Below are 54650 nucleotides of genomic sequence, written 5' to 3' on the forward strand. Positions count from 1 at the left end.
CATTGTTCTTCAGCCGTGCCAGTACGATTTCGCGGCGGATTTCTTCGCGGAAGCGGGCAAATGGCACCCCTTCCTTGGCCAGTTGTGCCTGCAGACCTTTGACATCCAGCTTGTTCTGTTTGGCCAGATCAGCAATGGCCTGGTCAAGATCATGCTCGTCTACACGCATGCCATTGCTGTTGGCATACTCCATTTGCACTTGTTCGGTGATCATCTGCTCCAGTACCTGGCGTGCCAGAATGTCGCGCGCAGGCGGGGTGACGTTCTGACCCTTCAGTTGCTGGATGGCGGCATCGATGCGGTTTTGCAGGTCGATATTGGTGATGACGGTCTTGTTGACCACGGCCACGATGCGATCCAGCTCGTTGACCGGGGACGCCGGCGCCGCATGGGTCGTCTGGACAATGGTTGCGATCAACAGGGCAAGCAGGGTTTTTTTCATGGTCAATTGGATCGGATGTCGGAAATATTGGAGTAGCCCGGAATCGCCAGTTTCAGTTCGGAAGTGGGATTGCTGCCCAAACCGCCCAGACCGCGCAGTTCCAGCTGGAAAAATACACCGGTATGTGTGGTGGCGGAAGTAATCGTCGTCGCCAGCGAGGCATCGCGTTTTACCACAGCGCGTGCGGTCCAGCAGCCGTCGTTGTACTCCACCCCGAGCAGATGCTCAAGCGGCTTGTTGTCGATCAGCGAGTAGTTTTCCCGCGCCACGGCATACCACTGGCGGGCGATGGGCCACTGCACACCGAAATCGATCTGGCGCAACGGACCATATTGCGTGGTATCGCCGATCTGCTCGTAACGGCCGTAGCGATAGCGCAGGCTGACTGTTTTGCCCGGCTCCGGGTTGTAGCGTACTTGCAGGTTGTAGCGCTGGGTTTTGGCCAGATCTTGGTTGTATTCATAGGTGCTGTCCAGACGCCAGGCCTGGGTCAGATCGCCGCCCAGGCTACCCAGCAAGCCCTTGCTGTTGTTTTGCAGGGTGATCTGGTTACCGTACAAGGAGGTGTCTTCATTTTTGAAGTAGTAGCGCTGGCCCAGCATCACGCGCAGGCGCTCGATACCGGTTTCGCTGCTGATCAGCCGGCTGGTCAACGCCGCAGTCAGCTGGTTGGCCGCATTGATGCGGTCCCAGCCGGAGAAGCGGTTTTCCGAGAACAATTGGGCGAAGTTGAAGTCGTTTTCCGAACTGTCGAAGTTCGGGATATTGCTCTGGTCCTTGGCCGGGATGTAAACGTAAAACAGCCGAGGTTCCAGGGTTTCGACATAATCACTGCCACGGAAATTGGCATCGCGTTCGAAGTACAGGCCAGAGTCGGTACTGAAAATGGGCAGGGTGCGGGTGATATTGCTGCCCGGTGTAGTGTCGCTGCCCAGTGCATTCAGCGAATAACTGGTGTAGTTGACGCCGAATTTGGGCTTGATGAAGCCCCAGCTACGCTCATACGTCCAGCTCACGCTGGGATAGGCGACCACGCGGTCACCGGTCTGCAGCGTGGGGTGCGAGAAGCGGGTGAGATCGCCCTGCAGGTTGAAACTGAAACCGTCCGGCAACTTTTGGTTGGCGGTCAGGCTGATCTGCGGCAGCCGCGCATAGGGCTGGTCGGCCGGGATGATTGGGTCTTCCAGCGTCTGGTAGCGCTGGGCACGCAGCATGGTATTGACGTTGCCGCCCTGCCAGCTGGTGGTGTAGTTGACCCAGGCCTGGCGCATCAGGTTGACGTTGGTGGCGCTCAGGGTGCGGTCGCCGAAGTCGGTGAAGTAATTGACATCGGAAACGTAGTTGTAGTCGTAGCCGAAGGTCAGGCCCGGTACTACTGTCTGCTTGTGCGTGGCGTACCAAGCATAGCGGTCGGTATTGGTCAGCTTGTCATTGCGCAGCTGCTCGGTATAGATGCTGCCGGAAAAATCCGGCTCCAGGTAGCGGAACTCGCCAGCCAGCATGGTGCCGTGCTTGAGATTGATGTGCGGCGTGATGGTGGCGTCGTAATTGGGGGCGATATTCCAGTAGTAGGGCAGCGCCAGGTCGAAGCCGCTGCTGCCCGAACGGAAGGTTGGTGTCAGCAAGCCGGACTTGCGGCTGCCATCCAGCGGAAAGTCGATCCAGGGGGTGTAAAGAATGGGTACGCCCTGGAATTCCAGCCGGGCATTGCGTGCCACACCGATATTGGTGGTGTAGTTCAAGTCCAGGGTGGAGGATTTCAGATACCAGGAATCATCGCCTACCACACAGGAGTTCACTCGGCTGTTGATCAGGCGGTATTGGTCCGGCCCGGTAAATTGCACTTCGCTGCCATCGCCACGGAAGGCAATGCCGGTTTTGGCCAGGCTGCGATTGCTACTACCGGCTTTGTTCTGGGTATCCGGGCTGCCCATCTGGAAGAAAGGCTGCTGGGCCGAGCCGGTATGCTCGTCCATCCAGTAATCCAGCGTCGTGCCGGTGACGACATCCTTCTCGCGCGTCAGGCGGAAATGATTGCCGGCCTTGACGCGGTTTTGCTGCTGGTAATAGTCGAGCCAGTCGGCTTCCAGGGTCTGGTTGTCGCGGATGACGACCACATCGCCACTGGCCTTGAGCTTGTCCTGCATTTGCCCGTCCATGTGGTCGGCCGTGACATGGGTCTGGCCTTGGGTGGCGGGCGGCGTGGGAAGAGCCTGGGGCGTACTATCTTCAGCCTGGGCGGCAGAAACCGAAAAAGCGGCTGCCAGGGCCAGGGTCATTCTCGTGGGCTGCAGTTTGAGCATGCACAAAGCCATATCGTGTGGGCAGGTGGGCAGGTTAAAATCAGACGATTCTATCAGCATCGTGACGAACCGACATGCAACGTTTGGAACAACTCAAAAGCTGGCTGACCAGCCTTTACCCGCAAACCGACATCGTGGTGGAGTTTGCCGCCGCCGATGCCGACTTCCGCCGCTACTTCCGCGCGCAGTTCCCTGATGGCAGCACACGCATCGTGATGGATGCGCCGCCGGAGAAGATGGACACCGATCCCTACGTGAAGGTTCGCGAGGTGTTCGCCATGGTGAATGTACCGCAAATCATCGCCCGCGACCGCGAGCAGGGCTTCATGCTGCTGGAGGACCTGGGCAAGATCACGCTGCTGGCCGCTCTGCAGCACGATGAGCGTCCGCTGGTGCGCCGCCATCTGCTGCTGGAGGCCGTGGATACCCTGGTGGAGCTGCAACAGGGCAGCCAGCCTGGCGTACTGCCGGAGTACGACGAAGCCTTGCTGCGCCGGGAGCTCAGCCTGTTTCCGGAATGGTATTGCGCCCAGGAATTGGGCAAGCCGCTCAACTTTGCCCAGCGCCAGTTGTGGGACGAAGGATGCCAGCGTTTGCTGGCTGCCATCCTGCCGCAGAGCAAGGTTTATGTGCACCGCGACTTCATTGTGCGCAACCTGATGCTCACGCCGGGCAAGCCTGGTGTGCTGGATTTCCAGGACGCGGTTTACGGCCCCATCAGCTACGATCTGGTGTCCTTGCTGCGCGATGCCTTCATCGAATGGGAAGAGGATTTCGTGCTGGATATTGCCATCCGCTACTGGGAAAAAGCACGGGCAGCTGGCTTGCCGGTGCCGGAAAGCGTGGACGATTTTTACCGCGATTTCGAATGGATGGGGGTGCAGCGACACCTGAAAGTGGCCGGGATCTTTGCAAGACTTTACCACCGCGATGGCAAGGATAAGTACCGTGGCGAGATTCCGCGCTTCATCAAATACCTGAAACGCACCACGCGTCGCTATCAGGAGCTGTCTCCTTTTTACCAGTTGCTGCTGCAACTGGTGGGCAAGGACGACACCGATGCCGAGCTGCAGTCGACCTATCCGGTGTTGAGTGTCAAAGGCTGATGGCAAGGCGATGAAAGCGATGATTCTGGCCGCAGGTCGCGGCGAACGGATGCGCCCGCTGACCGACCATACCCCCAAGCCCTTGTTGTTGGCCGGGGGCCGTCCGCTGATCGAGTGGCATATCCGCCGACTGGCGGCCGTGGGCATCCGCCAACTGGTGATCAACCATGCCTGGCTGGGGGCGCAGATCGAGCAGGTGCTGGGCGATGGCAGCCGCTTTGGTGTGGGCATCGCCTATTCGCCAGAGGCGAGCGCGCTGGAAACGGCGGGTGGCATTGCCACCGCGCTGCCCTTGCTGGGCGATCAGCCCTTTCTGGTGGTGAATGGCGATGTGTTGAGCGATGTGGATTTTGCCTCCCTGCAACAGGCTGCCAGCAAGCTGGATGGCCAGCAGCATCTGGCGCATCTGCTGCTGGTGGATAATCCGCCGCACAATCCGGACGGTGATTTCGGCTTGCTGGCGGATGGCCTGCTGGCTGCTAGTCCAGCCGCGGGCAACGGTCTGACCTTTTCCGGCATAGCGGCCTACCATCCCGCATTATTTGGCTGCACGCCAACCGGGCAGCCGGCCAAGCTGGCACCGCTGCTCCGCGCCGCCATGGCGCAAGGGCAGGTCACCGGTAGTCGGCTGGATAGGCTGTGGCTGGATGTGGGCACGCCGGAGCGGCTGGCCGAGGCGGATGCCATTGCCACAGGCTGGTCGGCGTGAGCCGGCGCATTCTGGGTATAGACCCGGGTAGCCGCATTACCGGCTTCGGGGTGATCGATCTGGTCGGTCAGCAGCGCCATTATGTGGCTTCCGGCTGTATCCGCACGCCACAGGGCGCACCGCTGGCAGACCGCATCAAGGTCATCATCGACGGCCTGTTTGGCGTGATCGATACCTATCAGCCGCATGAGGCGGCCATCGAGCAAGTATTCGTCAACGTCAATCCTGCTGCGACACTGATGCTGGGCCAGGCGCGTGGCGCCTGTGTGTCGGCGCTGGTGATGCGCAATCTGGCGGTGTCCGACTACACCGCCTTGCAGGTCAAGCAATCGGTAGTGGGTCATGGCAAGGCAGCCAAGGAGCAGGTGCAGCACATGGTGGTGCGCATGCTCAATCTGTCCGGCACGCCGCAGGCGGATGCGGCCGACGCGCTGGCGGTAGCGCTGGCCCATGCCAATCTTAGCGGCGGGGCCATTGGCGAACTGGCGCGGCAGGGGCTGAAAGTGCGGGGCGGCCGGCTGGTGTAAGGCAAACACAGCCCGGATCGGCTGCGCTATGCTGTGGTCATCGTTCTGCCGGAGTCTTGCATGTCATCTTCCCCTGCTGCCCTTGAACCGCAAGCCGCTACCCTGGCCCAGCATCCGGTGCGCTGGTGGCTGGCCACCCGGCCGGCTTTTCTCAGTATTACCCTGGCCGGCGTCGTGCTGGGTGTGGCCGGTAGCGGCTGGCCAGCCTTGCAGCAAAACTGGCTGCTGGCGCTGCTGGGCCTCATGCTGGCCTTGCTCACCCATGCTGCTGTCAATGTCATCAATGATGTAGCCGACCACCACAATGGTACGGATGCCGCCAATACTGCACGGCTGTTTCCTTTTACCGGTGGCAGCCGCTTTATCCAGAACGGCGTGCTCAGTGCCGGGCAGATGCAGGGGCTGGCCTATGGCCTGTTCGGTCTGGTGGTGTTGGGTGGTCTGTATCTGGTCAGCCTGCGCGGTTGGCCCTTGTTGCTGATTGGTCTGGTCGGCGTGGTGCTGGGCTGGGGCTATTCGGCACCGCCCTTGCGGCTCAATAGCCGTGGCCTGGGTGAGCTGAGTGTGTTGCTGTGTTTTCTGTTGCTGCCACAGGGCATGGCGGTATTGCTGGCCGGGCAGTGGCCGCAGCCGCTGCTATGGGCCAGCCTGCCCTTTGCCATCCTCACCAGCTTGCTGCTGTACATCAACCAGTTTCCCGACCGCACGGCGGACCAGCTGGCTGGCAAGTGGCACTGGGTGGCACGTTTGCCCCTGCAGCGGGCTCGCGGTGTTTACGGCATGCTGGTCTTGCTGGCTTATGCCCTGCTGGCCGGGCTGGTGTGGCGGGCGCGATTACCGCCTGCGGCCTTGCTGGGTATGCTAAGCCTGCCGCTGTCCTTGTTTGCTGCGCTGCAGCTGTGGCGATATGCTGCCGAGCCGGCGCGCTTGCGCCCGGCCATCATTGCCACCATCATGGCGGCCAATCTGTTTCCCCTGCTGCTGGCCCTGTCCTTGCTCATCGGTTGAGCAGCGGTATATCTCTGGAGAATCACCCACATGATCGGACGCCTCAGCGGCAATCTCATCGAAAAACTGCCGCCGCAAGTGGTGGTGGATGTCAACGGTGTCGGCTATGAAGTGGATGTGCCGATGACCACCTTTTACCAGCTGCCGGCACTAGGCCAGAAAACTACGCTGTTCACTCACCTGGTGGTGCGTGAGGATGCCCACCTGCTGTATGGCTTTGCCAGCAAGGAAGAGCGGGAAACTTTCCGCCAGCTGATCAAGGTGAGTGGCATCGGTGCCAAGATTGCGCTGGCCGTGCTGTCGGGCATGACCGCTGATGAACTGGCGGTCGCCATTGCCAGTGAAGACATCAAGCGTCTGTCCTCGGTGCCCGGCATCGGCAAGAAAACCGCCGAACGGCTGGTACTGGAGCTGCGCGGCAAGCTGGCCACCGGCAGTAATCTGGCGGTGCCGGGCGGCCTGCCGTTCGCCGCCACGCCGGACGACAAGAGCGATATCGTCAATGCGCTCTTGGCTTTGGGTTACAACGACAAGGAAGCCGCCGCTGCTACCAAGGGCTTGCCGGCGGAGGTGACGGTGAGCGACGGGGTGCGACTGGCGCTGAAGAACCTGATGAAGGGCTAGTGGCTGCTGCCATCTCTGGGCAATCGGCAATGAACAAGGCCAGCGGCATGCCGCTGGCCTTGTTGCTTTTACGCCGCTAATGGCAAATCAGGCGTCAGGCGCAGACTTCCTCGGCTTGCTGCTGTCGCCACTGTGCCAGTTCAGCCACCGTCAGCATGGGCAGCTGGTGCAAGGCGGCATAGGCCTGCAGCTGTGCTCCACGCATCATGCTGCCATCCGGGTTCATCAGCTCGCACAGCACACCTGCCGGGCTGTAGCCCGCCAGCGTGGCCAGCTCCACCGCCGCTTCGGTATGGCCGCGCCGTTCCAGTACGCCGCCGGGGCGGGCGATCAAGGGAAAGACATGGCCGGGGCGGGCCAGATCAGCCGCCTGCGCTTGTGGCTGAATGGCTGCACGGATGGTGGTGACCCGGTCGGTGGCGGATACCCCGGTGCTGACGCCGTGTGCCGCCTCGATACTGACGGTAAACGCTGTGCCATAACGACTGCGGTTGTCCGGCACCATGGGCGGCAGTTGCAGCCTTGCCGCATGAACCGGGGTCAGGCACAGGCAGACAATGCCGCTGCCATTACGAATCAGTCGTGCCATTTCTGGCACGCTCAAGGTATCGGCTGCCAGGATCAGGTCGGCCTCGTTTTCGCGGTCGTCATCATCGCTGACAATCACTGGCCGGCCTTGACGCAAGGCGGTCAATGCGGCGGCCAGCCGCGGGGGCAGGGAAGCAGCTTGGGTAGGCTGGGTGTAAGGCATGAAACGGTCCTCGATCAGGTCTGAGAAACACGTTTCAGGGCATGAAAAGCCGCCAGCGCTACGGATGTAGCGCCAGCGTGGGCAGGCCATGCGGGTGGCAGGCCATCATCCATGATGGACCGCACCGCCCGCAGTGCCGCCGGACAGGTCGACACCAGTCCGGGCTGGCCAGACTGGTGCTGCTGTCATCTTCTTTCATCCGGACTATCACCGTCGGCTCTGGCATCGCACCAGATCTGCTGACCCTTTTTCATCAGAAAAAGGCGCTCGCGGGCTCGGCCTGCTGGTGCGCAGGCCATACCGCCGGTGGGGAGTTGCACCCCGCCCTGAAGACGTAGCAAGGCCGCGCAATGTGCGTCGGCCAGCGGCCAGTATAGCGCAGTGGTAAGATGGCGGGATCGCACCATTTGGCTTTACGGCAACGGCACATGATTGAAACCGACAACCTGATCGGCGGCGCACCCGAGCGCCGCATCGTCACCCAGCAAAGCCTGTCCACCCAGGAAGAAGCGCTGGAACGCGCCCTGCGGCCCAAGCTGCTGGATGAATACGTCGGCCAGAAAAAAGCGCGTGAACAGCTGGAAATCTTCATCGAAGCGGCCAAGCGCCGTGGTGAGGCGCTGGACCATGTGTTGCTGTTCGGTCCCCCCGGTCTGGGCAAGACCACGCTGGCCCACATCGTGGCCCGTGAAATGGGGGTCAACCTGCGCCAGACTTCCGGCCCGGTATTGGAGCGTGCCGGCGATCTGGCCGCGCTGCTGACCAATCTGGAACCACATGATGTGCTGTTCATCGATGAAATCCACCGCTTAAGCCCGGTGGTGGAGGAAATCCTCTACCCGGCGCTGGAGGATTACCAGATCGACATCATGATCGGCGAAGGACCAGCCGCACGCTCGGTCAAGCTCGACCTGCCGCCCTTTACCCTGATCGGGGCCACCACCCGTGCCGGCATGCTGACCAACCCGCTACGCGACCGTTTCGGCATCGTGGCGCGGTTGGAGTTTTACACTGCCGAGGAGCTGACGAAAATCGTCAGCCGCTCGGCCGGCCTGCTTAATGTCACGCTGGCGGATAACGGCGCTTTTGAAGTGGCCCGTCGCTCGCGGGGTACGCCGCGTATTGCCAACCGCCTGCTGCGGCGGGTGCGCGATTATGCCGAAGTAAAATCCGATGGCATCGTCACCGCCCAGGTGGCCGACGCGGCGCTGGCCATGCTGGATGTGGATCCGGCCGGGCTGGATGTGATGGACCGCAAACTGCTGGCGGCCATTCTGGAAAAATTTGGCGGCGGCCCGGTCGGGCTGGACAATGTGGGCGCAGCCATTGGCGAATCCACCGACACCATCGAAGACGTGATCGAACCCTTCCTGATTCAACAGGGCTATCTGCAGCGCACACCGCGCGGGCGGATGGCCACGGCACTGGCCTACACCCATTTCGGCCTGCCGCTCAAAGACTAGTCCCATGCAGAAAATCATCATCAAGACTGGCCGGACCTATCCGGCACTGGCAGCACAACTGGGCGATTTCGAAGACTGGATTGAACGTGAACTGGGCGCTGCGCCTGGTGAATGGCGGGTGGTCGATGTCCAGCGCGGCGAAGCCTTGCCACCAGTAGCCGACTGCGCCGGTGCGGTGCTGACCGGCTCCCCGGCCATGGTCAGTGACTATGAAGACTGGAGTGTCAGCACGGCGGCTTGGCTGCGCGAGGCGGTACAGGGCAATGTGCCGCTGCTGGGCATTTGCTACGGCCATCAGCTGTTGGCCGATGCGCTTGGCGGTACGGTGGGCTACCACCCACTGGGGCCGGAAGCCGGTGTGGTGGATATCAAGCTATTGCCGGAGGCGAGGCAGGACCCGCTGCTGGCAGGGCTGCCAGCAGCCTTCCCTGCGGCGGTGATCCATTGGCAATCGGTGACTGCCTTACCGCCCGGTGCGGTACGGCTGGCAGCCAATGATTTCGAAGCCAACCATGCTTTCCGTCTTGGCTCGGCCTGGGGCGTGCAGTTTCACCCCGAGTTCGATAGTGCCGCCATGGCAGCTTATCTCAGTCACCTCGCCCCGGCCTTGCAGGCCGCAGGAACAACGGCAGAGGCCTTGCATCAGCCCTTGCGACCTACCCCGCATGCGGCGGGCCTGCTGCAGCGTTTTGCCCGTTTGCTCGCACACCAGGCGGCCTGATTCGGCCATCCCGGTCCATCTTTGTTTTCCAGAAAGGGAACATCATGTTTTATGCACTGTTTACCGCCATTGTTGCAGTGGCGCTGGCCGCTTCGCTGGCGGTGGTGCGTTTTTTTGATCCGGCGGTATACAAGATACTACTGCGTACGCTGGGGCAGGATCTGGCTGACGCCTGGCGCCGCTATATCAGTTTTGCCATTCTGGTGGCCGGGATTTCCGGCGGCGTGCGGCCGTGGAATCTGGAGCAATACCTGCCTCCATCGGCAGGCAAGGGGAGTACCCAGCTGGAAATTACCGGTGCGCGCTGGCTGCTGGAGCTGTGGAATGCGCTGACCGAAACCCTGCGTTCGATTGCCCTGGTGATGTTGCTGTTTTTCCTGTGCTCGATGATGGCGTATGTGATTGCCCGCTCGCTGGAATTACGCCGCAGTCGGGAATTGCCGGTTGATGCTGGACAGCAGGATGCGGAGCAAGATTAAGAACGCAGATGCTGTGCTCTAGTGGCTACCGACTGATAGCGCTTGTTCGGACACCGCCGCGGTAATGGGCGGTGTTGTTGATTTTGCACAGCAATTTGACGGCATTTACATTAATTGACATTGGCATTTTTGATGCTCAAAATGGCGGCTCCTTGCATTTGTATGTGTCATTAAAATGAAAAAACTCGCGTTCCTGCTTGCTGCTGTTGCCTCAACTTCGGCTTGGGCTGCCAATGTCATGCCACCCGTACAATTGGGTATTGAGGGCTATCACGAGACCTATCATGAAATGGTGGACGGCTCCAGTTTCATGACGGAAAAAGCACGTATGCTGGGTATTACCATGGCGATACGTGAAGATGTGAACGATAAGGGCGATGCATTCCTGTTGCGTGGTCGTTATGCTTGGGGCAGTGCTGATTACTCCAGCGCATCAGGTGAATTCAGTGATCTTAGCCGTAAGAATTTTGATTTCAGCCTGGTTTATCAGCATGACTTTGCCTTGAGCTTCACCACGCTGACACCAGAGTTCGGCATTGGTTACCGCCGGCTGGATGACCATCTGGAACAGTCCGGCTGGGGCGGCTATGAGCGCAATTCCATGTACAGTTATTTGCTGTTTGGCATTAGCAGCCGTAACACGCTTAACGCTGACTGGATGATTTCACCTCGTATAGCTTACAAGTATGTGATTAGCGGAAGCCAAGAATCCAGATTGAGCGATATCAGCTCTTCGTGCAGCAATCTGAATAACCGCCAGAAAGACGGTTATGGCTATGAAGTGAACCTGTCTTTCGACCGTAAGCTGAGCAGTGGTAACTACCTGTCGCTGGCGCCGTATTATCGTTACTGGAATATCAAGGACAGTGATACCTCTACTGCCGTCTGTGGAAACTGGATCATTTCCGGCATGGAGCCACGCAATACCACCAAGGAAGTCGGTATGAATCTGTCGTACTCTTTCTGAGTCACGATTGCGTAGATATGAAAAAGGCAGCCTTGCGCTGCCTTTTTAATTTGCTGCCGCGTTAATTACAGCGTGACCATATTGTCGCGGTGGATCAATTCCGGCTCCACCATATAGCCCAGCGTGGCTTCGATCTCGCGCGTGGTTTTTTTCATGATCAGGCGGGCTTCGTCCGAGCTGTAGTTGACCAGACCACGTGCTACCTCCAGACCTTGCGGATCGACACAGGCCACGGCTTCGCCGCGCAGGAAATCGCCTTCAATGGCGGTGACGCCGACTGGCAGCAGGCTGGTGCCGCGTTCACGTACGGCCAGGGCGGCACCGTTGTCCAGCACGATGCGGCCGGTGAGCTTGAGGTGATCGGCCAACCACTGCTTGCGAGCGGCCATGCGATTGGTCGGAGCCAGCAACTGGGTGCCGATTCCTTCGCCATCAGCCAGGCGCGACAGCACGTCGTGCTCGCGGCCGCAGGCAATCACCGTGGCAGCACCACTACGGGCCGAGCGTTTGGCGGCCAGGATTTTGGTGATCATGCCGCCAGTGCCCACGCTGGAGCCGGCACCACCGGCCATGTCTTCCAGCTTGGGGTCGCCGGCTTCCGCCTCGTGCACGAATAGCGCATCCGGATGCTTGCGCGGGTCGGCGCTATACAAGCCTTGCTGGTCGGTCAGGATGATCAGCGCGTCGGCTTCGATCAGGTTGGTGACCAGTGCACCCAGGGTGTCGTTGTCGCCAAAACGGATTTCATCGGTCACTACCGTGTCGTTCTCATTGATGATGGGCACGACATTGAGGTTGAGCAGGGTAGTGAGGGTGGAACGGGCATTCAGATAGCGGGTGCGATCAGCCAGGTCTTCGTGGGTGAGCAGGATTTGCGCGGTTTTCAGACCGAATTCACGAAAAGCGGTTTCATAGGCCTGGCACAGTCCCATCTGGCCAACCGCTGCTGCGGCCTGTAGTTCGTGCACCCCCTTGGGGCGTACCGACCAGCCCAGTCGTTGGCAACCCTCAGCGATGGCACCGCTGGATACCAATACCACCTGCTTGCCACGGCGCTTGAGTTCGGCGATTTCCGCTGCCCAGCGTGCCAGTGCCGACAGGTCCAGCCCCTTGCCGTCATTGGTTACCAGGCTGGAGCCTACCTTGACCACGATACGGCTGGCGGCATGAATCACCGAACGCATACAAAATCCTCTGTCTGGCTATGAATATCGAGCTGGCCAGTGTACCGCAAACTGCTGTTGTCTGGCTCAGAAGTACTCGCTGGCGCGAAATTCCATCAGCTGGAAATGGGGTGACTGCTTGTCCAGCCGCGAGCTGCGGATGAGGTTTTCGCCAGCCTCATCCCACAGGCGGAATTCACGCAGCCGGCTGAACAGACGGCCTTGGGTCACCAGTAATGGTGGCCGGTGCAGGGTGGTGATGGCCGGCAGCCGCAGCGCGAATTGTGGGGTGTCGGTCGGATGGGTAATGCTGGGGATCAGCATCACCGCTGCCGGCTGCCGGCCGATGATCTCGACGCCACACTCCACGTCGATCCCATCCGGCAACAGTGATACCCAGCAAACCATGCAGAGCTGAGCCGTGTCTGGTTTGCCTGGCTGGGTTAGCAAGATGGCCTCGCCCGCGCGCAGTGTCTGGCCGCGCGGCTGGCCACGCAGCAGAAAGCCGGTAGCACTTTGATTCACCACCACAAACAGGCTGGGAGCTGGCGGCGCACGGGTACTTGCCGGAGGCGCAGCCTGCTCGTTACCAGCCTGTATCCAGCTCATGCCATTGCAGCGATACCAGATAGCGGGAATGGTAGAAATCAGTTCGATGACTTCCTGTATTGGCAGACGCTGATGCCGTCGCCGCCGTGGTTGCTGCCATTCGGCGGCCAGCGATTGCAGCAGGGTCAGCTCATCGTAAACCTGGCTCGGGCTATGGCTGGTGTTTTGCAGCCGGGTCAGCTGTTCCACGCTATGCGTCAGTACCGTGATGGCCGGGGAGAGGTCGAGCAGATAGCAGGCTGCTTCCAGCGTTTCGCTCTGCACGCGCAGGAAGCGCGGTGGTTCGTCGCGGCTGGAGTCCACCAGGTAGCCATGGACCGTCCCCTTGAGGGCTTCAACGGGTAGCAGGGTGGTCTGGCGTGACAGATCCATGATCAGTTGCTTGGTCACCAGCAATTCCGGCATCGACAGCCGGTTGGTGGAGGTGAGTCCCAGCAACAGGATCTGGCGGTAGATCAGCGCCGGTGAGTCGTCCTTTTCCAGATGCTTGTCCTGCCAGCCGCGCGCCAAGGCAAAGCTGTACAGCTGGTGACAGTCTTGCCAGAAGTGCGCAGGTGGCGGGCTATAGCTCTGGCAACAGATGTTCAGCAGCTGCCGTGCCGCCATCATGGTGTATAGCAGCAGTTCAATACGTTGTTGTTCACGCTCTAGCAGGCCGCGCTTGGCCAGGCGTTCAGTCAGGGTCAGCTTGAATGCGACAAAAATGGATTCGAACAGCGCAGCACCCAGCATGGCCAGCTGGCGGGTACGCACGACCGAGGTGAGGTCGGTTTGAACAATCTCGCTTTCCAGCGCCGGATAATAACGATCCAGTCCCTTGAGATAGTGCAATAACAGCTTGTGCCGATTGCCCACCTCCATCGGCGTACGGCTCAGGCCACGCAGGGCCTCAAGCAAGAGGCGGCCGCATTCGTGCAGGTCGCTATACGGTAAGCGCTCTACCCAGCTGGCTACGCTATCGGGGTTGGTGTCGACCAATCGCGGATCCCTATCCAGGGCGGGCAAGGCAAGCTGCATTGTGCGTCCTCATGGCAAGGCGGGGTAGCGCAGAGAATGAAAGGCGGGGATGCAGATGCAAATCTTTCCCCTGCCATGATTTCATTCGCTATGCTATTTGAATCAAGCCGGCCAAAGCAAGGTTGCACTCAAGGCAAGGCAGTCACAGGCCCGGTCAAAACATCATTTTGTTGACTTAACTCATCCAGTACCTGAATTGTGGCCTGAAATAGTTGAGTCATCTCCTCTGCTTGCACGATGTAAGGCGGCATGAAATAAACGGTTTTGCCGATTGGCCTTACCAGGCAACCATGCTTAAGCATGGCTGAGAAAAAGGCTTGTGCAAAGTCAGCGCGGGGAGTGTCGACATCAAAGGCCCAGATCATGCCGATATGGCGGAAATGCCGTACGTCGGCACGCTCGGCCAGCGGTGCCAGAATGGTGCTGAAGGTTTTTGCCAGTTCGCGATTGCGGGCGATGATGTCTTCATCGGCAAAAATATCCAGCACGGCCAGTGCTGCTCTGCATGCCAGTGCATTGCCGGTGTAGCTGTGCGAATGAAGGAAGCCACGGCTGACCTCATCGTGATAGAAGGCCTGATAGACCACATCGCTGGTCAGTACGCAGGACAGGGGCAGGAAGCCACCGGTAATCCCCTTGGAGAGGCACAGAAAGTCCGGAGTGATCCCGGCTTGCTCACAGGCAAACAGGGTGCCAGTACGTCCAAAACCCACGGCGATTTCATCGGCGATCAGGTGTATCTGATAGTGATCACACAGCCGACGCAGCTCCGTGAGGTAAACCGGATCGTACATGGCCATGCCGGCAGCTCCTTGCACCAACGGCTCGACGATGATGGCAGCCATTTCGCCAGCTTTCTTGGCCAGCACATTCTCTAGCGAGCGCAAGGTCTGCCTTGCAACATCCGCAGCAGTTTGCCCAGGGCGAGCCTGGCGCGCGTCCGGGCTGGGGACTCGCACCCCCGGTTTCAGTAGTGGCGCATAGGTCGCGGAAAACAGCGGTACATCGGTTACCGCCAGTGCACCGGCCGTTTCACCGTGATAGCTGTTGTCCAGACTGATAAAGCGGTACTTCTCCGGCTGACCAATATTCTTCCAGTAGTGAAAGCTCATTTTCAGCGCGATTTCGGTGGCGCTGGCACCATCCGAGGCATAGAAGACATGATCCAGCCCGCTCAGCGCGCACAGCCGCTCGGATAGTTCAATCACCGGCTGGTGAGTAAAACCGGCCAGAATGACATGCTCTACCTGATCCAGTTGATCCTTGATCGCCTGCTTGATCTTGGGGTTACCATGGCCGAACAGATTGACCCACCAGGAACTGACGGCATCCAGATAGCGCCTGCCTTCGAAATCTTCCAGCCACACCCCCTCAGCCCGCGCGATGGGAATGATGGGCAAGGTTTCATGGCGCTTCATCTGGGTACATGGATGCCACACATGCTGGCGGCTGCGCTGCAGCCAGTCCTGATTGCTCACGGCAAACTCCTGAATGGGGAACGGACTGGATGCTATCACAGGCTGACAGCGCTACCCGAACTGACAAAAAACGTCACATGCTGCCGCACAATGCGGGCTGGGTGATGCGCTGACGGACTAAATTTACTGGCTGGGGCCGCTTGGCACACTTTCTGCATGGTATGGACAGTGCATACCACGGAGAGGGTCATGCGGGGCAAAAATGGTTTTACCTTGATTGAGCTGATGATTGTTGTTGCCATCATCGGCATTCTGGCAGCAATTGCGATTCCTGCGTATCAGGCTTACACCATACGAGCAAAGGTGGTTGAAGGCCTGCAGTTGGCAGATTCGGTTAAGTCTGCAATATGGGATAGCTATACCAGTAACAATAGCTGGCCTACAAGCAATGCATCTGCAGGTATACCGGCGGCTACCGATTTTTCCACCAAGTATGTGGATAGTGTGCAGGTCGTAGCATCATCTTCTGTCAGTAATATTGTGATCAGTTTTAATGCAAGTGCAGTAAAATCTGGTTTGATTGTTACTCTGGTTCCACAGATAAGCAGTGGCTCTATCATGTGGTCTTGTCAGAGTGATACTTCATTAAGTCAGTATGTTCCTTCCAGCTGTCGTTGATCATTACGAGGAGTAGTTCATGAACAAGAAAGTACAACAAGGTTTCACCTTGATCGAACTGATGATTGTCGTTGCCATCATCGGTATTCTGGCTGCCATTGCTATCCCGGCCTACCAGGATTACACCAAGCGTGCGCGTGTTACGGAAGGTCTGTCGTTGGCTTCCGCTGCGAAAACGGCAATTTCTGAATACTACGCATCAAATAATGCTTTCCCCAGCACTAACGCCTCAGCAGGTCTGTCAGATACTATTAAAGGCAATGCTGTTTCAAGTGTGGTAGTTGGTGCTTCTGGTGTTATTACCGTTACTTATAACTCTTTGGTTGATGCGGCTAGTAATACTCTGACCTTGACCCCGGATGCATCTAATGGTGCAATTTCTTGGAAGTGTGCCCCTGGTACTATTGCAGCTAATTGGTTACCTTCCAACTGCCGTAATGGCAACTGATTTTGATCATTGAGTGATTGATAGGGAAGGTGCTCTGTAAAGAGCACCTTTTTTTATGATGATTAAAAAAATCACCGCGGCCAGCTTGTTGGTGGCTGCTGCAGTAACCATGCCTTTTTTGAGCTGGCTACGCTATGCACCACTGCCTGATTGGGTGTCGGATGTATCGTGCGTGCTACTTTTGGCTATTTCTATGCTGTTTTCTTTACCAGCACGAGACGATACATCGCTGAGTATTTCGACAGTATTGCTACCAATATTGGGCTTTGACATCTACCTAGTCATGTCAGGCCATAATCTGGCCAATGCTACAGTATTAATTGCAGTGCTGGCTTTTATTTTTCTATGGGGTCTGCTGTTTTCTATTCGCCTTAGGGCCGGTGACCGTGAAGATTTTCTGCTGATTCTGGCTTCGGTGATTTTTATTTTCTCCATGCTGCAAGTAGTGTTGGGTTTGTTGCAGGTACTGGGTCTTGCTCCTTTGCTACATGGTTATGTAGTGTTTGATCCAGTCGGTGCTAATTCGAACATCATAGGTAATATTGGTCAGCGTAATCAGTATGCTCAATTTCTGAGTTGGGGCATCCTGGCCGCTTGCTATCTCTATGCCAAAAGACGATTGCGCAAGCCTTTTTTTATTGGAAGTGTATTTTTCTTGGCGTGGTTGTCGGCATGTGCGGGTGCCCGTTTAGTATGGGCTTATGCGCTGATTTTTGCTGTGCTGGGATGGTGTTGGTCAAGGCAGAATAAAGCAGAAACTGTGTGCCGTATGAGCTGGGCTGTGATGGTTGCTGTTGTCTTGATGGTATTGACGCAATTATTTAGTCAGCAGATTGCGGCCCTGCTGAGCTGGCTCGGTATTCCCATTCATGTTGTTAGTGGAGCAGACCGCTTTTTCTCTGCCGGTTTTGGTATTCGTCGCCGTATTGAATGGACCAAAGCATGGGAAATTTTTCAGCAATATCCTTGGTTTGGAGTCGGCTGGGGAATGTTTCCTGCGCAGTCGGTGGAGATGGAGCTGACTGGTGGTCTGCCAAAATATCCCGAGAGTTGGTTGTTTGTTCATTGCCATAATCTGTTTTTCCAGTTGCTGGCCGAGACCGGCATCATCGGTGTGCTGATTGTATTTACTACTTTGTTCTATGCGCTAGGGGCATATTTTCGTAAGGGAGAGCAGTCAGCGGAGAATTTGCTACTGCTGGGTATTGGTGGTGTTATCTTGGCGCATAGCATGTTTGAATACCCACTGTGGTATCTGCCATTTTTAGGTATGTTTTTGATTGTTTTACTTCTGGCACCGGTAGGCAGGGTTATGCTCCCAATGCGTGCAGCATTTGTCAGGATAGTCGGACTAGTAGCCATGCTATTGGCACTGTTTTACATTGGAACGGGTATAGCTACTTTTCGAACTATGGTGGAATATGTTTTCCCAACGCCAAATGTGCAGGAAAATGTACGGCGGATGGGAGCCTTGTTTGATGTTGGCAAAAATCCGTTGTGGACCAATGACGTAGATATTGTATTGGCGAATTATCTGATTCCCTCGCGTGAGCAGCTGGATCTGAAGCTGCAGCACTTTTCCCGGTTGGCTGCTTATCGACCCTACCCTGAAGTGCTGCTGAAACTGGCAGTCTTGTATGCATTGGATAAGCAGATGACTAAGGCTGAGCATACGATAAAGCTGGCAATCGCTAACTATCCCGACTATGCACCCAATTTTGATTACCGTTTGGCCATGATGAAGAAGGAAGAGCTGAAGCCATTGCAGCTGATTACCTCCAAGGCGGCCAAGGCATATGTCGATCATGGCGTCCAGACCGATCCTGGCCGTATCGCTGCAGTCATGACGGTAGCGTCTCCCGTCACCCGCAAGCCCTTGTTCTAGGTAGTTACGACACTGCCAGTCTGTTGGCTGGCGGTGTCTTCACCGTGCTACATGCGGTATCCTCCATCCTTTGCTTTTAGCCCCAGACTCCATCATGTCTTTTCCAACCTTTTCCCGCCGTCTGGCCTTGCTGGCGTTTTGCCTGATCGCCATCATGCCTTTTGCCTCCCGTATCCATTTCGTGCCATTGCCGCAGTGGTTTGGCGAGATGAATGTGGTGTGGCTGATGCTGGCCGCAGCAGTTTATTTGTTGCCCAGCGGCATGCTGTTCGAGCGGGTGCCGCGTGCTAGCTGGTGGTGTCTGTTGTTGGCCATCGTGTGGGCACTGCAGCCACAGTTGGTGCATGCGCTCTTTCCCGGCATGAGCTACGCCACTGCGCTGGCCTGGTTGGCGGTGGCCTTGCTGGCGGGCTTGTCTTATAGCCTGCAGCAGACGTTTGGCAGTCGCGAATTTGCGGTGTGGCTGGCGCGCGCCATCATTGTCGGCGGGCTGGTACAGTCGCTTATCGGCCTGGCGCAACTGACTGGTCTTGCCAATAGCCTGGGACTGTTTTACGACAGTGCCCATCCGACTACCAATATCTTTGGTCATATCGGCCAACGCAACCAGTATGCGCATTACCTGATGTGGTCGGTGGTCAGCGGGGTATATCTGTTTGCGGTGGATCGCATGGTGCGCGGCTGGTTGGTATTGTTAGTGCTATGGTTGGGGCTGATGCTGGCCTATGCCGCATCGCGTACCACCTTGCTGTATCTGCTGGTCCTGACCTTGCTGGGCGGCTTGTGGCACTGGCGGATGCAGTCTGCGGTATCGCGCCGCTTGATGTGGGCGATGCTGCTATCTTGTGTGGTGGTGTTTGCGGCGCAGTTTGCCTTGCCGCTGGTGAATCATCTGCTATCTTTGCTGACCCATGCCACGGTGAGCAACGCTTCGGGGGTGGAGCGGCTGGCCGCCAACGGCGATGATATGGGTTCTCGCCGGCTGGCTGAAATGGGCAAAGCCTGGTTGAGTTTCAAGTCGCATCCGCTGTGGGGGGTGGGCTGGTCGCAATACGCTGCGGAAAGCGTACGCTTGCAGCCTTTGCCGCAATTTGCCTCTGCCGGTTTCAATAGCGGCTTGTTTACCAATTGCCATAATCTGATTTTGCAATTGCTGGTGGAAATGGGCTTGCCGATCACCTTGCTGGTGGTGGGTGGCTTTGCCTGGGTGATCTGGCCCTTCTTCAGTGAGCAAGCCGAAGCGGAGGGTATGTTGGCCTTGGGCTGCATGGCAGTTACCCTGATTCACTCCATGCTGGAGTATCCACTGTGGTATCTGTATTTCCTGGCGATGCTGGTGGTGTTTGCCTCGATGTCGCCTGCGCGTACTGGACGTGCCGGTTGGTTGCTGCGGGCGGGCTGGATGTTGGGCATGTTGTTTATTGGTTATATGTCGGTGGTGACTTGGTCTACCTATAACGAGCTGGTGGGGCTGTATACCCAGACTGATAATCCGGCACGGGATGCCAAGCGGCAGCAGCGGCTGGCCGAGATCATGGAGCAGCACCCGCTGTTTGCCTACCATGCACTGAGTACGCTGGATGATTATCTGGTGGCCGACAAGGACAATCTGGCGCGCAAGTTGCAATGGGAGGAGCGCCTGACGGCATTCCGTCCTTATCCTGATGTGATGATGAAGAAGGCACAAATGCTGGCGCTGGCCGGACGTGAGGCGGAGGCCAAGGAGACGGTGAGTACGGCGCTGGCCTCATTCCCGACTTATGCCAAGGATTATCTGGACGGTATCGATGAAGACGTCCCGGCATGGCAGCCACTACGCGCGATTGCTCAGCAGGTGTTCGACCGCTTGCCAGCCAAATATCGCGGCGGTGAAGGGGATTGAGTAGTCGTGTATATGAATAAAAAAGCCCGCGCTGAATGGTGCGGGCTTTTTTCATGGCAGTCACTGAATAATCAGTTGTCGATAACGACACCTTCACTCAGCGCAGTTTTCATTTTTCCGAGAGCTTTAGCTTCGATCTGACGGATGCGCTCGGCAGAAACTCCGAACTCGGCAGCCAGCTCATGCAAGGTGGCTCCGCCATCATCGGCCAGCCAGCGGGCTTCAACAATACGGCGGCTGCGTGCATCCAGCGATGCCAGTGCGTATTCGATACCTTCGGTTTGCAGGTGATCGAAGGCTTTGCGTTCCAGCGCACGGGTCGGTTCGTGATGGGCGTCGGCCAGCCAGTCGATGGGGGCAAAACCTTCATCATCGCCATCGTCGGCCATCAGCGCGATATCTTGCCCGCTCATGCGGGTTTCCATTTCGCGCACTTCCTCCGGCTTTACGCCAAGGTCTTCGGCGATTTGTCGTGCTTCGTTTTCACTCAGCGCAGAAAAACTGCTCTTCATGCTGCGCAGATTGAAAAACAGCTTGCGCTGCGGCTTGGTGGTGGCAATGCGCACCAGTCGCCAGTTGCGCAGGATGAATTCGTGAATCTCAGCCTTGATCCAGTGCACGGCAAAGGAAAACAGGCGTACGCCACGGCCTGGCTCGAAGCGCTTTACCGCTTTCATCAGGCCGATATTGCCTTCCTGGATCAGGTCAGCCTGTTGCAGGCCGTAGCCGGCATAGCCTCGCGAAATCGATACGACAACGCGCAGGTGTGACAGCACCATCTGGCGAGCGGCTTCCAGATCATTGTCTTGCTGGAAGCGGGTGGCCAGCTCGGTTTCCTGTTCGGGGGTCAGCATGGGAACACTGTTCACCGCCTGGATGTATTGCTCCAGGCTGCCGCTGGACGACGGAACGGGCAAGGCAAATGTTGTGGTCATCAGTGTAACTACCTCCTTGGGTAGTGCTATGTTAGCACTCGTATATTGAGAGTGCTAGCAAGCAAAGGTTCCAGCGTCAATGATTTTTCCTATCGAGCTGATAGCTTTTTCAGTGGAAAATCGCTGGGAATATTCTGCTGGTCGACATCGGCTGAATGTCACCATAAGCGACATTCAGCCAGAAGTGAAAGGGAATGATTGTTAACGAGGTTGAATCTGCCGCAGGTGATGGTCGGAAGCCAAGCGGGCACCCAGCATCGCCAGCAGGGCGGAAATAGCCAGTACGACAAGCAATTCGACAGGGCTGAGGCCGCGTAGCTGGACCGCTTCATTATACAGTTGGGCAAATTCGTGGATGGCGGGGTTGGCAGTGATCACCAGCCAGCTGGTCAGTCCCCATGCGGCGAGGCCGGCAAGCAAGCCCTGCCACATGGCGTGGTACATAAAGGGGCGACGGATAAAGCTGTCCGGCGCGCCAATCAGCTTGGCTACTTCGATTTCATCACGACGGGCCAGAATCTGCATCCGTACCGCATTGTGGGTGACCAGTACCAGAGCAATGCCCAATGCTGCGCCGAGAAACCAGGTTAGCTGCTTGCCCATTTCCACCATGCCGTACAGGCGCTTGGCCCAGCGGGCATCGAACTGGGCGGTTTCCACCATGGGCAGGCCGGATAGTTCTTTTTGCAGCATTTCCAGTTCGTGAGGTTCCAGTGTCTTGGGGGTGACCACAAAGGCGTCTGGCAGCGGGTTGTCAGTCAGGCCGTCACTCAGCCCAGGCAGGCCGTTGCGCTTTTCCAGATCGGACAGCGCCTGCTTCTTGCCGACGAAGCTGTAACTCTGGATGCGCGGATGCTTGGTCAGGGTGCTGGAGACGGCGGCAAGATCGGCTTCCTCGGCCGATTGCTCCATGAACAGGGTGATCTGTGGGGTTGCAGTGAGTCTGCCAGCCCATTCCTGGATGCTGCTCACTGTCAGATAAAGCGATAAGGGCAGAGCCAGCGCGATGGACAGCATCAACAGGGTGAGCAGGCTGCCGAAAGGTTGGCGCAGGATTTTGACCAGTGCCTGTCTGGCGCTTTGCCAGTTCAGGTAGAGAAAGTGTTTCATGCGGCGAATTGTCCTTCCTTCAACCGGATGATGCGACGGCCATAGTCTTCCATCAGGGTTTCGTCATGGGCGGAAATCACCACGGTCACCCCAACCTGATGGAAAGATTTGAATAGTTCCATGATGTCCAGCGCGTAGGCCCGGTCGAGGTTGGCTGATGGTTCATCAGCCAGTAGCAAGCTGGGACGATGTACCACGGCACGGGCGATACACAAACGTTGTTGTTCGCCACCAGACAGACGGATCGGCATGGATTTTTCCTTGGACAGCAGGCCGACTTTGTCCAGCGCGGCACGGACGCGGCGGGCGGCATCGCGGCGGTCAAAGCCGATGATGTCCAGTGGCAGCATCACATTGTCGAAGACCGAGCGGTCGAACAGTAGCTTGTGGTCTTGGAATACCATGCCGATATGCTGGCGCACGTAGGGAATCTGACTGCTGCGCAGCTTGGACAGATTCTGGCCACTTACTATGACGCTACCGCTGCTGGCGCGCTCGATGCCAGCCACCAGCTTGAGCAAGGTCGATTTGCCGGCACCGGAATGACCGGCCAGAAAGGCCATTTCACCGGTATCGATGGTAAAGGAAAGATTCTTCAGGGCTTCGTTGCCACCGGGATAACGCTTGGTGACCTGGTCGAACTGAATCATGCGCTGCATTCCCCTTGATCCTGAGTTGCAGGCCGGTGGATTTGCCAGGGCCTGCCGGGTGAGGCGTCGCCGGCAGGCAGTCGCCGGCGCAGGTCTCTATAAAAGTATGTCGATCAGTCGAACAAGGCGTCGACATAATCCTTGCTGTTGAACGGGCGCAAATCGTCGATGCTTTCGCCCACACCGACAAACCGTAGCGGAATCGGCCGCTGCTTGGCAATGGCGGCAATCACGCCGCCCTTGGCCGTGCCATCCAACTTGGTCAGAATCAGCCCGGTCAGGCCCAGGGCATCGTCGAATACCTTGACCTGGCTGATGGCGTTCTGGCCGATGTTGGCATCCAGCACCAGAATGATTTCATGTGGTGCCTCCGGCAGCGCCTTCTGAATGACGCGTTTGACCTTCTTGATTTCTTCCATCAGATGCAGCTGGGTCGGCAGGCGACCCGCAGTATCCGCCAGGACGATGTCAATGCCACGGGCGGTAGCTGCCTGAATGGCGTCAAAACAGACGGCGGCGGCATCGCCACCCTGCTGGGCAATCACGGTGACATTGTTGCGCTCGCCCCAAGCCATCAGCTGTTCGCGCGCTGCGGCGCGGAAGGTATCGCCAGCAGCCAGCAGCACGCTCTTGCCTTGCTGTTGATAGTATTTGGCCAGCTTGCCGATCGAGGTGGTCTTCCCGGCACCATTCACCCCGGCCATCATGATGACAAAGGGCTTTTTGCCGCTGACATCCAGCGGTTTTTCCAGCGGGTGGATCAGATCATTGAGCGAATCCTTGAGTGCGCCCTTCAGCTCACTGCCGTCTTTCAGACCCTTCAGGCTGACGCGTTCGCGCACATCCTGCAGCAGGTGCACCGTGGCATCCATGCCCATGTCTGCGGTGAGCAGTACGGTTTCCAGCTCTTCGTACAACTCCTCGTCAATCTTGCCACCACCAAACAGACCGGCCAGCGACTTGCCCAGTTTGTCACGGGTTTTGGACAGCCCAGCCTTGAGGCGTTCGGTCCAGCTTTGCTTGCGAGCAGGCTGTTCTACTGTGGCACTGATAGGTGGCGGAGTCGGGATCTCCGGCGCAGCGAGCGGTGCCTCGGGGATGACCGGTGTGGCAAGCGGAGTGGCTTGCGAGGTGGCAGGAGCTGCCGCCGGGATGTCTGCCGGCTGGCTGGCTAAGGGTTCTGCAGCCGGGGTTTCAACCGGCTTTGGTTTTTTCTTGAAGAAACTGAACATGCGTCTGCGTAGTCAACGATAGGCGATAAATGGCTAAATTGTATCCTTAAATCAGCAACAGGGCAGAAACGTTGGTGATGAAAGCCAGGGACAGGCAAATTAGCCATGGCCAATTGCGTTGGAGTTGCTGATCAGAAGGGTGATCTTCTTGGGCGGATTCAATAACGAATCACCATTCCCAGCTTACTCCACCGAGTATGTACTCAGTAGATTCGGCAAGAAGGCTGGCGGGAAGGGGCGTGGCCAGTGATCTGTCAGGCTTGACGAGTATAGTGGGTGGCCATAGAGCAGTGCGCTTTCAGATTGGCAGCTCGCAACCGCCCTGATTTCAGTCTGCTTGGCGGCTAGGATTGAAACTGCCCTGACGTGGCATGCAACTCCGGGCAGTTCTGCCATGGCAGGGCGATTTGGCTGCGTGTGCTTGAGCGGTATTGCAAAAGATGTGTGTGGGTGCGGGCACGATACATATATAGGGAATAGTGTGGTGCTGCCCGAGTGGCGCAGATCATGGTCGCGAGTCGCGAGTATCGTTTGGCCGAGGTAGAGCAAGCGCGGCGCTGTCGCGGAATATCAGCAGCGTGCGGTGGGCCGCAGCGCAGCCGCTTTGACGGCTCAGCCTGTTCCCCCTATAGACACTGTGACGACTGGTGCTACACCTTTAAGCGCCAATCTGCGCCAGATGCAGCAGGCCGGGCGGGAAAAGGGTAAACTCTCGCCCTTGAGTTTTTAGCCCAAGCGTCATGAATCAACAGCGAAACAAAGTCCGAATCATCGGCGGTCAGTACCGTCGTCGTTTGCTGCCCTTCCCCGATGCGGAAGGTTTGCGCCCAACACCCGATAGAGTGCGGGAGACCGTATTCAACTGGCTGGGCCAGGAGTTGCACGGCAAGCGCTGCCTCGACCTGTTTGCCGGCAGCGGTGCGCTCGGTTTCGAAGCGGCCTCGCGCGCAGCGACACGTGTGGTCATGGTGGAAAAATCGCGCAAGGTGGCGGAATCGCTCAAGGCCAATCGCCAGTTGCTGGCGGCGGCAGCCATCGAAGTCGTCCCGATGGATGCGTTGCTGTACCTGAAAAGCTGTCGAGAACAATTTGACATCATCTTCGCCGATCCGCCCTATGACTCAAGCTTGCTGCAGCAGGTATTGCCCTTGCTGCAGTCGCTGCTGGCTACTGACGGCGTATTGTATTTCGAAGCCAGACACTGGCCAGAAAGTTTGCCAGGCTGGCAGATCGTGAAGCAGGACAAGGCCGGCATGGTGCATTACGCGCTGGTCCGGCCGATTGCTGAAGAATCGCTGTAATACGTAGGCGGGTCGCCGCATAAAGATATAACGGGGCGAACTTGCGACCACGCTGTACGGATGACACAATCAATACTGTGAATACCTGAGGAAATTACTATGTCTCTCATGATTACCGACGAATGCATCAACTGCGACGTCTGTGAGCCGGAATGCCCGAACAATGCCATCTCGCAGGGTGAGGAGATCTATCAGATCGACCCCAATCTGTGCACGCAGTGCGTGGGCCACTATGACGAACCGCAGTGTCAGCAAGTCTGTCCGGTGGATTGCATCCCGCTGGATCCGGCTCATCCGGAAACCCAGGATGAACTGCATGCAAAGTACCTGATCATTTCCGGCAAAGCCTGAGTGAAGCTAAGTGCTTGATGCAAAAGACAGGGCCCCGCAGTTTGCGGGGCTTTGTTCTTTTTCTGGCAAAAATAATGAAAAAAAATGCAGTACAGGTGTTGACGAAGGAGGAGGGTATCTATACTATTCGGGTCTCTCAGGGGGGGTTACCCCAGCGGTCAACGGGTCCGGACTGTAAATCCGGCGGCTCAGCCTTCGAAGGTTCGAATCCTTCTCCCCCCACCAGAATTTTTTACGTCTTGGCGGCGTGTAGTTTGAAGGCCGTATAGTTGTTGCAGGCGGGTGTAGCTCAATGGTAGAGCAGAAGCCTTCCAAGCTTACGACGAGGGTTCGATTCCCTTCACCCGCTCCAAGCGTTAATGCCTGTTAAAGGGCCCATGTAGCTCAGGGGTAGAGCACTCCCTTGGTAAGGGAGAGGTCGGCAGTTCAATTCTGCCCATGGGCACCACCCATTTGTTTGTAGTTATTCAAATCAGGAAATTTTGCCATGGCTAAGGAAAAGTTCGAGCGGACCAAACCGCACGTAAACGTCGGCACCATCGGTCACGTTGACCATGGTAAGACCACCCTGACCGCAGCGATCACCACCATTCTGTCGAAGAAGTTCGGTGGCGAAGCCAAGGACTACTCCCAGATCGACAGCGCGCCGGAAGAAAAGGCACGTGGTATTACCATTAATACCGCTCACGTAGAATACGAAACCGAAGCACGTCACTACGCTCACGTAGACTGCCCGGGTCACGCCGACTACGTTAAGAACATGATTACCGGTGCAGCCCAGATGGACGGCGCTATTCTGGTATGTTCAGCTGCTGACGGCCCGATGCCGCAAACTCGCGAACACATCCTGCTGTCCCGTCAGGTTGGCGTACCGTTCATCATCGTTTACCTGAACAAGGCTGACCTGGTTGACGACGCTGAGCTGCTGGAACTGGTTGAAATGGAAGTGCGCGATCTGCTGTCTTCCTACGACTTCCCGGGCGATGACACTCCGGTGGTAATCGGTTCGGCTCGTCTGGCACTGGAAGGCGACCAATCCGAAATGGGCGAACCGTCCATCTTCCGCCTGGCCGATGCGCTGGACTCCTACATCCCGACTCCGGAACGTGCTGTTGACAAGCCGTTCCTGCTGCCGATCGAAGACGTATTCTCCATCTCCGGTCGTGGTACTGTAGTAACCGGTCGTGTAGAGCGTGGCATTGTTAAGGTTGGTGAAGAACTGGAAATCGTGGGCCTGAAGGCAACCGCGAAGACCACCTGCACCGGTGTTGAAATGTTCCGCAAGCTGCTGGATCAAGGTCAGGCTGGTGACAACGTAGGCGTTCTGCTGCGTGGTACTAAGCGTGAAGACGTAGAGCGTGGTCAGGTTCTGGCCAAGCCGGGCACGATCACCCCGCACACCAAGTTCGCTGCTTCGGTCTACGTACTGAGCAAGGACGAAGGCGGCCGTCACACCCCGTTCTTTGCTAACTACCGTCCGCAGTTCTACTTCCGTACTACCGACGTGACTGGTGCAGTAACCCTGTCCGAAGGCGTGGAAATGGTAATGCCGGGTGACAACGTGGAAATCACCGTAGAACTGATCGCTCCGATCGCTATGGAAGAAGGTCTGCGTTTCGCCATCCGTGAAGGCGGCCGTACTGTTGGCGCCGGCGTGGTAGCAAAAATTATTGCTTGATTAATAGGTTTATAGGCCAGTAGCTCAATTGGTAGAGTATCGGTCTCCAAAACCGAGGGTTGGGGGTTCGAGACCCTCCTGGCCTGCCAATTAAGACCAGCCGGCGCTTTGCGCCGGTTGGTCTTTTGTCGCATACGCGCAGAGAACATTCCACACATGGAAATGCAAGATAAACTCAAGCTGGCTCTGGCCGGTCTGCTGGTAGTGGCCGGTGTTGTTGGCTTCTACATGATTCCTGAAGATCAGGGTGTATTGCGCGCACTGGCATTCATTGCTGGCGTCGCGCTGGCGGCAGGTGCGGTGTGGTTGTCGCATCCGGGCAAGGATTTTGTTGCCTATGCCAATGACTCGCTGGTCGAGGCGCGCAAGGTCGTGTGGCCGACGCGCAAAGAAGCCATGCAAATGACCGGCATGGTTTTCGTCTTTGTTCTGGTATTGGCCCTGTTCATGTGGATGGTGGATTCGGGTCTGTCCTGGTTGTTTTACGATGTAATTCTTGGTCGAGGTAGATAATGGCAAAGCGCTGGTATGTTGTGCATGCTTATTCTGGTTTTGAGAAGAGTGTGCAGAAAGCGCTGCGTGAGCGCATCGAGCGTTCCGAGGTTGCTGACCTGTTTGGCCAGATCCTTGTTCCGGTCGAAGAGGTGGTGGACGTCAAGAACGGTCGCCGCTCCATTACCGAGCGCAAGTTCTTCCCCGGTTATGTGCTGGTTGAAATGGATATGACCGACGATACCTGGCACCTGGTGAAAAGTACTCCCAAGGTGACGGGTTTTGTTGGTGGTACGGCTAACCGCCCGGCGCCGATTTCCAAGAAGGAAGTCGAAGCCATCATGCAGCAGATGCAAGAGGGTGTGGAAAAGCCGAAGCCGAAAGTGCTGTTTGAAGTGGGTGAAAAGGTCCGTGTTATCGACGGCCCTTTCAATGACTTCAATGGTTCGGTGGATGAGGTCAATTACGAGCGCAACAAGTTGCGTGTGTCTGTGCAGATTTTTGGTCGCGATACGCCGGTTGAGCTGGAATTCAGTCAGGTAGAAAAGCTGTAATTCTGCTTGGCAGTTAGTTAGTAAGCGTATATACTGTTGCGCTTTCGTCCGGGAAGCGAGTGCACGCTCGCGCTATACCCATTTTAGGAGTTTTAAACGTGGCAAAGAAAATTGTCGGCTATGTAAAGCTGCAAGTGCCCGCTGGTAAGGCTAACCCGTCTCCTCCGATCGGTCCGGCTCTTGGTCAGCGTGGTCTGAACATCATGGAATTCTGCAAGGCGTTCAACGCCCAGACCCAGGGCATCGAGCCGGGTCTGCCGATTCCGGTTGTGATCACTGCTTATGCAGACAAGTCCTTCACCTTCATCATGAAGACGCCCCCGGCGACCATTCTGTTGAAGAAGGCTGCTGGTATCAAGTCCGGCTCCGCCAAGCCGCATACCGACAAGGTAGGCAAGGTAAGCCGTGCTCAGCTGGAAGAAATCGCCAAGACCAAGCAGCCGGATCTGACCGCTGCTGATCTGGATGCTGCTGTACGCACCATCGCCGGCTCCGCCCGCTCGATGGGTCTTGAAGTGGAGGGTGTGTAAATGGCCAAGATTTCCAAGCGCCTGCAAACCCTGAAGGCAACTGTTGATCGCAACAAGCTGTACGCTGTTGAAGAAGCAATTGCTCTGGTTAAGACTGCAGCTACTGCCAAGTTTGATGAGTCGATCGATATCGCCATCAATCTGGGTGTTGATCCGCGTAAATCCGACCAAGTCGTTCGTGGTTCGGTTGTGCTGCCGCGTGGTACTGGTAAGTCGGTACGCGTTGCTGTATTTGCTCAAGGCGCCAACGCCGAAGCCGCCAAGGCTGCCGGTGCTGAAGTTGTCGGTTTCGACGACCTAGCCGAGCAAGTCAAGGCCGGTAACCTGAACTTCGACGTTGTAATTGCTTCCCCGGATGCAATGCGCGTTGTTGGTCAGCTGGGTCAGATCCTTGGTCCGCGTGGTCTGATGCCGAACCCGAAGGTTGGTACTGTTACCCCGAACGTTGCCGAAGCCGTGAAGAACGCCAAGGCCGGTCAGGTTCAATACCGTACCGACAAGGCAGGTATCATTCACGCCACCATCGGTCGCGCTTCTTTCGAAGCCGATGCGCTGCGTGAAAACTTCGCCGCACTGGTTGATGCCCTGGTGAAAGCCAAGCCGGCAGCTTCCAAGGGCGTGTATCTGAAGAAGATCGCCGTATCCAGCACCATGGGTATTGGCGCTCGTGTAGATACCAGCTCGATCAGCGCCTAAGCTGACGCGAGTGAGGCAGGGCGGCTTGCCGCCTTGCCATTGGCTTTGGGCTGGCAAGCTTGCTTGCCGGATTGTCAAAGACCGTAGGTGCCGCAAGGCTTAATCGCAAGCCACTGCCCAGTGGTCTGTATCCTACGCAGATGGTGTACCCGAAAGTAGGCTTCTGAAGAGTTCAGGGCTCATGTAGCTCAGGGGTAGAGCACTCCCTTGGTAAGGGAGAGGTCGGCGGTTCAATTCCGCCCATGAGCACCAGTTTCCCTTCTCTATGTTGTCTCCTGATACAGGTCGCCGCTGCAAAGCGGAGCAGAAATTTTTCTGCTTCATTTCAGTCTAGGAGGTAGACCTTGAGTCTCAATATCGAAGATAAAAAGGCAGTCGTCGCTGCTGTAGCTGCCGAGCTGGCCGCTGCTCAGACCCTCGTCATCGCCGAATATCGGGGCATCGAGGTAAGCAGCATGACCAAGCTGCGCGCTCAGGCGCGTGAGCAAGGCGTTTACCTGCGCGTTCTGAAGAACACGCTGGTACGCCGTGCGGTAGCTGGTACCCAATTCGAAGCGCTGGCCGAACAAATGGTTGGCCCGCTCGTTTACGGTATCTCTACTGATCCGGTTGCTGCTGCCAAGGTGCTGCATCAATTTGCCAAGGCTGACGACAAGATCATCGTCAAGGCAGGTTCTTACAATGGCGACGTGCTGAATGCTGCTCAGGTTGCTGAGCTGGCTTCCATCCCGAGCCGTGAAGAACTGCTGTCCAAGCTTCTCTACGTTATGCAGGCTCCGGTCGCAGGCTTCGCCCGCGCACTGGCAGCACTGGCAGAGAAGCAAGCCGAAGCCGCTTAACTTATTTGATTCTTATAGAATTCAGGAGATTTTTACATGGCAATCACCAAAGAAGACATCCTCGAAGCCGTTGCTGGTCTGACCGTAATGGAACTGAACGACCTGGTTAAGGCGTTCGAAGAGAAGTTCGGCGTTTCCGCTGCTGCCGTTGCCGTTGCTGGCCCGGCTGCTGGTGCCGCTGCTGTTGAAGAAAAGACCGAGTTTGACGTTGTTCTGAACGCCGCTGGCGACAACAAGGTAAACGTGATCAAGGTTGTTCGTGCTATCACCGGTCTGGGCCTGAAAGAAGCCAAGGACATGGTTGACGGCGCTCCGAAGACCGTGAAAGAAGCCGTTTCCAAGGCTGAAGCTGAAGAAGTTCTGAAGCAACTGACCGAAGCCGGTGCCAAGGCTGAAATCAAATAATCTTCTTTGAAAAAAGAAGGTGAGGCTGGCGGAGAAATCCGCCAGCCTTATTGCGCTTGTAATTGGCCGAAACAAAGATAGTAAAAGCCAGCAATTACCCGGCGTGGCTGCTGACTTTTGGTTTCTTGCGCCACTACCACCTCGATGGAGACTCTATGAGTTATTCGTTTACTGAGAAGAAGCGTATTCGTAAGAGCTTTGCGAAACGCGCCAGTGTTCTCGATGTCCCATTCCTGTTGGCGACCCAGATTGATTCTTATGCCGATTTCCTGCAACTGGGTGTACCGCTAGATCAGCGCAAGGATGCTGGTCTGCAAGCCGCGTTCAAGTCGATCTTCCCGATCAACAGCCATAATGGCTATGCGCGTCTTGATTTTGCTCACTACATCCTTGGCGAGCCGCCGTTTGACGTGCAGGAATGTCAGCTGCGTGGCATTACCTATGCAGCTCCGTTGCGTGCCCGTATTCGTCTGACCATCCTGGACAAAGAGTCGTCCAAGCCGGTGGTAAAAGAAGTGCGCGAGAATGAAGTGTACATGGGCGAAATTCCGCTCATGACCACCAATGGTTCTTTCATCATCAACGGTACCGAACGCGTTATCGTTTCCCAGTTGCACCGTTCCCCGGGCGTGTTCTTCGAGCACGACCGCGGCAAGACCCACTCCTCTGGCAAGCTGCTGTTCTCCGCCCGCGTGATTCCTTACCGCGGTTCCTGGCTGGACTTCGAGTTTGACCCGAAAGACCTGCTGTACTTCCGTATCGACCGTCGCCGCAAGATGCCGGTGACCATCCTGCTGAAGGCGCTGGGTTACAGCAACGAACAAATCCTGTCCGAGTTCTACAGCTTCGACACCTTCTATCTGACCAAGACCGGCGTGTTCATGCGCGTGGTTCCTGAGCGTCTGAAGGGCGAAGTGGCCAAGTTCGATATCGTGGCTGCCGATGGCAAGCTGATCGTGGCCAAGGACAAGCGCATTACCGCCAAGCACATTCGCGACATCCAGACTGCACAGCTGGATCGTATTGAAGTGCCGGCTGACGTGCTGCTGGGCAAGGTGCTGTCGCACAATGTCACCAATGTGGATACTGGTGAAGTGCTGGCACGCGCCAATGAAGAAATCACCGAAGAGCTGCTGGCCAAGTTGGCACTGGCCGAGATCGAACAGGTGGAAGTGCTGTTCACCAACGATCTGGATCAGGGCGGTTATATCTCGCAGACCCTGCGTACCGACGACAGCCTGGACCGCCTGCAGGCGCGTGTGGCCATCTATCGCATGATGCGTCCTGGCGAACCGCCGACCGAAGATGCGGTGGAAGCCCTGTTCCAGCGTCTGTTCTTCAGCGAAGAAACCTACGATCTGTCGCGCGTAGGCCGCATGAAGTTCAGCTCGCGTACTTATCAGTACAAGTTCGATGAAAAGACCCCGGAGTGGTTCAAGTCGCTGATCGGTGAAAAATTCGCCCATCGTCGTGACGTGATGGAAGGCACGCTGTCGACTGAAGACATCGTTTCCGTCATTGCCATCCTGTGCGAACTGCGTAACGGCCGTGGCGAAGTCGATGACATCGACCATCTGGGTAACCGTCGCGTGCGTTCGGTTGGCGAACTGGCCGAAAACCAGTTCCGTGCCGGTCTGGTACGTGTTGAGCGTGCAGTGAAGGAACGCCTGAATCAGGCTGAGTCCGATAACCTGATGCCGCACGACCTGATCAATGCCAAGCCGGTGTCGGCTGCCATCAAGGAATTCTTTGGTTCCTCGCAGCTGTCGCAGTTCATGGACCAGACCAACCCGCTGTCGGAAATCACCCACAAGCGCCGTGTATCGGCTCTTGGCCCGGGTGGTCTGACCCGCGAGCGCGCCGGCTTCGAAGTGCGTGACGTACACCCGACCCACTATGGCCGTGTATGCCCGATCGAAACCCCGGAAGGTCCGAACATCGGCCTGATCAACTCGCTGTCCGTGTTTGCACGTACCAACGAGTTTGGTTTCCTGGAAACACCGTACCGCAAGGTGGTGGACAGCAAGGTTACCAACGAGATCGACTACCTGTCGGCGATTGAAGAAGGCCGTTACGTCATTGCTCAGGCCAACGCCGAGCTGGGAGAAGACGGTACCCTGATCGACGAACTGGTGACCTGCCGTGAAAAGGGCGAAACCATTCTGGCTACCCCGGACCGCGTGCAGTACATGGACGTGGCCACTGGTCAGGTGGTGTCGGTTGCCGCTTCGCTGATTCCCTTCCTGGAACACGATGACGCCAACCGTGCCTTGATGGGTGCCAACATGCAGCGTCAGGCCGTACCGTGCCTGCGCCCGGAAAAGCCGTTTGTCGGCACCGGTATCGAACGTTCGGTAGCCGTTGACTCCGGTACCACCGTGGTTGCCCGTCGTGGCGGCGTGGTGGACTACGTTGACGCCAGCCGTGTCGTGGTGCGTGTCAACGATGAAGAAGCCGTGGCTGGTGAAGTGGGTGTGGATATCTACAACCTCACCAAGTTCACCCGTTCCAACCAGAATACCAACATCAACCAGCGTCCGGTGGTGAAGGTGGGTGACAAGATCGCCAGCGGCGACGTGGTTGCCGATGGTGCTTCCACTGACCTGGGCGAACTGGCTCTGGGTCAGAACATGACCATCGCCTTCATGCCGTGGAATGGTTACAACTACGAAGACTCGATCCTGATCTCCGAGAAGCTGGTGGCAGAAGACCGCTACACCTCGATCCATATCGAAGAACTGTCGGTTGTCTCCCGTGACACCAAGCTGGGACCGGAAGAAATCACCCGTGATATTCCGAACCTGTCCGAGCGCATGGCTGGCCGTCTGGATGAAGCCGGTATTGTTTACATCGGTGCCGAAGTGGAAGCTGGTGACGTACTGGTGGGCAAGGTAACACCGAAGGGTGAAACCCAGCTGACGCCGGAAGAAAAGCTGCTGCGCGCCATCTTCGGTGAAAAAGCCTCCGATGTGAAGGATACCTCGCTGCGTGTTCCGACCGGCACCGTAGGTACCGTGATCGACGTACAGGTATTCACCCGCGAAGGTATCGAGCGTGACAAGCGCGCCCAGTCCATCATTGATGCCGAACTGAAGCGCTACCGTCTCGACCTGAACGACCAGCTGCGTATTTTCGAAAATGATGCCTTCAGCCGTATCGAACGTCTGATCCTGGGCAAGGTTGCCAATGGTGGTCCGAAGCGTCTGGCCAAGGGTACTGCCATCGACAACGAATACCTGGACAGCCTGCCGGTCAAGCACGACTGGTTCGACATCCGCATGGCTGATGAAGACATCGCCAAGCAGCTGGAACTGATCAAGGAAAGCCTGGTTCAGAAGCGCGAAGAATTCGACCTCAAGTTCGAAGACAAGAAGCGTAAACTGACCCAGGGCGATGAGCTGCCGCCTGGCGTGCAGAAGATGGTCAAGGTTTACCTGGCCGTGAAGCGTCGCCTGCAAGCCGGTGACAAGATGGCCGGTCGTCACGGTAACAAGGGTGTGGTTTCCCGTATCCTGCCGATCGAAGACATGCCTTATATGGGCGATGGCCGTCCGGTAGATATCGTGCTGAACCCGCTGGGCGTACCGTCGCGTATGAACATCGGTCAGATTCTGGAAGTGCATCTGGGTTGGGCTGCCAAGGGTATTGGCGAGCGTATCGATCGTATGATCAAGCAGCAGAAGGATGTGGCTGATGTCCGTGCCTATCTGGAGCAGCTATATAACGATACTGGCAAGACTGAAGATCTGGCCGGCCTGTCCGATGCCGAGATCCTGGATCTGGCCGACAACCTGCGCAAGGGCATGCCGTTTGCTACGCCGGTATTCGATGGCGCCAAGGAAACCGAGATCAAGCACATGCTGAATCTGGCTTACCCGAGCGGCGACGAACTAACCGAGCAGATGGGCTTTAACGAGTCCAAGACCCAGATGACCCTGTACGATGGCCGCTCCGGCGAAGCTTTCGACCGCAAGGTTACCGTGGGTGTGATGCACTACCTGAAGCTGCATCACCTGGTTGATGACAAGATGCACGCCCGTTCCACCGGCCCGTACTCCCTGGTTACCCAGCAGCCGCTGGGTGGTAAGGCGCAGTTCGGTGGCCAGCGTTTCGGTGAGATGGAAGTGTGGGCGCTGGAAGCTTATGGCGCCGCCTACACTCTGCAGGAAATGCTGACGGTGAAGTCCGACGACGTAACCGGCCGTACCAAAGTTTACGAAAACATCGTCAAGGGCGAACACAAGATTGACGCGGGCATGCCGGAATCCTTCAACGTGTTGGTGAAGGAAATCCGCTCGCTCGGCCTGGATATCGACCTGGAACGTTATTGATTGGGTGAGAAGGCGCGGCATCATGCCGCGCCTCCTGTCCCCTGACTGGAGACGCAATGAAAGCTCTGCTCGACCTCTTTAAGCAAGTAACGCAAGAAGAAGAGTTTGATGCGATTAAAATCGGCATCGCCTCACCCGACAAGATCCGTTCCTGGTCTTATGGTGAAGTTAAAAAGCCGGAAACCATCAACTATCGTACCTTCAAACCGGAACGCGACGGCCTGTTCTGCGCCCGCATTTTCGGACCGGTAAAAGACTACGAATGCCTGTGCGGCAAGTACAAGCGTCTGAAGCACCGTGGCGTGATCTGCGAAAAATGCGGCGTGGAAGTGACCTTGTCCAAGGTTCGCCGCGAACGCATGGGTCACATCGAACTGGCCAGCCCGACCGCGCACATCTGGTTCCTGAAGAGCCTGCCGTCTCGTTTGGGCATGGTGCTGGACATGACCCTGCGCGACATCGAACGCGTACTGTACTTCGAAGCATTTGTCGTGACCGACCCGGGCATGACCCCGTTGCAATACCGTCAGCTGCTGACCGAAGAAGACTTCCTGGACAAGGAAGACCAGTACGGCGAAGAGTTCGTCGCCATGATGGGTGCCGAAGCCGTACGCGAATTGCTCAAGCGTCTGAATCTGGATACCGAGATCGAGACCCTGCGTCGCGAGCTGGAAGCCACCAATTCCGATACCAAGATCAAGAAGATCGCCAAGCGCCTGAAGGTGCTGGAAGCCTTCCAGCGTTCCGGCATGAAGCCGGAATGGATGATTCTGGAAGTGCTGCCGGTGCTGCCGCCGGAACTGCGTCCGCTGGTACCGCTGGACGGTGGCCGTTTCGCCACCTCCGACCTGAACGATCTGTATCGCCGCGTCATTAACCGTAACAACCGCCTGAAGCGCCTGCTGGAGCTGCGTGCGCCGGACATCATCGTGCGCAACGAAAAGCGCATGCTGCAGGAATCGGTTGACTCGCTGCTGGACAACGGTCGTCGCGGCAAGGCCATGACTGGCGCCAACAAGCGTCCGTTGAAGTCGCTGGCTGACATGATCAAGGGTAAGGGCGGTCGCTTCCGTCAGAACTTGCTGGGTAAGCGCGTGGACTACTCCGGTCGTTCCGTGATTACCGTAGGTCCGACCCTGCGTCTGCACCAGTGCGGTCTGCCGAAAAAGATGGCGCTGGAACTGTTCAAGCCTTTCATCTTCCACAAGCTGGAAGTCATGGGCCTGGCCTCCACCATCAAGGCTGCCAAGAAGTTGGTCGAGCAGGAAGTGCCGGAAGTCTGGGACATCCTGGAAGACGTGATTCGCGAACATCCGGTGCTGCTGAACCGTGCGCCTACCCTGCACCGTTTGGGTATCCAGGCATTCGAGCCGGTACTGATCGAAGGCAAGGCCATCCAGCTGCACCCGCTGGTCTGCGCGGCATTCAACGCCGACTTTGACGGTGACCAGATGGCCGTTCACGTGCCGCTGTCGCTGGAAGCACAGATGGAAGCCCGCACCCTGATGCTGGCCACCAACAACGTGCTGTCGCCGGCCAACGGCGACCCGATCATCGTGCCGTCCCAGGATATCGTGCTGGGTCTGTACTACATGACTCGCGACAAGGTAAACGGCAAGGGCGAAGGCATGGTGTTTGCTGACACCAAGGAAGTGCATCGTGCCTACGAAACCCGTCAGGTCGAGCTGGCTACCCGCATTACTGTCCGCCTGAAAGAATGGGAAAAGGATGAGCAGGGCGAATTCCAGCCGGTGATCAAGCGCTACGACACCACTGTCGGTCGCGCCATCCTGTCTGACATCCTGCCGAAGGGCCTGCCGTTCGAGCACATCAACAAGGCGCTGAAGAAGAAAGAAATCTCCAAGCTGATCAACGTATCGTTCCGCCGTTGCGGCATTCGCGATACCGTGATCTTTGCCGACCAGTTGATGTACACCGGTTTTGCCTACTCCACCCGTGGCGGTATCTCGATTTGCGTGGACGACATGCAAATCCCGGGCAAGAAGGTCGAGCTGCTGGGCGAAGCCCAGAAAGAAGTCAAAGAGATCGAAGAGCAGTACCGTCAAGGTCTGGTTACCCAGGGCGAACGCTACAACAAGGTTGTGGATATCTGGGGCCGTACCGGCGACAAGATCGCCAAGGCCATGATGGACGAGCTGTCCAAGCAGAAGGTGCTGGATCGCGACGGTAAGGAAGTGGATCAGGAATCCTTCAACTCCATTTACATGATGGCCGACTCTGGTGCGCGGGGTTCCGCAGCACAGATCAAGCAGCTGGCCGGTATGCGGGGTTTGATGGCGAAGCCGGACGGTTCCATTATCGAAACGCCGATTACCGCCAACTTCCGTGAAGGTCTGACGGTTCTGCAGTACTTCATCTCTACGCACGGTGCCCGTAAGGGTCTGGCGGATACGGCCTTGAAGACGGCTAACTCCGGTTACCTGACGCGTCGTCTGGTGGACGTGACCCAGGATCTGGTGGTGATCGAGGACGATTGCGGTACCAACAACGGCTTCGTGATGAAGGCGGTTCTGCAAGGCGGTGACGTGATCGAAGCCCTGCGTGACCGTATCCTGGGTCGCGTGACCGCGGTAGACGTGGTGGATCCGTCCACTGGCGAAACCGTTCTGGAAGCCGGCACCCTGCTGGACGAGCACATGGTTGATGTGATCGACAGCCTGGGTATCGATGAAGTCAAGGTTCGCACTGCCATTACCTGCGACACCCGCTATGGTCTGTGTGCCAAGTGCTACGGTCGCGACCTGGCACGCGGCAAGCGTGTCAATGCCGGCGAAGCTGTTGGTGTGATTGCAGCCCAGTCGATTGGTGAGCCGGGTACCCAGCTGACCATGCGTACCTTCCACATTGGTGGTGCCGCATCGCGAAATGCTGCTGCCAGCCAGGTAGAAGGCAAGTCGAACGGTACCGTACGCTTCTCCAGCCAGATGCGTTATGTCGCCAACTCCAAGGGCGAGCTGATCGTGATCACCCGTTCCGGCGAGGTGGTGATCCATGACGATATGGGCCGCGAGCGCGAACGTCACAAAGTACCGTACGGTGCCACGCTGATGGTGACCGACGGTCTGGTGATCAAGGCTGGTGCAGTCCTGGCAACCTGGGACCCGCATACCCGCCCGATCATTACCGAATACGCTGGCCGCGTGAAGTTCGAAAACGTGGAAGAGGGCAATACCGTTGCCAAGCAGACCGACGAAGTGACCGGTCTGTCCACCCTGGTGGTGATCGATCCGAAGCGTCGTGCCGGTTCGCAGTCGAAGATGCTGCGTCCGCTGGTGAAGCTGCTGGACGAAAACGGCCTGGAAGTGAAGCTGGCGGGTTCCGATGCCTCGGTATCCATTACCTTCCAGGTTGGCGCCATCATTACCGTGCGTGACGGTCAGGATGTGGGCAAGGGTGAGGTACTGGCCCGTATCCCGCAGGAATCCTCCAAGACCCGCGATATTACCGGTGGTCTGCCGCGTGTGGCCGAGCTGTTCGAAGCCCGTTCGCCGAAGGATGCCGGCATGCTGGCCGAGGTGACCGGTACCGTATCGTTCGGTAAGGACACCAAGGGCAAGCAGCGTCTGATCATTACCGATCTCGAGGGTAGCGGTTACGAAAACCTGATCCCGAAAGACAAGCACGTACTGGTGCACGATGGTCAGGTGGTGAACCGTGGTGAATCCATTGTCGACGGTCCGGTTGATCCGCACGACATCCTGCGTCTGCAGGGTATCGAGGCGCTGGCCCGCTACATCGTGCAGGAAGTGCAGGAAGTGTACCGTCTGCAGGGCGTGAAGATTAACGACAAGCACATCGAGGTGATCATTCGCCAGATGCTGCGTCGTGTCATCATCTCCGACAGCGGCGACACCGAGTTCATCCAGGGCGAGCAGGTAGAACGCGCCGATGTACTGGAAATGAACGACAAGATGCTGGCGGAAGGCAAGGAACCGGCGCAGTACGAAAACGTACTGCTGGGTATTACCAAGGCATCCTTGTCCACCGATTCCTTCATCTCGGCGGCTTCCTTCCAGGAAACCACCCGCGTGCTGACCGAAGCAGCCATCATGGGCAAGAAAGATGATCTGCGCGGTCTGAAGGAGAACGTGATCGTGGGCCGTCTGATTCCGGCTGGTACCGGTCTGGCTTACCACCGTACCCGTCGTCGTCAAGGCCTGGGCTTGGACACTACGCACTCGCAACTGCTGGAAGAACAGCCAGTAGACGAAGTGGAAAACAACAGCTGATTTTGCTAAAACCAGCTGAGTGTTGAAAAAACGCTGCGCCATCAACGATTAACGTTGCGGGCGCAGCGTTTTTCATTTGACGGTAAGTGATTGACTAAAATATAATCCTCCGTCCTTCTGGAGACGTGTTGTCTGCAGAATGAATCAACTAGGAACTGATAGTAATGCCAACCATTAACCAACTCGTTCGCAAGGGCCGCACGGTCCTGACCGTGAACAGCAAGGTGCCTGCGCTGGAAGCCTGCCCGCAGAAGCGTGGCGTGTGCACCCGTGTTTACACCACCACCCCGAAAAAGCCGAACTCCGCTCTGCGTAAAGTGTGCAAGGTTCGTCTGACCAACGGCTTCGAAGTGATCTCCTACATCGGTGGTGAAGGCCACAACCTGCAGGAACACTCCGTAGTGCTGATCCGTGGCGGTCGTGTAAAAGACTTGCCGGGTGTGCGTTACCACACTGTGCGCGGTTCGCTGGATACCGCCGGTGTTAAAGACCGTAAGCAGTCCCGCTCTAAGTACGGTGCAAAGCGTCCTAAGTAATTGGGATGTACTAGCGGCGGCCTGAGGTCGTCGAGTAAGTGACTGCTTTTAATGGGTGGTCATGAGCCCAAGCTCAACTGAATATTGAAGGAAGTAACATGCCAAGACGCAGAGAAGTCCCCAAGCGCGAGATTCTGCCGGATCCGAAGTTCGGTTCCCAAGATCTGTCCAAGTTCATGAACGTAGTGATGATCGACGGCAAAAAAGCTGTTGCAGAACGCATCATCTACGGCGCACTGGCCCAGATCGAAAAGAAGACCGGCAAAAACGCACTGGAAGTGTTCAATAGCGCACTGACCAATGCCAAGCCGGTTGTAGAAGTAAAAAGCCGCCGTGTAGGTGGTGCTAACTATCAAGTTCCTGTTGAAGTTCGTCCGTCCCGTCGTATGGCTCTGGCTATGCGTTGGCTGCGTGACGCTGCGCGTAAGCGTGGCGAAAAGTCCATGGACCTGCGCCTGGCTGGTGAGCTGATCGACGCGGCCGAAGGTCGTGGCGGTGCCATGAAGAAGCGTGACGAAGTGCATCGTATGGCAGAAGCCAACAAGGCCTTCTCGCACTTCCGTTTCTAAGCTCAACCACACAATAAGGTGTAGATCGTGGCTAGAAAGACCCCCATTGAGCGCTACCGTAACATCGGTATCTCGGCTCACATTGACGCCGGTAAGACAACCACTACCGAGCGTATTCTGTTTTACACCGGTGTTAACCACAAAATCGGTGAAGTTCACGATGGCGCCGCCACCATGGACTGGATGGAGCAGGAGCAGGAACGTGGTATTACCATTACCTCTGCTGCCACCACCACCTACTGGAAGGGTATGGGCCTGCAGTACCCGGCTCACCACTTCAACATCATCGATACCCCGGGTCACGTGGACTTTACCATTGAGGTAGAGCGTTCCATGCGTGTACTGGACGGTGCCGTGATGGTTTACTGCGCTGTGGGCGGTGTTCAGCCCCAGTCGGAAACCGTATGGCGTCAGGCCAACAAGTACAAGGTTCCGCGTATCGCTTTCGTGAACAAGATGGACCGTCAAGGTGCCAACTTCTTCCGTGCGGTTGAACAGGTGAAGACTCGCCTGCGTGGCAACCCGGTACCTATCGTTGTGCCGATCGGTGCTGAAGACGGTTTCACCGGCGTGGTTGACCTGCTGAAGATGAAAGCCATCATCTGGGATGAAGCCTCGCAAGGCATGAAGTTCGAGTATGGCGATATCCCGGCCGACCTGGTTTCCGTGGCCGAAGAATGGCGCGAAAAGATGGTTGAAGCCGCTGCTGAAGTTAGCGACGAAATGATGGACAAGTACTTGGGCGGCGAAACGCTGACTGAGGAAGAAATCGTTGATGGTCTGCGTCAGCGTACCCTGCGTTGCGAAATTCAGCCGATGCTGTGCGGTTCCGCGTTCAAGAACAAGGGTGTTCAGCGCATGCTGGATGCCGTGATTGAACTGCTGCCTAGCCCACTCGACGTGCCGCCGGTTCCGGGCGAACTGGATGATGGCTCCCCGGTTACCCGTCAGGCTTCCGACGATGAGAGCTTCTCCGCTCTGGCCTTCAAGCTGATGAATGACCCGTACGTAGGTCAGCTGACCTTCTTCCGCGTTTACTCTGGTGTGGTGAAGTCCGGTGATACCGTACTGAACTCCGTTAAGGGTAAGAAGGAGCGTATCGGCCGTATCGTACAGATGCACGCCAACGACCGTAAGGAAATCGAAGAAGTACGCGCTGGTGACATCGCTGCTGCTATCGGCCTGAAGGAAGTGACCACCGGTGAAACCCTGTGCGCCGTTGATGCTCCGCTGATTCTGGAACGCATGGAGTTCCCGGATCCGGTGATTCACGTTGCCGTTGAGCCGAAGACCAAGGCTGACCAGGAAAAGATGGGCGTTGCCCTGAATCGCCTGGCCAAGGAAGACCCGTCTTTCCGCGTGCGTACTGACGAAGAATCCGGCCAAACCATTATTTCCGGTATGGGTGAACTGCACCTGGAAATTCTGGTTGATCGTATGCGTCGTGAGTTTGGTGTTGAAGCCAACGTGGGTGCTCCGCAGGTTGCCTACCGCGAAACCATTACCAAGACTGTTACCGACGTGCAAGGTAAGCACGCCAAGCAGTCCGGTGGTAAGGGTCAGTACGGTGATTGTACGATTACCCTGGAGCCGTCTGGCGAAGGTAATGGCTACAAGTTCATCGACGAGATCAAGGGTGGTGTGATTCCGCGTGAATTCATTCCGTCGGTTGACAAGGGTATCCGTAACTCGTTGAGCAACGGTATTCTGGCTGGCTTCCCGGTAGTTGACGTAACCGTACGTCTGACTTTCGGTTCCTACCACGATGTTGACTCCTCGCAAATCGCCTTCGAACTGGCCGGTTCTATCGCTTTCAAGGAAGCCATGCGCCGTGCCGGCCCGTGCATCCTCGAGCCGATGATGGCTGTTGAAGTTGAAACGCCGGAAGAGTACATGGGCGACGTGATGGGTGACCTGAACCGTCGTCGCGGCATCGTGCAAGGTATGGACGATGATGGTCTGGGTGGCAAGAAGATCAAGGCCGAAGTACCGCTGGCCGAGATGTTCGGTTACTCCACCGACCTGCGTTCCGCTACCCAGGGTCGTGCTACCTACTCCATGGAGTTCAAGCACTACTCTGAAGCGCCGAAGCATGTTGCTGAAGCCGTAATGGCCGCCAAGAAGTAATGCGCGCTGAAGCTGGCCGGAACCGGTTTCCGGTCAGCTCTGATCTAATGTTCTTTAATTAAGGATTTTTGCAAAATGGCAAAAGAAAAGTTTGAGCGGACCAAACCGCACGTAAACGTCGGCACCATCGGTCACGTTGACCATGGTAAGACCACCCTGACCGCAGCGATCACCACCATTCTGTCGAAGAAGTTCGGTGGCGAAGCCAAGGACTACTCCCAGATCGACAGCGCGCCGGAAGAAAAGGCACGTGGTATTACCATTAATACCGCTCACGTAGAATACGAAACCGAAGCACGTCACTACGCTCACGTAGACTGCCCGGGTCACGCCGACTACGTTAAGAACATGATTACCGGTGCAGCCCAGATGGACGGCGCTATTCTGGTATGTTCAGCTGCTGACGGCCCGATGCCGCAAACTCGCGAACACATCCTGCTGTCCCGTCAGGTTGGCGTACCGTTCATCATCGTTTACCTGAACAAGGCTGACCTGGTTGACGACGCTGAGCTGCTGGAACTGGTTGAAATGGAAGTGCGCGATCTGCTGTCTTCCTACGACTTCCCGGGCGATGACACTCCGGTGGTAATCGGTTCGGCTCGTCTGGCACTGGAAGGCGACCAATCCGAAATGGGCGAACCGTCCATCTTCCGCCTGGCCGATGCGCTGGACTCCTACATCCCGACTCCGGAACGTGCTGTTGACAAGCCGTTCCTGCTGCCGATCGAAGACGTATTCTCCATCTCCGGTCGTGGTACTGTAGTAACCGGTCGTGTAGAGCGTGGCATTGTTAAGGTTGGTGAAGAACTGGAAATCGTGGGCCTGAAGGCAACCGCGAAGACCACCTGCACCGGTGTTGAAATGTTCCGCAAGCTGCTGGATCAAGGTCAGGCTGGTGACAACGTAGGCGTTCTGCTGCGTGGTACTAAGCGTGAAGACGTAGAGCGTGGTCAGGTTCTGGCCAAGCCGGGCACGATCACCCCGCACACCAAGTTCGCTGCTTCGGTCTACGTACTGAGCAAGGACGAAGGCGGCCGTCACACCCCGTTCTTTGCTAACTACCGTCCGCAGTTCTACTTCCGTACTACCGACGTGACTGGTGCAGTAACCCTGTCCGAAGGCGTGGAAATGGTAATGCCGGGTGACAACGTGGAAATCACCGTAGAACTGATCGCTCCGATCGCTATGGAAGAAGGTCTGCGTTTCGCCATCCGTGAAGGCGGCCGTACTGTTGGCGCCGGCGTTGTTGCCAAAATCATCGCCTAATCGGAGCAGATAATATGCAAAGCCAGAAAATCCGCATCCGCCTGAAGGCCTTCGATTACAACCTGATCGATCGCTCTGCCCAGGAGATCGTTGAAACCGCCAAGCGTACTGGTGCTGTTGTTAAGGGCCCGGTTCCGCTGCCGACCAAAATCGAGCGTTTCAACGTACTGCGTTCCCCGCACGTGAACAAGACTTCCCGCGATCAGCTGGAAATCCGTACTCACCTGCGTCTGATGGACATCGTAGATCCGACCGACAAGACAGTTGATGCTCTGATGAAGCTCGACCTGCCGGCCGGTGTGGATGTGGAAATCAAGCTGCAGTAATGACTGGAAACCTAGTAATTGTGAGCTAAGTGCTTGCGATTGCTAAATTTCTTGTGATACATTAGCGGACTCGCAATTTTGCGAGTCCGCTTTTGTTTTTGTATGCCGGTCAATCGTAATCGGCGCCTGCAAAAGGAAATAAACATGAGTTTAGGTCTTGTCGGTCGCAAAGTCGGCATGACCCGCATTTTTGCTGAAGACGGTGCATCCGTCCCGGTAACTGTGCTGGACATGTCTGCTAATCGCGTCACACAAATCAAAACCGCTGAAGTTGATGGCTACTCCGCCGTTCAAGTAACCTTCGGCACCCGTAAGGCAAACCGCGTTAATAAGGCGGCTGCCGGTCACTTCGCTAAAGCTGGCGTTGAAGCAGGTCTGGGTCTGAACGAATTCGTTCTGTCCGCAGAAGCTCTCTCCGCTCTGAAGCCGGGTGATGCATTGTCCGTTGAAATCTTTGCCGTAGGCCAACTGGTTGATGTAACCGGTACCTCCAAGGGTAAGGGCTTCTCCGGTGTGATCAAGCGTCACAACTTCTCTTCCAACCGTGCTTCCCATGGTAACTCGCGTTCGCATAACACGCCGGGTTCCATCGGTCAGGCTCAGGATCCGGGTCGTATTTTCCCGGGTAAGCGCATGGCTGGTCAGTACGGCAACGTCAAGAGCACTGTTCAGTGCCTGGAAGTTGTTCGTGTTGATGCCGAGCGTCAGCTGCTTCTGGTTAAGGGTGCCGTTCCTGGCGCCAAGAACGGCGACGTAGTCGTTCGTCCTAGCGTGAAGGCAGGTGCGTGATGGAATTGAAAGTAATCAATAGCCAAGGTCAGGCTGCTGGCAGCCTGCAGGCATCCGAGACTCTGTTCGGTCGCGAATACAACGAAGCTCTGGTTCACCAGGTTGTGACTGCATTCCTGGCGAATGCTCGCAGCGGTAACCGTGCCCAGCTGACTCGTGCTGAAGTACACCACTCCACCAAGAAGCCGTTCAAGCAAAAGGGCACTGGTAACGCACGTGCCGGTATGACTTCTACTCCGAACCGTCGTGGTGGTGGTCGTGCTTTCCCGAATAGCCCGGACGAGAATTTCTCGCAGAAGGTTAACCGCAAGATGTTCCGCGCTGGTATGGCAGCTATTCTGTCCCAGCTGGTTCGCGACGAACGTCTGGTTGTGGTTGATTCGCTGTCGGTTGAATCGCCGAAAACCAAGGAATTCGTAGGTGTGGTTAAGTCCATGGGTCTGGAACAGGCTCTGTTCATTACCCGTGAACTGGACGAAAACCTCTATCTGTCTTCGCGCAATCTGCCGAACGTGCTGGTGATCGAAGCACAACAAGCTGACCCGTACAGCCTGCTGCGTTTCAAGAAGATCGTCATCACTCGTGAGGCGGTGCAGCATCTGGAGGAGCAGTGGGCATGAATCAAGAACGTCTGTTGCAAGTAATTCTGGCCCCGGTTGTTTCCGAAAAGAGCACCATGGTTGCTGAGAAGCATCAGCAAGTTGTATTCCGTGTTGCTACCGATGCTACCAAGCCGGAGATCAAGGCTGCGGTTGAAATGCTGTTCAATGTAAAAGTTGAAGGCGTATCCACCGTTAACGTCAAGGGCAAAGTAAAACGCTTTGGCCGTACCTTTGGCCGTCGTAAAGACTGGAAAAAGGCTTACGTTAGCCTGGTTCAGGGTCAGGAAATCGATCTGACCGCCACCCCGGCCGCTGCGGAGTAAGGAGATAGAGCATGCCTATCGTTAAAGTAAAACCGACTTCCGCGGGTCGTCGTGCAGTTGTCAAGGTGGTTCACCCTGATCTGCATAAAGGCGCTCCGCACGCCGCTCTGGTAGAGAAAAAATCTTCCACTGCTGGCCGTAATAACAATGGCCGTATCACTACCCGTCACATGGGTGGTGGTCACAAGAAACATTACCGTCTGGTCGACTTCCGTCGCAATAAGGATGGCATCCCGGCTAAAGTGGAACGCATCGAATACGATCCGAACCGCACCGCCCACATTGCCCTCCTGTGCTACGCCGATGGCGAACGCCGCTACATCATCGCTCCGCGCGGTGTGAAGCCGGGTGCTGTTCTGCTGTCCGGTGCTGAGGCTCCGATCAAGGCTGGTAATACTCTGCCGATCCGTAACATCCCGGTGGGTACTACTATCCACTGCGTTGAGCTGCAACCTGGCAAGGGCGCCCAGATGGTTCGTTCCGCTGGTGGTTCTGCCATGCTGCTCGCTCGCGAAGGCGTTTACGCTCAGCTGCGTCTGCGTTCCGGCGAAATCCGTCTGGTGCATGTCGATTGCCGTGCGACTGTTGGCGAAGTGAGCAACGAAGAGCATTCCCTGCGCAAGCTGGGTAAGGCTGGTGCTAGTCGCTGGCGTGGTATTCGTCCGACCGTTCGCGGTACGGCGATGAACCCGGTCGATCACCCGCATGGTGGTGGTGAAGGCCGTACTGGTGAAGGCCGTGTGCCGGTTAGCCCATGGGGCACTCCGACTAAGGGCTTCCGTACCCGTCGCAACAAGCGTACCGACAATATGATCGTACGCCGTCGCTATTCTACTAAAGGGTAATTGACAATGGCACGTTCGCAGAAAAAAGGCCCGTTCGTTGATCTGCACCTTCTGAAGAAGGTCGACGCGGCGCGTGCAACCAGTGACAAACGTCCGATCAAAACCTGGTCGCGTCGTTCGACCGTCCTGCCGGACTTCATTGGTTTGACCATCGCGGTTCACAACGGTCGCACCCATGTGCCTGTTTATGTTTCCGAAAACATGGTCGGTCATAAACTGGGCGAATTCTCGCTGACTCGTACCTTCAAAGGCCACGCGGCCGATAAGAAGGCGAAGAAGAGATAAGGTGAAGCGATGAGAGTATCTGCAAATCTGAAAAGCGTCCGCCTGTCGGCACAAAAGTGCCGCCTGGTGGCCGATCTGATCCGCGGTCAATCCGTTGGTCAGGCTTTGAATATCCTGGCCTTCTCCCCGAAGAAGGGCGCGGTTATTGTGAAGAAAGTGCTGGAATCTGCCATCGCTAACGCCGAGCACAACGAAGGCGCTGACATTGACACCCTGCGTGTCACCAGCATCTTTGTTGACAAAGGCGCTAGTCTGAAGCGTTTCACTGCCCGTGCTAAGGGTCGTGGTAATCGCATCGAAAAGCAGACCTGCCACATCTCGTTGACCGTTGGCAATTAAGGGGTAAGAAATGGGTCAGAAGATTCATCCGACGGGATTCCGTCTTGCCGTTAACAAAAACTGGTCTTCCAAGTGGTTCGCCAATTCGAAGAATTTCCCGGAAATGCTCATGCAAGACCTGGAAGTTCGCGAATACCTGAAGAAGCGCCTGGGTCATGCGGCTGTTGGTCGTGTCACCATCGAGCGTCCGGCCAAGTCCGCACGCATTACCATTCACAGCGCCCGTCCGGGTGTGGTGATTGGTAAAAAAGGTGAGGACATCGAAGTTCTGAAGCGCGAACTGCAAGCTCGTCTGGGCGTGCCGGTTCACGTGAATATCGAAGAAGTTCGCAAGCCGGAACTGGACGCGCAAATCATCGCCGACGGTATCGCTTCGCAGCTGGAAAAGCGTGTGATGTTCCGTCGTGCCATGAAGCGTTCCATGCAGAACGCCATGCGCATGGGCGCCCAGGGCATCAAGATCATGTCCTCCGGCCGTCTGAACGGTATCGATATCGCTCGTAGCGAATGGTATCGCGAAGGCCGCGTGCCGCTGCATACCCTGCGTGCCGATGTTGACTACGCTACCTCTGAAGCCAAGACTACCTACGGTATCATTGGCATCAAGGTATGGGTTTACAAAGGTGAGCTGAAGCCGGGTCAAGTAGCGCCGGCTCCGGTTGCGACCGAGAAGAAAACGAGAAAGGGCCCACGCAATGCTGCAGCCAACTAGACTCAAGTACCGTAAACAGCATAAAGGCCGCAACACTGGTATCGCTACCCGTGGTAACAAGGTGAGCTTTGGTGATTTCGGTTTGAAGGCTGTTGGTCGCGGTCGTCTGACTGCACGTCAGATCGAAGCGGCCCGTCGTGCCATGACTCGTCACATCAAGCGTGGCGGTCGTATCTGGATCCGTATTTTCCCGGACAAGCCGATTACTTCCAAGCCTGCTGAAGTACGTATGGGTGGGGGTAAGGGTTCTCCGGAATACTACGTGGCCGAAATCCAGCCTGGCAAGATGCTGTACGAAATGGACGGTGTTAACGAGGAACTCGCTCGTGAAGCTTTCCGTCTGGCCGCAGCCAAGTTGCCGATCGCCACTGTGTTTGTAACTAGACAGGTAGGTCAGTAATGAAAGCGTCCGAACTGAAAGCCAAAACTGTTGACGAGCTGAAAGTGGAACTGCTGAGCCTCCTGAAGGCCCAGTTTGCCCTGCGCATGCAGCACGCTACTCAGCAACTCGCCAAGACCTCTGAACTGAAGAAAGTGCGTCGCGATATCGCTCGTGTACGTACCGTTCTGAAAGAAAAGGCAGTTTAAGATGAGCGAAACCAAAGTTGTACGTACGCTGACCGGCACTGTCGTCAGCGACAAGATGGATAAGACTGTAACCGTTCTGGTCGAGCGCAAGGTTAAGCACCCGATCTACGGTAAAATTATCCGTCGTTCCAAGAAGTTCCACGCACACGACGAGAACAACGAGTTCAAGGCCGGTGACATCGTAGTAATTAGCGAGTCCCGTCCCCTCTCGAAGACCAAATCGTGGGTGGTAACTGCCCTGGTAGAGAAATCTCGCCAGGTATAAGACTTGCAAGGGGCGAAAGTCCCTTGTATAATGGCCATCTTCTTATCCGTGTCGGATAGGAATTCCGCCCTTACGGGGTCCAAAACTGGCCGTTTGACACGCCACAGTCTTGCTGTGGCGTTTCGTCTGTTTGGTCTTGCTCTTATGCGAGAAACCGGCAGGTGAAAGTGACGGATAAAGTTGGATTAGAAAGGTAATCATCAAATGATCCAAATGCAGACCATGCTTGAGGTCGCTGACAATACCGGTGCGCGTCACGTTATGTGCATCAAGGTGTTGGGCGGTTCCAAGCGTCGCTATGCAAGCGTTGGCGACATCATCAAGGTGAGCATCAAGGATGCTGCTCCGCGCGGTCGCGTCAAAAAAGGCGACGTGTACAACGCAGTAGTAGTACGCACTGCCAAGGGCGTGCGTCGTCCGGACGGCTCGTTGATCAAGTTTGATAGCAACGCTGCCGTTCTGCTCAACAACAAGCTTGAGCCGATTGGCACTCGCATCTTCGGGCCCGTGACGCGTGAACTGCGTACCGAGCGCTTCATGAAGATCGTGTCGCTTGCTCCTGAAGTGCTGTAAGGAGGTCGCATGCGCAAAATTCGTAAAGGTGATGAAGTCGTAGTAATCACCGGTAAAGACAAGGGTAAACGCGGCACCGTTCTGCGTGTTCTGGAAGAGAAACTGGTTGTTGAAGGCGTGAACATCGCCAAGAAACACCAGAAGCCGAATCCGGTCCGTGGTGTTGCTGGTGGTATCGTCGAAAAGATCATGCCTGTTGACGCTTCCAACGTCGCTATTTTCAATCCGGCTAGCCAAAAGGCTGACCGCGTAGGCTTCAAGACTCTTGAAGACGGCCGCAAGGTACGCGTGTTCAAGTCCAACGGCGAAGTTATCGGCGCGTAAGGAAAAGCAAACATGGCACGTTTCTACGATTTCTACAAAGACAGCGTAGTGCCGGAACTGATGAAACAGTTCGGCTACAAGTCGATCATGGAAGTACCGCGCATCGAGAAGATCACCGTCAACATGGGTGTGGGCGAAGCTGTTGCCGATAAAAAGGTAATGGAGTTTGCCGTGGGCGATATGGAAAAGATCGCCGGCCAGAAGCCGGTTGTCACCACCGCTCGCAAATCCATCGCTGGCTTCAAGATTCGCGATGACTATCCGGTCGGCTGCAAGGTAACCCTGCGCCGTGAACGCATGTACGAATTCCTGGACCGTCTGGTGACCATCGCGTTGCCGCGTGTCCGTGACTTCCGTGGTGTTTCCGCCAAGTCTTTTGATGGCCGCGGCAACTACAACATGGGCGTCAAGGAACAGATCATCTTCCCGGAAATCGAGTACGACAAGATCGATGCTCTGCGTGGTATGAACATTACTGTTACCACTACGGCGAAGACTGACGAAGAGGCCCGCGCACTGCTGGCCGCGTTCAAGTTCCCGTTCAAGGGTTAAGCACATGGCAAAACTTGCACTGATCAAGCGTGAAGAGAAGCGCGTTAAGGTGGCTGAAAAATTTGCCGCTAAGCGCGAAGCCCTCATCGCTACCATCAACAATCAAAGCCTCTCGGAAGAAGAACGCTTTGCCGCTCGCCTGCAACTGCAGCAGCTGCCGCGCAATGCTTCCCCGGTTCGCCAGCGTCGTCGCTGTGCTATCACCGGTCGTCCGCGTGGTGTGTTCCGTAAATTTGGTCTGGGTCGTAACAAACTCCGCGAAATCGCCATGAAGGGCGAAATTCCGGGTGTTGTTAAGGCCAGCTGGTAATAGGAGATACATAAATGAGCATGCACGATCCTATTTCCGATATGTTGACCCGCATCCGTAACGGCCAAATGGCTTCCAAGGTGGCTGTTGCAATGCCGTCTTCCAAGCTGAAAATTGCGCTGGCACAGGTGCTGAAAGAAGAAGGCTACATCGAAGATTTCGCCGTTGCCGGCGAAGCCAAGAAGCCTGTTCTTGATATCCAGCTCAAGTACTACGCTGGCCGTCCGGTGATCGAGCGCATTGACCGCGTTTCGCGTCCTGGCCTGCGCGTATACAAGGGCTCCACCGAAATCCCGAAGGTAATGAATGGTCTGGGCGTAGCGATTCTGTCTACCTCCAAGGGCATCATGACCGATCGTAAAGCACGCGCTGCCGGTATCGGCGGTGAGCTGCTCTGCGTTGTGGCGTAAGGGGGTCAAATGTCTCGCGTAGCTAAGAATCCCGTAGCCATTCCGGCTGGCGTCGAAGTGAAATTCGGTGCTGCAGAAGTGACCGTAAAGGGTGCCCTGGGCTCCCTGAGCGCCGCTCTGTGCAATGACGTTGAAATCAAGTTCGACAACAACGAACTGACTTTCGCGGCTAAAAACGACAGCAAGTTCGCACGTGCCATGTCCGGCACCCTGCGTGCTCTGCTGAACAATATGGTACTTGGTGTCTCCAAGGGCTTCGAGAAGAAGCTGCAGCTGGTAGGCGTGGGCTATCGTGCCCAGGCTCAAGGCGACATCCTGAACCTGTCTCTGGGTTTCTCTCACCCGGTAGCTCACCAGATGCCTGCTGGCATCAAGGCTGAGACTCCGACTCAGACCGAGATCCTGATCAAGGGTGCTGACAAGCAACTCGTTGGCCAGATCGCTGCCGAAATCCGCGCATACCGTTCCCCGGAACCCTATAAGGGTAAGGGCGTTCGTTACGCTGATGAGGTTGTGGTTCTGAAAGAAACCAAGAAGAAGTAACTGAGGCACTGACATGGACAAGAAACAAGCTCGACTCCGCCGTGCACGTAAAACCCGTGCTCGGATTGCGGAGCTCAAGATGGTGCGTCTCACTGTTTACCGCACCAACAGCCACATTTATGCCCAGATCATTGATGAAACTGGCAGCAAGGTACTGGCAAGTGCTTCCACTCTGGAAGCCGAAGTACGCGCTGATGTTTCCAATGGTGGCAATGTGACCGCTGCAGCCGTAGTCGGTAAGCGCATCGCTGAAAAAGCCAAGGCAGCCGGTATTTCGACCGTGGCATTTGACCGTTCCGGTTTCAAATACCATGGCCGTATGAAGGCTGTGGCAGACGCAGCCCGTGAACACGGTCTCGTATTCTAATTCGGAGTGAAGAATGGCTAAGCACGAAATGGAAGATCGTGGCGACGGTCTGGTCGAGAAGATGATCAGCGTCAACCGCGTCACCAAAGTGGTTAAGGGCGGCCGTATTATGGCTTTCTCCGCCTTGACCGTCGTTGGTGATGGCGATGGCGGCATCGGTATGGGCAAAGGTCGTTCCAAGGAAGTTCCGGTTGCCGTACAAAAGGCAATGGAACAGGCCCGCCGCAATCTGGTAAAGATCCCGCTGCGTAATGGTACCCTGCACCACACCGTATCGGGTAAGCACGGTGCTACTACCGTCTTTATCCAGCCGGCTAAAGAAGGTACTGGTGTTAAGGCCGGTGGCCCGATGCGTGCAATTTTTGACGCAATGGGTATTCACAATGTTTCGGCCAAGATTCATGGTTCCACCAACCCGTATAACGTGGTTCGTGCAACTCTGGACGGCCTGAGCAAGATTAGCACCGCCTCTCAGGTTGCCGCCAAGCGCGGTCTGACCGTTGACGAGATCCTGGGGGTTAATCATGAGTAACGCCAACACTGTAAAGGTAACTCTGGTAAAGAGCCTGATCGGTCGTCTGGAATCCCACAAGGCTTGCGCCCGTGGTCTGGGTCTGAAAAAGATCCGCCAGACTGTGGAAGTGCTCGATACCCCTGAAAACCGTGGCATGATCAACAAGATCAGCTACCTGCTCAAATTCGAGGGCTAAGAGATGCTGCTGAACACCATTCAACCCGGTGACGGCGCCAAGCATGCGAAGCGTCGTGTAGGTCGCGGTATTGGTAGCGGCCTGGGTAAGACTGCCGGTCGTGGCCATAAAGGTCAAAAGAGCCGTGCAGGTGGTTTCCACAAGGTCGGTTTTGAAGGCGGTCAAATGCCGCTGCAACGTCGCCTGCCGAAACGTGGCTTCAAGTCGCTGACGGCTCGCTTCAATGCAGAGGTTCGCCTGTCCGAACTGAACTTGCTGCCGGTCGATGAAATCGATCTGTTGTCGCTCAAGCAAGCTGGTCTGGTTGCTGCTCAGGCTCTGGTAGCCAAGGTAGTACTGTCTGGCAAGATCGAGCGTGCTGTTAAGCTGCGTGGTATTGCAGCGACTGCCGGCGCTCGCGCTGCCATCGAAGCTGCCGGCGGCAGTATTGAATAAGGCGCACTTACGTGTCGAATACTTCTCTAGTGGGAAATGCCAATAAATTTGGTGATTTGAAGCGCCGTATCATGTTTTTGATCGGAGCTTTGATTGTTTACCGCATCGGCGCTCATATTCCGGTGCCTGGTATCAATCCTGCCGAACTAGCGAAGTTGTTCCACACGTCGCAGACGGGCCTGCTCGACATGTTCAACATGTTCTCGGGCGGTGCCCTCTCGAGATTTACGGTATTTGCCCTGGGCATCATGCCGTACATCTCTGCTTCCATCATTCTTCAGCTCGCTTCCGAGGTTTTACCTAGCTTGAAGCAGCTGAAGAAGGAAGGCGACGCGGGACGTCGTAAGGTAACCCAGTACACACGTTATGCAACCGTATTGCTGGCCTCGTTTCAGAGTTTCAGTATCGCGGTAATGCTGTTTAAGCAGCCTAACCTGGTGGTGACTGCCCAGTGGGAGTTCTACCTGACAACCGTGGTAACCCTGGTTACCGGCACCATGTTCCTCATGTGGCTGGGTGAGCAGATTACCGAGCGTGGTATCGGCAACGGTATCTCGCTGATCATCTGTGCAGGTATTGCATCAGGTGTTCCGGCTGCCATTGGCAAGACGCTCACGCTGACCAGTCAAGGCTCGCTGCCCATCCTGTTTACCATCGTGCTGTTTGTTGGTGTTGCACTGATGACCTACGTTGTTGTGTTCGCAGAACGCGGCCAGCGTAAGGTATTGGTCAACTATGCCAAACGGCAGGTTGGTAATCGTGTCATGCAGGGCCAGAGCACGCATATGCCGCTCAAGCTCAACATGGCAGGGGTGATTCCGCCGATTTTTGCATCCAGTATCATTCTGTTTCCTGCCACTATTCTTGGTTGGCTCGGTAACAATGAAAGCCTGGGTTGGCTCAAGGGCGTGGCTGACAAGCTGCATCCCGGACAGCCCATCTATGTGCTGCTGTATGCAACGGCCATCATTTTCTTCTGTTATTTCTACACTGCTCTCGTTTTCAATCCGAAAGAGACGGCAGATAACCTGAAGAAAAGTGGTGCTTTCATCCCAGGTATCCGTCCAGGTGAGCAGACTTCGCGTTACATCGAGAAGATCATTCTGCGGCTGACACTTATCGGTGCGATCTACATTACGCTGGTTTGTCTGTTGCCGGAATTCCTCATCTTGAAGTGGAATGTACCGTTCTACTTCGGTGGTACATCACTGCTGATTATCGTGGTGGTCACCATGGATTTCATGGCTCAGGTTCAGTCCTACGTACTGTCGCATCAGTATGAGAGCTTGCTGAAGAAGGC

At 56.4% G+C, this 54650-nt stretch carries 60 protein-coding genes, 5 tRNA genes and 1 riboswitch (2 of these 66 cut by a window edge); of the genes, 55 read left to right on the top strand and 10 right to left on the bottom strand.

What is annotated here, in order from left to right; translation table 11 throughout:
- Both H2Z84_RS16205 and H2Z84_RS16210 read right to left on the bottom strand, forming a co-directional pair.
- Positions 1-442 carry the 5' portion of a peptidylprolyl isomerase gene (locus tag H2Z84_RS16205; RefSeq protein ID WP_258869437.1) on the bottom strand. 848 nt of this gene lie to the left of the window's left edge, so the window shows 442 of its 1290 coding nt (coding positions 1-442); it begins with the start codon at positions 440-442; the stop codon falls past the left edge of the window.
- Between the two features lie 2 nt (positions 443-444).
- Positions 445-2721, bottom strand: coding sequence for an LPS-assembly protein LptD (locus H2Z84_RS16210; protein ID WP_258869438.1), 2277 nt, complete (start codon positions 2719-2721; stop codon positions 445-447).
- 98 nt (positions 2722-2819) lie between these two features.
- Here H2Z84_RS16210 and amgK point away from each other — a divergent pair, with 98 nt between their 5' ends.
- Genes amgK through ruvA form a run of 5 tightly spaced genes read left to right on the top strand, consistent with a single transcriptional unit; the run spans position 2820 to position 6719 of the window.
- Positions 2820-3851 carry an N-acetylmuramate/N-acetylglucosamine kinase AmgK gene (gene amgK / locus H2Z84_RS16215; RefSeq protein WP_181836891.1) on the top strand — a complete coding sequence of 344 codons (1032 nt, stop codon included), beginning with the start codon at positions 2820-2822 and terminating at the stop codon, positions 3849-3851.
- 10 nt (positions 3852-3861) lie between these two features.
- Positions 3862-4560 (top strand): N-acetylmuramate alpha-1-phosphate uridylyltransferase MurU, encoded by a 699-nt coding sequence (murU, locus tag H2Z84_RS16220; protein WP_181836892.1) that lies wholly within the window; start codon positions 3862-3864, stop codon positions 4558-4560.
- Positions 4557-5087, top strand: coding sequence for a crossover junction endodeoxyribonuclease RuvC (gene ruvC / locus H2Z84_RS16225; protein WP_103524450.1), 531 nt, complete (start codon positions 4557-4559; stop codon positions 5085-5087). Before murU ends, ruvC begins: the two co-directional genes overlap by 4 nt.
- Before the next feature lie 60 nt (positions 5088-5147).
- A complete protein-coding gene (locus tag H2Z84_RS16230) occupies positions 5148-6095 on the top strand; it encodes a prenyltransferase (protein WP_181836893.1) in 948 nt (315 codons plus the stop codon).
- Between the two features lie 30 nt (positions 6096-6125).
- A complete protein-coding gene (gene ruvA, locus H2Z84_RS16235; protein WP_181836894.1) occupies positions 6126-6719 on the top strand; it encodes a Holliday junction branch migration protein RuvA in 594 nt (197 codons plus the stop codon).
- 94 nt (positions 6720-6813) lie between these two features.
- On the opposite strand, the gene ribB is transcribed toward ruvA, so the two are convergent.
- Entirely contained in the window at positions 6814-7470 is a 657-nt protein-coding gene (gene ribB, locus H2Z84_RS16240) for a 3,4-dihydroxy-2-butanone-4-phosphate synthase (RefSeq protein ID WP_181836895.1), read from the bottom strand.
- 183 nt (positions 7471-7653) lie between these two features.
- A riboswitch (FMN riboswitch) is annotated at positions 7654-7808 on the bottom strand.
- A 90-nt stretch (positions 7809-7898) separates the two neighbouring features.
- On the opposite strand from ribB, the gene ruvB reads away from it, so the two are divergent.
- From ruvB to H2Z84_RS16260, 4 genes are all read left to right on the top strand, one after another.
- A complete protein-coding gene (ruvB, locus tag H2Z84_RS16245; RefSeq protein WP_103524448.1) occupies positions 7899-8933 on the top strand; it encodes a Holliday junction branch migration DNA helicase RuvB in 1035 nt (344 codons plus the stop codon).
- A gap of 4 nt (positions 8934-8937) precedes the next feature.
- A complete protein-coding gene (locus H2Z84_RS16250; protein WP_181836896.1) occupies positions 8938-9654 on the top strand; it encodes a glutamine amidotransferase in 717 nt (238 codons plus the stop codon).
- A 44-nt stretch (positions 9655-9698) separates the two neighbouring features.
- Complete coding sequence (locus tag H2Z84_RS16255; protein ID WP_181836897.1) at positions 9699-10133, top strand: hypothetical protein; 435 nt, start codon at positions 9699-9701, stop codon at positions 10131-10133.
- Positions 10134-10308: 175 nt separating this feature from the next.
- Positions 10309-11100: a hypothetical protein gene (locus H2Z84_RS16260; protein WP_181836898.1), complete on the top strand. Its 792-nt coding sequence runs from the start codon at positions 10309-10311 to the stop codon at positions 11098-11100.
- 65 nt (positions 11101-11165) lie between these two features.
- Here the strand turns inward: H2Z84_RS16260 and proB are convergent, their stop codons facing one another.
- The 3 genes from proB to H2Z84_RS16275 form a co-directional block, all read right to left on the bottom strand.
- On the bottom strand, positions 11166-12284 hold the full coding sequence (gene proB, locus H2Z84_RS16265) for a glutamate 5-kinase (RefSeq protein ID WP_181836899.1): 1119 nt from the start codon (positions 12282-12284) through the stop codon (positions 11166-11168).
- Between the two features lie 66 nt (positions 12285-12350).
- Positions 12351-13889 (bottom strand): cyclic-di-GMP receptor FimW-related protein, encoded by a 1539-nt coding sequence (locus tag H2Z84_RS16270; protein WP_181836900.1) that lies wholly within the window; start codon positions 13887-13889, stop codon positions 12351-12353.
- Between the two features lie 128 nt (positions 13890-14017).
- On the bottom strand, positions 14018-15367 hold the full coding sequence (locus H2Z84_RS16275; RefSeq protein WP_181836901.1) for an adenosylmethionine--8-amino-7-oxononanoate transaminase: 1350 nt from the start codon (positions 15365-15367) through the stop codon (positions 14018-14020).
- Between the two features lie 189 nt (positions 15368-15556).
- Here H2Z84_RS16275 and H2Z84_RS16280 point away from each other — a divergent pair, with 189 nt between their 5' ends.
- From H2Z84_RS16280 to H2Z84_RS16295, 4 genes are all read left to right on the top strand, one after another.
- On the top strand, positions 15557-15985 hold the full coding sequence (locus tag H2Z84_RS16280; RefSeq protein WP_181836902.1) for a pilin: 429 nt from the start codon (positions 15557-15559) through the stop codon (positions 15983-15985).
- Between the two features lie 19 nt (positions 15986-16004).
- A complete protein-coding gene (locus H2Z84_RS16285; protein WP_181836903.1) occupies positions 16005-16433 on the top strand; it encodes a pilin in 429 nt (142 codons plus the stop codon).
- 55 nt (positions 16434-16488) lie between these two features.
- Positions 16489-18318 (top strand): PglL family O-oligosaccharyltransferase, encoded by a 1830-nt coding sequence (locus H2Z84_RS16290; protein ID WP_181836904.1) that lies wholly within the window; start codon positions 16489-16491, stop codon positions 18316-18318.
- A 94-nt stretch (positions 18319-18412) separates the two neighbouring features.
- The gene (locus H2Z84_RS16295) at positions 18413-20200 is read left to right on the top strand and encodes a PglL family O-oligosaccharyltransferase (protein WP_181836905.1); all 1788 of its coding nucleotides are present in this window, start codon (positions 18413-18415) and stop codon (positions 20198-20200) included.
- A gap of 71 nt (positions 20201-20271) precedes the next feature.
- On the opposite strand, the gene rpoH is transcribed toward H2Z84_RS16295, so the two are convergent.
- From rpoH to ftsY, 4 genes are all read right to left on the bottom strand, one after another.
- Positions 20272-21135: an RNA polymerase sigma factor RpoH gene (rpoH, locus tag H2Z84_RS16300; protein WP_103524438.1), complete on the bottom strand. Its 864-nt coding sequence runs from the start codon at positions 21133-21135 to the stop codon at positions 20272-20274.
- A gap of 201 nt (positions 21136-21336) precedes the next feature.
- Complete coding sequence (gene ftsX, locus H2Z84_RS16305) at positions 21337-22245, bottom strand: permease-like cell division protein FtsX (RefSeq protein WP_103524437.1); 909 nt, start codon at positions 22243-22245, stop codon at positions 21337-21339.
- Positions 22242-22895 (bottom strand): cell division ATP-binding protein FtsE, encoded by a 654-nt coding sequence (gene ftsE, locus H2Z84_RS16310; protein WP_103524468.1) that lies wholly within the window; start codon positions 22893-22895, stop codon positions 22242-22244. Before ftsE ends, ftsX begins: the two co-directional genes overlap by 4 nt.
- Positions 22896-23008: 113 nt before the next feature.
- Complete coding sequence (ftsY, locus tag H2Z84_RS16315; protein ID WP_181836906.1) at positions 23009-24127, bottom strand: signal recognition particle-docking protein FtsY; 1119 nt, start codon at positions 24125-24127, stop codon at positions 23009-23011.
- A 740-nt stretch (positions 24128-24867) separates the two neighbouring features.
- On the opposite strand from ftsY, the gene rsmD reads away from it, so the two are divergent.
- From rsmD to secY, 42 genes are all read left to right on the top strand, one after another.
- A complete protein-coding gene (rsmD, locus tag H2Z84_RS16320) occupies positions 24868-25428 on the top strand; it encodes a 16S rRNA (guanine(966)-N(2))-methyltransferase RsmD (RefSeq protein WP_181836907.1) in 561 nt (186 codons plus the stop codon).
- A gap of 99 nt (positions 25429-25527) precedes the next feature.
- On the top strand, positions 25528-25779 hold the full coding sequence (locus H2Z84_RS16325; protein WP_103524434.1) for a YfhL family 4Fe-4S dicluster ferredoxin: 252 nt from the start codon (positions 25528-25530) through the stop codon (positions 25777-25779).
- A 139-nt stretch (positions 25780-25918) separates the two neighbouring features.
- Positions 25919-26004, top strand: a tRNA-Tyr gene (locus H2Z84_RS16330).
- Positions 26005-26057: 53 nt separating this feature from the next.
- Positions 26058-26131, top strand: a tRNA-Gly gene (locus H2Z84_RS16335).
- A 21-nt stretch (positions 26132-26152) separates the two neighbouring features.
- Positions 26153-26227, top strand: a tRNA-Thr gene (locus H2Z84_RS16340).
- A gap of 39 nt (positions 26228-26266) precedes the next feature.
- Entirely contained in the window at positions 26267-27457 is a 1191-nt protein-coding gene (gene tuf / locus H2Z84_RS16345; protein WP_181836908.1) for an elongation factor Tu, read from the top strand.
- Positions 27458-27470: 13 nt separating this feature from the next.
- A tRNA-Trp gene (locus tag H2Z84_RS16350) sits at positions 27471-27546 on the top strand.
- 67 nt (positions 27547-27613) lie between these two features.
- Positions 27614-27970: a preprotein translocase subunit SecE gene (gene secE / locus H2Z84_RS16355; protein ID WP_124645614.1), complete on the top strand. Its 357-nt coding sequence runs from the start codon at positions 27614-27616 to the stop codon at positions 27968-27970.
- Complete coding sequence (nusG, locus tag H2Z84_RS16360; protein WP_059287633.1) at positions 27970-28503, top strand: transcription termination/antitermination protein NusG; 534 nt, start codon at positions 27970-27972, stop codon at positions 28501-28503. Before secE ends, nusG begins: the two co-directional genes overlap by 1 nt.
- Before the next feature lie 98 nt (positions 28504-28601).
- Positions 28602-29033: a 50S ribosomal protein L11 gene (rplK, locus tag H2Z84_RS16365; protein WP_059287632.1), complete on the top strand. Its 432-nt coding sequence runs from the start codon at positions 28602-28604 to the stop codon at positions 29031-29033.
- Positions 29034-29729 carry a 50S ribosomal protein L1 gene (rplA, locus tag H2Z84_RS16370; protein WP_181836909.1) on the top strand — a complete coding sequence of 232 codons (696 nt, stop codon included), beginning with the start codon at positions 29034-29036 and terminating at the stop codon, positions 29727-29729. It abuts the gene before it with no gap.
- A gap of 177 nt (positions 29730-29906) precedes the next feature.
- A tRNA-Thr gene (locus tag H2Z84_RS16375) sits at positions 29907-29981 on the top strand.
- Between the two features lie 92 nt (positions 29982-30073).
- A complete protein-coding gene (gene rplJ / locus H2Z84_RS16380) occupies positions 30074-30568 on the top strand; it encodes a 50S ribosomal protein L10 (protein ID WP_181836910.1) in 495 nt (164 codons plus the stop codon).
- A 36-nt stretch (positions 30569-30604) separates the two neighbouring features.
- Positions 30605-30973 carry a 50S ribosomal protein L7/L12 gene (gene rplL / locus H2Z84_RS16385; protein ID WP_059285903.1) on the top strand — a complete coding sequence of 123 codons (369 nt, stop codon included), beginning with the start codon at positions 30605-30607 and terminating at the stop codon, positions 30971-30973.
- Positions 30974-31128: 155 nt separating this feature from the next.
- Positions 31129-35304 (top strand): DNA-directed RNA polymerase subunit beta, encoded by a 4176-nt coding sequence (gene rpoB / locus H2Z84_RS16390; RefSeq protein ID WP_181836911.1) that lies wholly within the window; start codon positions 31129-31131, stop codon positions 35302-35304.
- A 56-nt stretch (positions 35305-35360) separates the two neighbouring features.
- Positions 35361-39554, top strand: a complete 4194-nt coding sequence (rpoC, locus tag H2Z84_RS16395; protein ID WP_103526093.1) for a DNA-directed RNA polymerase subunit beta' — start codon at positions 35361-35363, stop codon at positions 39552-39554.
- A 164-nt stretch (positions 39555-39718) separates the two neighbouring features.
- The gene (gene rpsL, locus H2Z84_RS16400; protein ID WP_059285905.1) at positions 39719-40090 is read left to right on the top strand and encodes a 30S ribosomal protein S12; all 372 of its coding nucleotides are present in this window, start codon (positions 39719-39721) and stop codon (positions 40088-40090) included.
- 98 nt (positions 40091-40188) lie between these two features.
- On the top strand, positions 40189-40659 hold the full coding sequence (gene rpsG, locus H2Z84_RS16405) for a 30S ribosomal protein S7 (protein ID WP_103526094.1): 471 nt from the start codon (positions 40189-40191) through the stop codon (positions 40657-40659).
- 27 nt (positions 40660-40686) lie between these two features.
- Positions 40687-42786 (top strand): elongation factor G, encoded by a 2100-nt coding sequence (fusA, locus tag H2Z84_RS16410; RefSeq protein ID WP_181836912.1) that lies wholly within the window; start codon positions 40687-40689, stop codon positions 42784-42786.
- Between the two features lie 75 nt (positions 42787-42861).
- Positions 42862-44052: an elongation factor Tu gene (tuf, locus tag H2Z84_RS16415; RefSeq protein WP_181836908.1), complete on the top strand. Its 1191-nt coding sequence runs from the start codon at positions 42862-42864 to the stop codon at positions 44050-44052.
- 14 nt (positions 44053-44066) lie between these two features.
- Entirely contained in the window at positions 44067-44378 is a 312-nt protein-coding gene (gene rpsJ, locus H2Z84_RS16420) for a 30S ribosomal protein S10 (protein WP_017507377.1), read from the top strand.
- 144 nt (positions 44379-44522) lie between these two features.
- The gene (rplC, locus tag H2Z84_RS16425) at positions 44523-45167 is read left to right on the top strand and encodes a 50S ribosomal protein L3 (RefSeq protein ID WP_181836913.1); all 645 of its coding nucleotides are present in this window, start codon (positions 44523-44525) and stop codon (positions 45165-45167) included.
- Complete coding sequence (rplD, locus tag H2Z84_RS16430) at positions 45167-45787, top strand: 50S ribosomal protein L4 (protein WP_059287127.1); 621 nt, start codon at positions 45167-45169, stop codon at positions 45785-45787. The genes rplC and rplD overlap by 1 nt, the downstream gene beginning before the upstream one ends.
- Complete coding sequence (gene rplW, locus H2Z84_RS16435; RefSeq protein WP_197077176.1) at positions 45778-46092, top strand: 50S ribosomal protein L23; 315 nt, start codon at positions 45778-45780, stop codon at positions 46090-46092. The genes rplD and rplW overlap by 10 nt, the downstream gene beginning before the upstream one ends.
- Before the next feature lie 11 nt (positions 46093-46103).
- Positions 46104-46937: a 50S ribosomal protein L2 gene (gene rplB, locus H2Z84_RS16440; RefSeq protein ID WP_124644160.1), complete on the top strand. Its 834-nt coding sequence runs from the start codon at positions 46104-46106 to the stop codon at positions 46935-46937.
- Between the two features lie 6 nt (positions 46938-46943).
- Positions 46944-47222 (top strand): 30S ribosomal protein S19, encoded by a 279-nt coding sequence (rpsS, locus tag H2Z84_RS16445; RefSeq protein ID WP_008955640.1) that lies wholly within the window; start codon positions 46944-46946, stop codon positions 47220-47222.
- Between the two features lie 9 nt (positions 47223-47231).
- A complete protein-coding gene (rplV, locus tag H2Z84_RS16450) occupies positions 47232-47561 on the top strand; it encodes a 50S ribosomal protein L22 (protein ID WP_045846869.1) in 330 nt (109 codons plus the stop codon).
- Positions 47562-47571: 10 nt separating this feature from the next.
- The gene (rpsC, locus tag H2Z84_RS16455) at positions 47572-48273 is read left to right on the top strand and encodes a 30S ribosomal protein S3 (RefSeq protein WP_045846870.1); all 702 of its coding nucleotides are present in this window, start codon (positions 47572-47574) and stop codon (positions 48271-48273) included.
- The gene (rplP, locus tag H2Z84_RS16460) at positions 48257-48673 is read left to right on the top strand and encodes a 50S ribosomal protein L16 (protein ID WP_045846871.1); all 417 of its coding nucleotides are present in this window, start codon (positions 48257-48259) and stop codon (positions 48671-48673) included. Before rpsC ends, rplP begins: the two co-directional genes overlap by 17 nt.
- Positions 48673-48861 (top strand): 50S ribosomal protein L29, encoded by a 189-nt coding sequence (rpmC, locus tag H2Z84_RS16465; RefSeq protein WP_021478360.1) that lies wholly within the window; start codon positions 48673-48675, stop codon positions 48859-48861. Before rplP ends, rpmC begins: the two co-directional genes overlap by 1 nt.
- A gap of 1 nt (position 48862) precedes the next feature.
- Complete coding sequence (rpsQ, locus tag H2Z84_RS16470) at positions 48863-49126, top strand: 30S ribosomal protein S17 (RefSeq protein ID WP_045846872.1); 264 nt, start codon at positions 48863-48865, stop codon at positions 49124-49126.
- A 204-nt stretch (positions 49127-49330) separates the two neighbouring features.
- On the top strand, positions 49331-49699 hold the full coding sequence (gene rplN, locus H2Z84_RS16475) for a 50S ribosomal protein L14 (RefSeq protein ID WP_043579386.1): 369 nt from the start codon (positions 49331-49333) through the stop codon (positions 49697-49699).
- A gap of 9 nt (positions 49700-49708) precedes the next feature.
- A complete protein-coding gene (rplX, locus tag H2Z84_RS16480) occupies positions 49709-50023 on the top strand; it encodes a 50S ribosomal protein L24 (RefSeq protein ID WP_059287129.1) in 315 nt (104 codons plus the stop codon).
- Between the two features lie 12 nt (positions 50024-50035).
- On the top strand, positions 50036-50575 hold the full coding sequence (gene rplE / locus H2Z84_RS16485; protein WP_045846874.1) for a 50S ribosomal protein L5: 540 nt from the start codon (positions 50036-50038) through the stop codon (positions 50573-50575).
- A 4-nt stretch (positions 50576-50579) separates the two neighbouring features.
- Positions 50580-50885 carry a 30S ribosomal protein S14 gene (gene rpsN / locus H2Z84_RS16490; RefSeq protein WP_045846875.1) on the top strand — a complete coding sequence of 102 codons (306 nt, stop codon included), beginning with the start codon at positions 50580-50582 and terminating at the stop codon, positions 50883-50885.
- A gap of 14 nt (positions 50886-50899) precedes the next feature.
- On the top strand, positions 50900-51295 hold the full coding sequence (gene rpsH / locus H2Z84_RS16495; protein WP_059287130.1) for a 30S ribosomal protein S8: 396 nt from the start codon (positions 50900-50902) through the stop codon (positions 51293-51295).
- 9 nt (positions 51296-51304) lie between these two features.
- The gene (gene rplF / locus H2Z84_RS16500) at positions 51305-51838 is read left to right on the top strand and encodes a 50S ribosomal protein L6 (protein WP_103522829.1); all 534 of its coding nucleotides are present in this window, start codon (positions 51305-51307) and stop codon (positions 51836-51838) included.
- Positions 51839-51851: 13 nt separating this feature from the next.
- On the top strand, positions 51852-52205 hold the full coding sequence (gene rplR / locus H2Z84_RS16505) for a 50S ribosomal protein L18 (protein WP_181836914.1): 354 nt from the start codon (positions 51852-51854) through the stop codon (positions 52203-52205).
- A 13-nt stretch (positions 52206-52218) separates the two neighbouring features.
- Positions 52219-52737: a 30S ribosomal protein S5 gene (gene rpsE, locus H2Z84_RS16510; RefSeq protein ID WP_059284788.1), complete on the top strand. Its 519-nt coding sequence runs from the start codon at positions 52219-52221 to the stop codon at positions 52735-52737.
- Positions 52730-52915, top strand: a complete 186-nt coding sequence (rpmD, locus tag H2Z84_RS16515; RefSeq protein WP_059284787.1) for a 50S ribosomal protein L30 — start codon at positions 52730-52732, stop codon at positions 52913-52915. The genes rpsE and rpmD overlap by 8 nt, the downstream gene beginning before the upstream one ends.
- A 3-nt stretch (positions 52916-52918) precedes the next feature.
- Entirely contained in the window at positions 52919-53350 is a 432-nt protein-coding gene (rplO, locus tag H2Z84_RS16520) for a 50S ribosomal protein L15 (protein ID WP_124644162.1), read from the top strand.
- An 11-nt stretch (positions 53351-53361) separates the two neighbouring features.
- On the top strand, positions 53362-54650 hold the 5' portion of the coding sequence (gene secY / locus H2Z84_RS16525; RefSeq protein ID WP_181836915.1) for a preprotein translocase subunit SecY. 31 nt of this gene lie beyond the right edge of the window; only the first 1289 of its 1320 coding nucleotides appear in the window; it begins with the start codon at positions 53362-53364; its stop codon lies beyond the right edge, outside the window.

It is taken from the genome of Aquitalea aquatica, assembly GCF_013911085.1.
Taxonomy (GTDB): Bacteria; Pseudomonadota; Gammaproteobacteria; order Burkholderiales; family Chromobacteriaceae; genus Aquitalea; species Aquitalea aquatica.

What these genes read in the sequence shown, in the direction of transcription:
- rplP (WP_045846871.1), top strand. Translation starts at nt 48,257, where the DNA reads ATGCTGCAGCCAACTAGACTCAAGTACCGTAAACAGCATAAAGGCCGC.
- ruvA (WP_181836894.1), top strand. Translation starts at nt 6,126, where the DNA reads ATGATCGGACGCCTCAGCGGCAATCTCATCGAAAAACTGCCGCCGCAA.
- rpoH (WP_103524438.1), bottom strand. Translation starts at nt 21,135, where the DNA reads ATGACCACAACATTTGCCTTGCCCGTTCCGTCGTCCAGCGGCAGCCTG.
- ftsE (WP_103524468.1), bottom strand. Translation starts at nt 22,895, where the DNA reads ATGATTCAGTTCGACCAGGTCACCAAGCGTTATCCCGGTGGCAACGAA.
- rpsN (WP_045846875.1), top strand. Translation starts at nt 50,580, where the DNA reads ATGGCAAAACTTGCACTGATCAAGCGTGAAGAGAAGCGCGTTAAGGTG.
- H2Z84_RS16290 (WP_181836904.1), top strand. Translation starts at nt 16,489, where the DNA reads ATGATGATTAAAAAAATCACCGCGGCCAGCTTGTTGGTGGCTGCTGCA.
- nusG (WP_059287633.1), top strand. Translation starts at nt 27,970, where the DNA reads ATGGCAAAGCGCTGGTATGTTGTGCATGCTTATTCTGGTTTTGAGAAG.
- rpsH (WP_059287130.1), top strand. Translation starts at nt 50,900, where the DNA reads ATGAGCATGCACGATCCTATTTCCGATATGTTGACCCGCATCCGTAAC.
- secE (WP_124645614.1), top strand. Translation starts at nt 27,614, where the DNA reads ATGGAAATGCAAGATAAACTCAAGCTGGCTCTGGCCGGTCTGCTGGTA.
- rpsS (WP_008955640.1), top strand. Translation starts at nt 46,944, where the DNA reads ATGGCACGTTCGCAGAAAAAAGGCCCGTTCGTTGATCTGCACCTTCTG.
- rpsQ (WP_045846872.1), top strand. Translation starts at nt 48,863, where the DNA reads ATGAGCGAAACCAAAGTTGTACGTACGCTGACCGGCACTGTCGTCAGC.
- rplF (WP_103522829.1), top strand. Translation starts at nt 51,305, where the DNA reads ATGTCTCGCGTAGCTAAGAATCCCGTAGCCATTCCGGCTGGCGTCGAA.
- H2Z84_RS16270 (WP_181836900.1), bottom strand. Translation starts at nt 13,889, where the DNA reads ATGCAGCTTGCCTTGCCCGCCCTGGATAGGGATCCGCGATTGGTCGAC.
- rpsE (WP_059284788.1), top strand. Translation starts at nt 52,219, where the DNA reads ATGGCTAAGCACGAAATGGAAGATCGTGGCGACGGTCTGGTCGAGAAG.
- rpsG (WP_103526094.1), top strand. Translation starts at nt 40,189, where the DNA reads ATGCCAAGACGCAGAGAAGTCCCCAAGCGCGAGATTCTGCCGGATCCG.
- rplX (WP_059287129.1), top strand. Translation starts at nt 49,709, where the DNA reads ATGCGCAAAATTCGTAAAGGTGATGAAGTCGTAGTAATCACCGGTAAA.
- ruvB (WP_103524448.1), top strand. Translation starts at nt 7,899, where the DNA reads ATGATTGAAACCGACAACCTGATCGGCGGCGCACCCGAGCGCCGCATC.
- H2Z84_RS16255 (WP_181836897.1), top strand. Translation starts at nt 9,699, where the DNA reads ATGTTTTATGCACTGTTTACCGCCATTGTTGCAGTGGCGCTGGCCGCT.
- rplB (WP_124644160.1), top strand. Translation starts at nt 46,104, where the DNA reads ATGCCTATCGTTAAAGTAAAACCGACTTCCGCGGGTCGTCGTGCAGTT.
- rsmD (WP_181836907.1), top strand. Translation starts at nt 24,868, where the DNA reads ATGAATCAACAGCGAAACAAAGTCCGAATCATCGGCGGTCAGTACCGT.
- rplO (WP_124644162.1), top strand. Translation starts at nt 52,919, where the DNA reads ATGCTGCTGAACACCATTCAACCCGGTGACGGCGCCAAGCATGCGAAG.
- rplD (WP_059287127.1), top strand. Translation starts at nt 45,167, where the DNA reads ATGGAATTGAAAGTAATCAATAGCCAAGGTCAGGCTGCTGGCAGCCTG.
- H2Z84_RS16210 (WP_258869438.1), bottom strand. Translation starts at nt 2,721, where the DNA reads ATGACCCTGGCCCTGGCAGCCGCTTTTTCGGTTTCTGCCGCCCAGGCT.
- ftsY (WP_181836906.1), bottom strand. Translation starts at nt 24,127, where the DNA reads ATGTTCAGTTTCTTCAAGAAAAAACCAAAGCCGGTTGAAACCCCGGCT.
- rplE (WP_045846874.1), top strand. Translation starts at nt 50,036, where the DNA reads ATGGCACGTTTCTACGATTTCTACAAAGACAGCGTAGTGCCGGAACTG.
- rplN (WP_043579386.1), top strand. Translation starts at nt 49,331, where the DNA reads ATGATCCAAATGCAGACCATGCTTGAGGTCGCTGACAATACCGGTGCG.
- rplA (WP_181836909.1), top strand. Translation starts at nt 29,034, where the DNA reads ATGGCCAAGATTTCCAAGCGCCTGCAAACCCTGAAGGCAACTGTTGAT.
- tuf (WP_181836908.1), top strand. Translation starts at nt 26,267, where the DNA reads ATGGCTAAGGAAAAGTTCGAGCGGACCAAACCGCACGTAAACGTCGGC.
- ftsX (WP_103524437.1), bottom strand. Translation starts at nt 22,245, where the DNA reads ATGAAACACTTTCTCTACCTGAACTGGCAAAGCGCCAGACAGGCACTG.
- tuf (WP_181836908.1), top strand. Translation starts at nt 42,862, where the DNA reads ATGGCAAAAGAAAAGTTTGAGCGGACCAAACCGCACGTAAACGTCGGC.
- murU (WP_181836892.1), top strand. Translation starts at nt 3,862, where the DNA reads ATGAAAGCGATGATTCTGGCCGCAGGTCGCGGCGAACGGATGCGCCCG.
- rplL (WP_059285903.1), top strand. Translation starts at nt 30,605, where the DNA reads ATGGCAATCACCAAAGAAGACATCCTCGAAGCCGTTGCTGGTCTGACC.
- proB (WP_181836899.1), bottom strand. Translation starts at nt 12,284, where the DNA reads ATGCGTTCGGTGATTCATGCCGCCAGCCGTATCGTGGTCAAGGTAGGC.
- rplC (WP_181836913.1), top strand. Translation starts at nt 44,523, where the DNA reads ATGAGTTTAGGTCTTGTCGGTCGCAAAGTCGGCATGACCCGCATTTTT.
- H2Z84_RS16325 (WP_103524434.1), top strand. Translation starts at nt 25,528, where the DNA reads ATGTCTCTCATGATTACCGACGAATGCATCAACTGCGACGTCTGTGAG.
- H2Z84_RS16285 (WP_181836903.1), top strand. Translation starts at nt 16,005, where the DNA reads ATGAACAAGAAAGTACAACAAGGTTTCACCTTGATCGAACTGATGATT.
- rplR (WP_181836914.1), top strand. Translation starts at nt 51,852, where the DNA reads ATGGACAAGAAACAAGCTCGACTCCGCCGTGCACGTAAAACCCGTGCT.
- rpmC (WP_021478360.1), top strand. Translation starts at nt 48,673, where the DNA reads ATGAAAGCGTCCGAACTGAAAGCCAAAACTGTTGACGAGCTGAAAGTG.
- H2Z84_RS16250 (WP_181836896.1), top strand. Translation starts at nt 8,938, where the DNA reads ATGCAGAAAATCATCATCAAGACTGGCCGGACCTATCCGGCACTGGCA.
- amgK (WP_181836891.1), top strand. Translation starts at nt 2,820, where the DNA reads ATGCAACGTTTGGAACAACTCAAAAGCTGGCTGACCAGCCTTTACCCG.
- ribB (WP_181836895.1), bottom strand. Translation starts at nt 7,470, where the DNA reads ATGCCTTACACCCAGCCTACCCAAGCTGCTTCCCTGCCCCCGCGGCTG.
- rpsJ (WP_017507377.1), top strand. Translation starts at nt 44,067, where the DNA reads ATGCAAAGCCAGAAAATCCGCATCCGCCTGAAGGCCTTCGATTACAAC.
- H2Z84_RS16260 (WP_181836898.1), top strand. Translation starts at nt 10,309, where the DNA reads ATGAAAAAACTCGCGTTCCTGCTTGCTGCTGTTGCCTCAACTTCGGCT.
- rpoB (WP_181836911.1), top strand. Translation starts at nt 31,129, where the DNA reads ATGAGTTATTCGTTTACTGAGAAGAAGCGTATTCGTAAGAGCTTTGCG.
- H2Z84_RS16230 (WP_181836893.1), top strand. Translation starts at nt 5,148, where the DNA reads ATGTCATCTTCCCCTGCTGCCCTTGAACCGCAAGCCGCTACCCTGGCC.
- H2Z84_RS16295 (WP_181836905.1), top strand. Translation starts at nt 18,413, where the DNA reads ATGTCTTTTCCAACCTTTTCCCGCCGTCTGGCCTTGCTGGCGTTTTGC.
- rplV (WP_045846869.1), top strand. Translation starts at nt 47,232, where the DNA reads ATGAGAGTATCTGCAAATCTGAAAAGCGTCCGCCTGTCGGCACAAAAG.
- rpoC (WP_103526093.1), top strand. Translation starts at nt 35,361, where the DNA reads ATGAAAGCTCTGCTCGACCTCTTTAAGCAAGTAACGCAAGAAGAAGAG.
- rpsC (WP_045846870.1), top strand. Translation starts at nt 47,572, where the DNA reads ATGGGTCAGAAGATTCATCCGACGGGATTCCGTCTTGCCGTTAACAAA.
- H2Z84_RS16280 (WP_181836902.1), top strand. Translation starts at nt 15,557, where the DNA reads ATGCGGGGCAAAAATGGTTTTACCTTGATTGAGCTGATGATTGTTGTT.
- rpsL (WP_059285905.1), top strand. Translation starts at nt 39,719, where the DNA reads ATGCCAACCATTAACCAACTCGTTCGCAAGGGCCGCACGGTCCTGACC.
- rpmD (WP_059284787.1), top strand. Translation starts at nt 52,730, where the DNA reads ATGAGTAACGCCAACACTGTAAAGGTAACTCTGGTAAAGAGCCTGATC.